At 43.8% G+C, this 57,671-nt stretch carries 41 protein-coding genes (2 of these 41 cut by a window edge); 33 read left to right on the top strand and 8 right to left on the bottom strand.

What is annotated here, in order from left to right; genetic code table 11:
* A protein-coding gene (locus tag QME20_RS07020; RefSeq protein ID WP_281715682.1) for a LysR family transcriptional regulator crosses the window boundary here: on the top strand, positions 1-634 show its 3' portion. Its footprint begins 251 nt before the window's first position; only the last 634 of its 885 coding nucleotides appear in the window; its start codon lies off the left edge, out of view; the stop codon is at positions 632-634.
* A gap of 37 nt (positions 635-671) precedes the next feature.
* On the opposite strand, the gene QME20_RS07015 is transcribed toward QME20_RS07020, so the two are convergent.
* Both QME20_RS07015 and QME20_RS07010 read right to left on the bottom strand, forming a co-directional pair.
* Positions 672-1,430 (bottom strand): hypothetical protein, encoded by a 759-nt coding sequence (locus QME20_RS07015; protein WP_014949522.1) that lies wholly within the window; start codon positions 1,428-1,430, stop codon positions 672-674.
* A 95-nt stretch (positions 1,431-1,525) separates the two neighbouring features.
* On the bottom strand, positions 1,526-2,230 hold the full coding sequence (locus QME20_RS07010) for a HAMP domain-containing sensor histidine kinase (RefSeq protein ID WP_014976578.1): 705 nt from the start codon (positions 2,228-2,230) through the stop codon (positions 1,526-1,528).
* Positions 2,231-2,438: 208 nt separating this feature from the next.
* Between QME20_RS07010 and cysB the strand changes: the two genes are divergently transcribed.
* Positions 2,439-3,413, top strand: coding sequence for an HTH-type transcriptional regulator CysB (gene cysB, locus QME20_RS07005; RefSeq protein WP_014949524.1), 975 nt, complete (start codon positions 2,439-2,441; stop codon positions 3,411-3,413).
* Between the two features lie 85 nt (positions 3,414-3,498).
* On the opposite strand, the gene QME20_RS07000 is transcribed toward cysB, so the two are convergent.
* The 3 genes from QME20_RS07000 to pabB form a co-directional block, all read right to left on the bottom strand.
* Complete coding sequence (locus QME20_RS07000; RefSeq protein ID WP_156086441.1) at positions 3,499-4,872, bottom strand: L-serine ammonia-lyase; 1,374 nt, start codon at positions 4,870-4,872, stop codon at positions 3,499-3,501.
* Positions 4,873-5,025: 153 nt separating this feature from the next.
* Complete coding sequence (locus QME20_RS06995) at positions 5,026-5,598, bottom strand: CoA pyrophosphatase (RefSeq protein ID WP_014949526.1); 573 nt, start codon at positions 5,596-5,598, stop codon at positions 5,026-5,028.
* 62 nt (positions 5,599-5,660) lie between these two features.
* The gene (pabB, locus tag QME20_RS06990; RefSeq protein ID WP_281715681.1) at positions 5,661-7,100 is read right to left on the bottom strand and encodes an aminodeoxychorismate synthase component I; all 1,440 of its coding nucleotides are present in this window, start codon (positions 7,098-7,100) and stop codon (positions 5,661-5,663) included.
* 268 nt (positions 7,101-7,368) lie between these two features.
* On the opposite strand from pabB, the gene QME20_RS06985 reads away from it, so the two are divergent.
* Complete coding sequence (locus QME20_RS06985) at positions 7,369-8,898, top strand: fumarate hydratase (protein ID WP_014949528.1); 1,530 nt, start codon at positions 7,369-7,371, stop codon at positions 8,896-8,898.
* A gap of 233 nt (positions 8,899-9,131) precedes the next feature.
* Positions 9,132-10,421, top strand: coding sequence for a DNA recombination protein RmuC (gene rmuC / locus QME20_RS06980; protein ID WP_281715680.1), 1,290 nt, complete (start codon positions 9,132-9,134; stop codon positions 10,419-10,421).
* 42 nt (positions 10,422-10,463) lie between these two features.
* On the opposite strand, the gene QME20_RS06975 is transcribed toward rmuC, so the two are convergent.
* Positions 10,464-14,486: a S8 family serine peptidase gene (locus tag QME20_RS06975; RefSeq protein WP_281715679.1), complete on the bottom strand. Its 4,023-nt coding sequence runs from the start codon at positions 14,484-14,486 to the stop codon at positions 10,464-10,466.
* 500 nt (positions 14,487-14,986) lie between these two features.
* On the opposite strand from QME20_RS06975, the gene QME20_RS06970 reads away from it, so the two are divergent.
* The 28 genes from QME20_RS06970 to rmf all read left to right on the top strand — a co-directional run bounded on the left by QME20_RS06970 (position 14,987) and on the right by rmf (position 55,375).
* Positions 14,987-16,174 carry a thiamine pyrophosphate-dependent dehydrogenase E1 component subunit alpha gene (locus QME20_RS06970; protein ID WP_014976583.1) on the top strand — a complete coding sequence of 396 codons (1,188 nt, stop codon included), beginning with the start codon at positions 14,987-14,989 and terminating at the stop codon, positions 16,172-16,174.
* The gene (locus QME20_RS06965) at positions 16,174-17,151 is read left to right on the top strand and encodes an alpha-ketoacid dehydrogenase subunit beta (RefSeq protein WP_061095031.1); all 978 of its coding nucleotides are present in this window, start codon (positions 16,174-16,176) and stop codon (positions 17,149-17,151) included. Before QME20_RS06970 ends, QME20_RS06965 begins: the two co-directional genes overlap by 1 nt.
* A 16-nt stretch (positions 17,152-17,167) precedes the next feature.
* The gene (locus tag QME20_RS06960) at positions 17,168-18,868 is read left to right on the top strand and encodes a dihydrolipoyllysine-residue acetyltransferase (RefSeq protein WP_061095032.1); all 1,701 of its coding nucleotides are present in this window, start codon (positions 17,168-17,170) and stop codon (positions 18,866-18,868) included.
* Positions 18,869-19,015: 147 nt separating this feature from the next.
* Positions 19,016-19,894, top strand: coding sequence for a 23S rRNA (adenine(2030)-N(6))-methyltransferase RlmJ (gene rlmJ, locus QME20_RS06955; RefSeq protein ID WP_061095033.1), 879 nt, complete (start codon positions 19,016-19,018; stop codon positions 19,892-19,894).
* 83 nt (positions 19,895-19,977) lie between these two features.
* Positions 19,978-21,858 (top strand): phosphotransferase, encoded by a 1,881-nt coding sequence (locus QME20_RS06950; RefSeq protein WP_239257517.1) that lies wholly within the window; start codon positions 19,978-19,980, stop codon positions 21,856-21,858.
* Positions 21,851-22,711, top strand: a complete 861-nt coding sequence (tesB, locus tag QME20_RS06945) for an acyl-CoA thioesterase II (protein WP_014949536.1) — start codon at positions 21,851-21,853, stop codon at positions 22,709-22,711. The genes QME20_RS06950 and tesB overlap by 8 nt, the downstream gene beginning before the upstream one ends.
* A gap of 10 nt (positions 22,712-22,721) precedes the next feature.
* Complete coding sequence (locus QME20_RS06940) at positions 22,722-23,246, top strand: gamma carbonic anhydrase family protein (protein WP_281715678.1); 525 nt, start codon at positions 22,722-22,724, stop codon at positions 23,244-23,246.
* A 519-nt stretch (positions 23,247-23,765) separates the two neighbouring features.
* Entirely contained in the window at positions 23,766-24,887 is a 1,122-nt protein-coding gene (locus QME20_RS06935; RefSeq protein WP_281715677.1) for an alanine--glyoxylate aminotransferase family protein, read from the top strand.
* Between the two features lie 391 nt (positions 24,888-25,278).
* A complete protein-coding gene (locus QME20_RS06930; RefSeq protein WP_014979336.1) occupies positions 25,279-26,010 on the top strand; it encodes an SIMPL domain-containing protein in 732 nt (243 codons plus the stop codon).
* Positions 26,011-26,022: 12 nt separating this feature from the next.
* Positions 26,023-26,478 (top strand): GAF domain-containing protein, encoded by a 456-nt coding sequence (locus QME20_RS06925; RefSeq protein WP_014949540.1) that lies wholly within the window; start codon positions 26,023-26,025, stop codon positions 26,476-26,478.
* Positions 26,479-26,480: 2 nt separating this feature from the next.
* The gene (locus tag QME20_RS06920) at positions 26,481-26,771 is read left to right on the top strand and encodes a hypothetical protein (RefSeq protein WP_014949541.1); all 291 of its coding nucleotides are present in this window, start codon (positions 26,481-26,483) and stop codon (positions 26,769-26,771) included.
* A 16-nt stretch (positions 26,772-26,787) separates the two neighbouring features.
* Positions 26,788-27,456 carry an RNA chaperone ProQ gene (proQ, locus tag QME20_RS06915; protein ID WP_014949542.1) on the top strand — a complete coding sequence of 223 codons (669 nt, stop codon included), beginning with the start codon at positions 26,788-26,790 and terminating at the stop codon, positions 27,454-27,456.
* 3 nt (positions 27,457-27,459) lie between these two features.
* Positions 27,460-29,502, top strand: coding sequence for a carboxy terminal-processing peptidase (gene prc / locus QME20_RS06910; protein ID WP_014949543.1), 2,043 nt, complete (start codon positions 27,460-27,462; stop codon positions 29,500-29,502).
* An 82-nt stretch (positions 29,503-29,584) separates the two neighbouring features.
* The gene (locus tag QME20_RS06905) at positions 29,585-30,919 is read left to right on the top strand and encodes a sodium-dependent transporter (protein WP_014949544.1); all 1,335 of its coding nucleotides are present in this window, start codon (positions 29,585-29,587) and stop codon (positions 30,917-30,919) included.
* Positions 30,920-30,991: 72 nt separating this feature from the next.
* Positions 30,992-32,467 (top strand): Na+/H+ antiporter NhaC, encoded by a 1,476-nt coding sequence (gene nhaC, locus QME20_RS06900; protein WP_171337039.1) that lies wholly within the window; start codon positions 30,992-30,994, stop codon positions 32,465-32,467.
* Between the two features lie 47 nt (positions 32,468-32,514).
* On the top strand, positions 32,515-35,124 hold the full coding sequence (gene pepN / locus QME20_RS06895; protein ID WP_281715676.1) for an aminopeptidase N: 2,610 nt from the start codon (positions 32,515-32,517) through the stop codon (positions 35,122-35,124).
* On the top strand, positions 35,111-35,353 hold the full coding sequence (locus QME20_RS06890) for a DUF2835 family protein (protein ID WP_039227708.1): 243 nt from the start codon (positions 35,111-35,113) through the stop codon (positions 35,351-35,353). Before pepN ends, QME20_RS06890 begins: the two co-directional genes overlap by 14 nt.
* Positions 35,354-35,686: 333 nt before the next feature.
* On the top strand, positions 35,687-37,747 hold the full coding sequence (locus QME20_RS06885) for a DUF1302 domain-containing protein (protein WP_171337037.1): 2,061 nt from the start codon (positions 35,687-35,689) through the stop codon (positions 37,745-37,747).
* A gap of 11 nt (positions 37,748-37,758) precedes the next feature.
* Entirely contained in the window at positions 37,759-39,126 is a 1,368-nt protein-coding gene (locus QME20_RS06880; RefSeq protein ID WP_014949549.1) for a DUF1329 domain-containing protein, read from the top strand.
* A gap of 79 nt (positions 39,127-39,205) precedes the next feature.
* Positions 39,206-40,252, top strand: coding sequence for a YCF48-related protein (locus QME20_RS06875; RefSeq protein WP_061485904.1), 1,047 nt, complete (start codon positions 39,206-39,208; stop codon positions 40,250-40,252).
* A gap of 15 nt (positions 40,253-40,267) precedes the next feature.
* Entirely contained in the window at positions 40,268-42,586 is a 2,319-nt protein-coding gene (locus QME20_RS06870; protein WP_061485905.1) for an MMPL family transporter, read from the top strand.
* A 196-nt stretch (positions 42,587-42,782) separates the two neighbouring features.
* A complete protein-coding gene (locus QME20_RS06865; RefSeq protein WP_171337036.1) occupies positions 42,783-47,621 on the top strand; it encodes an NAD-glutamate dehydrogenase in 4,839 nt (1,612 codons plus the stop codon).
* 166 nt (positions 47,622-47,787) lie between these two features.
* Positions 47,788-48,795, top strand: coding sequence for a quinone-dependent dihydroorotate dehydrogenase (pyrD, locus tag QME20_RS06860; RefSeq protein WP_187446469.1), 1,008 nt, complete (start codon positions 47,788-47,790; stop codon positions 48,793-48,795).
* Between the two features lie 67 nt (positions 48,796-48,862).
* Entirely contained in the window at positions 48,863-50,959 is a 2,097-nt protein-coding gene (rlmKL, locus tag QME20_RS06855; RefSeq protein WP_281715675.1) for a bifunctional 23S rRNA (guanine(2069)-N(7))-methyltransferase RlmK/23S rRNA (guanine(2445)-N(2))-methyltransferase RlmL, read from the top strand.
* A complete protein-coding gene (locus tag QME20_RS06850; protein WP_014949555.1) occupies positions 50,956-51,189 on the top strand; it encodes a glutaredoxin family protein in 234 nt (77 codons plus the stop codon). The genes rlmKL and QME20_RS06850 overlap by 4 nt, the downstream gene beginning before the upstream one ends.
* Complete coding sequence (locus QME20_RS06845; protein ID WP_049586295.1) at positions 51,186-53,126, top strand: ABC transporter ATP-binding protein; 1,941 nt, start codon at positions 51,186-51,188, stop codon at positions 53,124-53,126. Before QME20_RS06850 ends, QME20_RS06845 begins: the two co-directional genes overlap by 4 nt.
* A 12-nt stretch (positions 53,127-53,138) precedes the next feature.
* Positions 53,139-54,896, top strand: coding sequence for a DUF3466 family protein (locus QME20_RS06840; protein WP_014949557.1), 1,758 nt, complete (start codon positions 53,139-53,141; stop codon positions 54,894-54,896).
* A 302-nt stretch (positions 54,897-55,198) separates the two neighbouring features.
* Positions 55,199-55,375, top strand: a complete 177-nt coding sequence (gene rmf / locus QME20_RS06835; RefSeq protein WP_014949558.1) for a ribosome modulation factor — start codon at positions 55,199-55,201, stop codon at positions 55,373-55,375.
* A 101-nt stretch (positions 55,376-55,476) separates the two neighbouring features.
* Here the strand turns inward: rmf and fabA are convergent, their stop codons facing one another.
* Positions 55,477-55,995, bottom strand: a complete 519-nt coding sequence (gene fabA / locus QME20_RS06830; protein ID WP_014949559.1) for a bifunctional 3-hydroxydecanoyl-ACP dehydratase/trans-2-decenoyl-ACP isomerase — start codon at positions 55,993-55,995, stop codon at positions 55,477-55,479.
* Positions 55,996-56,203: 208 nt separating this feature from the next.
* Here fabA and QME20_RS06825 point away from each other — a divergent pair, with 208 nt between their 5' ends.
* Positions 56,204-56,491 carry a hypothetical protein gene (locus tag QME20_RS06825; RefSeq protein ID WP_014976601.1) on the top strand — a complete coding sequence of 96 codons (288 nt, stop codon included), beginning with the start codon at positions 56,204-56,206 and terminating at the stop codon, positions 56,489-56,491.
* Positions 56,492-56,496: 5 nt separating this feature from the next.
* On the opposite strand, the gene QME20_RS06820 is transcribed toward QME20_RS06825, so the two are convergent.
* Positions 56,497-57,671, bottom strand: partial view of an FAD-binding domain-containing protein gene (locus QME20_RS06820; protein ID WP_281715674.1) — the 3' portion only. Its footprint extends 457 nt past the window's final position; only the last 1,175 of its 1,632 coding nucleotides appear in the window; its start codon lies off the right edge, out of view; the stop codon is at positions 56,497-56,499.

Genomic DNA, 57,671 nt, shown 5'->3' with positions numbered 1-57,671 from the left:
TCAAAATTTGTTTGCTATGGCGAAAGGGCAGCTTACCATTTGCGCTATGCCGTCATTTGCCGAGTCTCATTTACCGAATATCTTGTCAGTATTTCATCAACAAATTCCAAACGTAAACTTACGAATTGTCGATGTAGTAATGGAACAGGTAATTCATGAAGTTACTACTGGCCGCAGCGAGATTGGGTTCTCGTTTGAGCCAGAGCGCAAAGATGGTTTAGTGTTTAAAAGCCTTTTTGCTGATGAGTTTGTTGTTGTGACCAACAAAGCACAATCAGCCCATTTAGGGGACAAGTTGCATTGGCAGGACTGTCTAAAACTTCCATTGGTAATGATGAATAGGGGATCTGCGGTACGTCATTGGACTCAATCTAAGCTAGCACAATATGGTGAGCTAAATATAATCGCGGAAACGGGGCAGCTATCTACACTAGGAAAGCTTATTCTAAATGGTTTAGGGATATCTATTATGCCGGCGATTTGTAAAGCGCAAATGGAGGGATTGGGGCTAGTAACTAAAGAAATTAGTGACATGCCTCTGGTGAAAAATATTGGAATAATTCGAAATGCGCGAAAAGGGTTATCGCTGCCGGCTCAATCTATGTGGGACATGGCCGTAGCGCATTATGAGTGAAATAATGCGCTTTATAGTTTCTAAGAAAAGGGTCGACCTACCACTTCTTCTTAGGTGCGAACAACTCGTCTAATTCGTCTCTTTCTTCTTCTTGCTTCTTGGCGCGATCTTTTTCGTTCACGCTCTTAAGGTTGCTTTGGATTTCGTGTAACCACTCGTTAAGTGTAGCAAGTTTAGACATTGAGTATTCGTCTTGGGGATTTTGATTTTCTAGTGCGTTTTTCGCCTTTTCAAAATACTGTCTGGCTGATCCAAGCATATTGGTTTGAAGTGCAGCGCGGCCGCGCTTAATCAATGTTTCTACATTTACTTTTACCTGCAAGCGTTCAAGCTGCTTATCTTCATCCATGAATACTTTAGAATCAATTTGCCCTTTGCTATGTTCTGAACGAAGAATAATGCGCAGTTTCTTAACGGCCTGAATGTATTGAATGATCATTTTGTCGTTGTCGGGTAACGCGAAATCGTTAGTGATACCGCTATTGTCCGAAAGAGCAGCGGCGGTTGCTTGCTCACTGCTTGAGATACGCTGTTTTAGTTCAGATGTACTCGATAAATCGTTCATTGCTTTCAAGGCATTTAGAATACGATTGTGAAGTATGCCCATAATGCGCGAAGAAACAGGCATGTTTACACAGGCGGCAATAACGTTCTCAGTTTCGTCGACAATAGTACGCTGTTTGGCAAGTTCAGTTCTGCGCTCAGCCTCTTGCTTTTGACGATGTTGTTGCATTGCATTGATAAAAATAGCTGCGATTAGCAAAACAACAATTAATATAATAATAATCACGTACATGCGTGTGTTTCCGTCTGTTTTTTATTTTTTATAACGTTAACGTATTACTACGTACGAGCGTTACTTTTTGTATTACTTAATGTTATCGGTCAATCTTACGGTATTTTTACTTCAAATACACTTCCACCGAGACTCCCGCCGTTGGAAAGGGCAATTGAGCCCACTTTATCTCCTTGAGAATGTGCGTTTGCAATTAACTTCGCAAAAAATAACCCCAACCCCGTTCTTCCTTGGCTTAACTCAAAGTCACAGAGCTCTTCGTGGCTTTTAGTTAACATCGCTTCGGGATAGCCACGACCATCATCCTCTATTTTAATGGTCATGAAGTCGTTCTCGTCTGCCTTGGCACTTACTATTATTTTGGATGTTCCATAGCGCATTGCGTTAATGATTACATCGTTTAATAACAAATAAATTAACTCACTGTCTAAGTACCAGCTAAGGTCATCTTCGATAGCGATGCTTATATCAATATTTTTCTGAGATACATATAACGCATTAGAGCCAACAACATCTTCAACCAAATCTTTGATGAAACTTTCGTCAACGGTAATGGGTAAACTTTCTAATTCAGCCCTGTACAAAGAGAGTACTTGAACAAGATTGGTGTTGAGCCTAGATGCTTCATAATGAACACTCGCAACCTGCTCTCTAGCTTTCTCGTCGTGAGGAGAAAGGGCGTCGCTGAGTGTTTCAATAGATTGAATAAGGAGAAAAAGTGAATTTTTCATATCGTGCACAGCAGCTGCCAACACCGATGAAAAATCAATTGTGGATGTAACTTGTTTACTGCTACTCATTATCTATCTAACACCGTGCTTTTTAATCACCTACCCATAATGTAGAAGAAATCGGACAAAGGCGAATAAATCCCACTCGAAAATGTAAAAATTCAATTATTTTCAACTTTATAATGCCAATTTCGTAATAGCAACTAGTAAAAAAAGGTGGTTTTGGTTATAACGGAGGGAGTACAGTGTCAGTCTATCGCATTAAACGGTGTAAAATATGAAGCTACAGCAACTACGGTATATCGTAGAAGTCCTCAATAACAATTTGAACGTGTCAGCAACAGCAGAAAGTTTATATACCTCACAGCCGGGTATCAGCAAACAAGTTCGCATGTTGGAAGATGAACTAGGTGTTCAGATTTTTGGCCGTAGCGGTAAGCATTTAACACACGTGACAGACGCCGGTAATGATGTAATCAATATAGCTCGTGAAATACTAGCCAAAGTAGAGAGTATTAAAGCGGTAGCAAGGGAGCACACGCTTCCAGATCAAGGTAAACTTAATATTGCGACTACGCATACGCAAGCCCGTTATGCATTACCTGATGTTATTCAGGGTTTCATGAGCAAGTATCCAAAAGTGTCATTACACATGCATCAGGGCACGCCGTCTCAAATTAGCGACCTGGCTGCAAAAGGGGAAGCCGATTTTGCTATCGCTACCGAGGCTCTTCACTTGTACAACGATTTGGTCATGCTTCCTTGTTATCACTGGAATCGCAGTGTAATAGTAAACAAAGACCATCCCTTGTCGAAAAAGGGCACTATCGATATTTCAGACATTGCCAAATATCCGTTGGTTACTTATGTTTTCGGTTTCACCGGGCGCTCTGAATTAGACCAAGCGTTTGAAAGAGCAGGGCTAACACCTAAAATCGTGTTTACCGCAACAGATGCCGACGTTATTAAAACCTATGTTCGCTTAGGTGTCGGTATTGGTGTTATTGCGTCGATGGCGGTAAGCGAAGAATTAGATGATGATCTTGTGAAGATAGATGCAAGTCACCTGTTCGATTACAGCACGACGAAAATTGGATTTAGGAAGGGGTCGTTCTTAAGAAGTTATATGTACGACTTCATTGAGCGTTTTGCGCCTCATCTGACCAAGGACAAGGTTGAGAAAGCTATGATGCTGAAAAATAACGAAGAAGTGGAAAAAATGTTTAAAGGCGTGACGCTTCCAGTAAAGTAAACGTAGCGCTTGTTGAAAACGTTCATTAAAAAGGGGCTAATTGCCCCTTTTTTCATTCCATACATTGTCTAGTTAGAACGAGGTGCTAACATTCGATAATATTTACCGCGAGTCCACCTCTCGCCGTTTCTTTATATTTAGTCTTCATATCATTACCGGTATCGCGCATGGTTTTAATAACCTTATCTAGCGATACTTTTTGCTCACCGGTTCCGCGCAGTGCAAGACGAGAAGCATTAATGGCTTTGATTGCACCCATGGCATTTCGCTCAATGCACGGAACCTGAACCAAGCCACCCACGGGATCACAAGTAAGGCCGAGGTTGTGCTCCATACCGATTTCCGCAGCGTTCTCTACCGAGGCAGCTGTGCCCCCCATAATTTCAGCTAACGCGCCTGCAGCCATTGAACAAGCGACGCCTACTTCTCCTTGGCAACCTACTTCAGCACCTGAGATTGACGCATTCTCTTTATAGAGAATACCAATAGCGCCTGCGGTAAGCAGGAATCGACTTGCTACTTCTTCATCAACAGGTCGAATAAACTTATCTACGTACTGTAGAACAGCCGGAATGATACCCGCTGCACCATTTGTAGGTGCAGTTACAACACGGCCGCCAGCTGCATTTTCTTCGTTTACAGCTAAAGCAAACAAGTTAACCCAATCCATAGTCTGCATAGGGTCGTTTGTGTGTTCAGTTTGAAGTCGACGGTATAGTCCAGGTGCGCGGCGAACTACTTTAAGCCCGCCAGGTAAAATACCTTCGCTTTCGATACCTCGTTGAATACAAGCTTTCATTACTAACCAAATGTTGTGTAGCTGTTGCTTCACTTCGTGCTTGGGCCTGAAGGTTGATTCGTTACGTAGCATCAGTGAACTAATGCTTAAGCCGTTAGTTTTACACAGAGCAAGAAGGTCACCGGCCGTTTTAAAAGGGAAGGGTACTGATGCTTGCAGGCTGGCTGCATGCGCTTTGGTCGCATCGAAGTCTTCGTCTTTTATGATAAAACCACCGCCAATACTGTAATAAGTTTGCTGTTTTACAAGCTCATCTTTCGCGTACGCATAAAACGATAAGGCATTAGCGTGTTTGGGGAGCGTTTTACGGCGATGAAAAACAATGGCGTTTTTGTTAGGAAAGCGCACTAATTTCTGGCCATTAAGGCAAAGCTTTTCCGTGTTGCGTATTTCTTCAAGTTTAGTCTCGATGCTGTCCACATCGACAACGTCTGGAAGTTCTCCTAGTAAACCGAGGATAACAGCTTTTCCTGTTCCGTGGCCGATACCGGTTTGGCCTAATGACCCAAACAGTTCAACTTTCACGCTATCCACTGAATCAAAAAGCGCAGCTTCCTGAGCGAGTTCGGTGACAAACTCGGCGCCTGCTTTCATTGGTCCTACGGTGTGCGAACTCGATGGGCCAATGCCCACGCTGAACATATCAAATACACTGATCATAAACTTTCAAAATTAAAACAAAGTAATAGTAAGATCATGCATCCACCACGGAAAAACCACAATACAGAAAAGCTAATAAAGGGATTAGTTTTGCTAATACGCTGTAAAGTTTAATTTATAGTACACGCAAGAGCGGTTAAGCAAATACAAAGGCTAAGGATGAATATGATGAGATAAATTGCGTAACATTGCCGCCGTTGCGCCCCATATCATGCGGTTTTTCCATGGGATAAAGTAAATTGGAAAAGCCTTTTTATCGCGATGCGTCGTGTGAACTAAATGATTTCTTCTGTCTAAAACATGTGCGAGAGGCACTTCAAAAGCGCTTTCTACCTCATTTTTGTCAATAATCGGTGTAAAGTCAGGATTTACAAAGCCAACAACTGGCGCAATTTCATATCCGCTGATTGTTCGGTATCTAGGCAACATTCCTACTACGTCTACGTGAGTAGCGGGTAAACCAACTTCTTCTTCTGCTTCTCTAAGTGCCGCGTCAAAAAAAGAGTTATCAGCTTCGTCGACCGCTCCGCCTGGAAAACTGATTTGACCTGGATGATGCTTGAGGTGGTGCGCTCGTTCAGTAAGCAGTAATTGAAGCGAATTGCCATAATCTATCAGGGGGATAAGTACAGCCGCAGGGCGTCCTGTTTTTCGCAACGGAAAATCTGGCTCGGTGTGAGGCTGCCTTAAGTGGTGAAACTGTGATAGAAATTCGTTCTTTGTCATAGATATTTGTTTACAACCTATATGCTTACCTTTGTGCTAGCACATTACATACAAATACTGTGCTATTGGTTAATTGATTCAAGTACTGGCAGTATTCTAGACACTTTATCTAGGGTTTCTTGATATTCTTCGCTAGAAACAGAATCTAGCACAATACCACCACCGGCCCAGCAATGTAATCGACGGTTCTCTGCCAATACGGTTCTAATACAAATACTTGAATCCATGTCTTCACGAAAACCCATATAGAACACGCTGCCACAGTAGATATTCCGGCGGTGTGGCTCTAGCTCATCGATAACTTCCATCGCACGGATTTTCGGTGCTCCAGTTATTGACCCCCCAGGAAATGCTGATGCCAGAAGCGATAAAGGCGAAGAAGATTCATTTAATTCACCAGTTACCGTACTTACTAAATGGTGCACAGCCTGATAACTTTCAAGAGCAAAGAGTGCAGGTACGTTCACCGAGTGAGGTTTGCAGTGCTTTGAAATATCGTTGCGCAGCAGATCTACAATCATGAGATTTTCTGCACGGTCTTTTTCTGCTGAGAGCAAGCGCTGAGCACTGGCGGCATCTTCTTCTTTGTCTTCAAATCGCGGGCGTGTACCCTTTATCGGTTTTGTTTCTACAACCCCATCTTTGACGCGTAGAAAGCGTTCTGGTGAAATCGAAGCAATACAGCCTTGGGGAAGGTTATAGAAAGCTGAAAATGGCGCTTGATTTTGATTGCGTAGCTCACAATATGCTTGCCACATATTCCCTTCAAACGATGCGCTAAAACGTTGCGCCATATTTACTTGGTAGCAGTCACCGGCACGCAAATAGGCGTGTATTTTATCCAAACAAGCTTCATAATCCGTTTTAGATAAATTTGATTCGAACCGAGACGTTAACTTGAAATTTGGCTCAGGTGTTTCGTCGTTGAACGAAGAAAAAACCTGAGTCAGCGACTGACCATCAACGGAGCAATAATAGATGTAACCTGTCTTCGTATCTTCAATAAGTGAACGAAGATAAAGGCCAACCGCAAAATCAGGGGTTTCGTAGTCATCTTTGGCGATGCTTGGCATCTTTTCATAAAAACGCCCAGTATCATAGCCTGCCATGCCAGCCACACCGATAATGAAAGGGAGGTGCGCTGTATTTACGCTGGCATGTATCTCCACATTTGAAACGCGCGCATGTAAGTGTGCTTGCACCGCTTCAAAGGGCGCCAGTGTCAATTGCTGACGCTTTGAAATGTTTAGTTCGATGAGTTGAACCTTATCACCTTTTGCTTCGATAACTGCGGAAGGTGAAAATGCCATAATATTGAAGCGACCTTCACTTTTCGACGAACCAGAAGTATCTAGTAAAAGGGAATATGGGCGTGTAGAGACCCGCTTAAAAAGTGCATTGAAAACGGCTGTGTTCTCGTCACAATTTAGCGCTAATTTGTCGGTTAATTCCTCTGCATCGAAACGGGAAACATGAACGTGAATAGTATCTGCGTGTGACATAGGTGTTTTCTGTACTTCTTTTTATCGTGGGCGTTAGGTGCTTGAATTAAGCACAAACGCCCATCTATTTTTAACTGGCGTTAACAAATAAAGACTAATAACCGATCACATTAGGCTGCTTTTTCAGATATCCCTTCAGCATAGTTTTTAAAAATGACTGGAATTAGCCACAAGCACATGGTTTTACATGGTGCGTTGTCTTTAGATGCGCTAGTATACGCTTTTTTAGCTAGCTAAGACCACGAAAGCCGAATAAAAAGAGGATGTCATGACCGTTATCCGTCAACAAGACTTCATTGACAGCATTGAAGATGCCCTGCAATTTATTTCTTATTATCACCCGCTCGATTACGTTAAAGCCGTAGAAGAAGCTTATAAAAAGGAAAAGAGCCAAGCCGCGAAAGACGCGATGGCGCAAATTCTTATTAACTCACGCATGTCTGCAGAGGGTAAGCGCCCTTTGTGTCAAGACACGGGGATCGTAACCTGTTTTGTTAAAGTTGGTATGGGTGTGACGTGGGATAAAACTGACATGACCGTTCAAGAAATGGTTGATGAAGGTACACGTCGTGCATACCTTAATCCAGACAATCCACTTCGCGCCTCTATCGTTGCGGACCCTGCCGGTGCGCGCAAAAACACCAAAGACAATACGCCATCTGTTGTGCATATCGACATGGTAGCGGGTGAAAAGATCGAAGTGATGATCGCGGCTAAAGGCGGCGGTTCTGAAAACAAGTCTAAAATGGTAATGCTTAACCCAAGCGATGATATTGCTGACTGGGTAGTAAAAACTTTGCCGACGATGGGGGCAGGCTGGTGCCCTCCAGGAATGCTGGGAATAGGTATTGGCGGTACGGCTGAAAAAGCAGCGGTACTTGCAAAAGAAAGCCTTATGGACCCAGTAGACATCCAAGAGCTTATAGAGCGCGGCCCGCAAACTACCGACGAAAAACTTCGCTTAGAAATTTTTGACCGCGTAAATAAGTTGGGTATCGGTGCGCAAGGTCTAGGTGGTTTAACGACTGTTGTTGACGTAAAGATTAAGTCGCTACCTACTCACGCTGCGTCAAAACCTGTAGCAATGATCCCTAACTGTGCGGCGACTCGTCACGCACATTTTTATCTAGATGGTTCGGGTCCAGCGGAGCTTACGCCACCTAAATTAGAAGATTGGCCAGAAGTAACTTGGGAAGTGAGCGAAAACACTCGCCGCGTTAACCTTGATGAAGTAACAAAAGAAGATATCCAAGAGTGGAAAGTAGGCGAAACGGTTCTGCTGTCAGGTAAGATGCTTACCGGTCGTGATGCTGCTCACAAGCGCATTCAAACCATGATGGAAAATGGTGAAGGTTTACCAGAGGGCGTTGATCTAACAAACCGCTTTATCTATTACGTTGGTCCTGTTGACGCTGTAGGTGACGAAGTGGTTGGTCCGGCTGGCCCGACAACGGCTACCCGTATGGATAAGTTCACTGACATGATGCTAGAGAAAACAGGCCTTATTGGCATGATTGGAAAAGCAGAGCGTGGTCCGGCAACCGTTGATTCAATTGCTAAACACAAAGCTGTTTATCTAATGGCAGTTGGAGGTGCAGCATACCTTGTATCTAAAGCCATTAAGAAATCTCGTGTCGTAGCATTCGAGGACTTAGGTATGGAAGCAATTTACGAGTTCGACGTAGAAGACATGCCAGTAACCGTTGCAGTAGACAGCACGGGTGCCAATGCTCACAAAAATGGTCCGGCTATTTGGAAAGCAAAAATTGAAGAGCTTGATGCCTCGCTATCTAAATAGAGAGGAAGGCAAAACTTAAGATGAGCCGTTCTGCTTAAGAAAGCTAATTAGGTTTTTCGTTACAATAAAAAAAACGGGTGCAATAGCACCCGTTTTCATTTGTGTAGTTCCATTTTTTCAACGGTTTACGTGCTAGACGTTTTGCCCCAATTTCATTTTAAATTTATACCAGTTGGTATATTTATCTGATTTTGTTTATAGTGCTGTACAAAATAACAGTATGAACGTGCACTATGTTAATTAACCTTATTTCTAGCGAACCCATTTCCTTTCTAATAGCCTTCGTAAGTGTGTGTGCTTTTTCCCTTTATTCATTTATTCGAGGCCAGGCGAATGCCACTAAGATAGCGCAGCTTTCGCAAATCAATGAGCAGCTACAAAATGATTTGAATAGCGAGCGTATTGCTATTGCCAAGCTTCAAGCACAAAACGAAGCGCACCAAGCAAGAATTCAGGCGCTTCATGCTGCGCATGAAGATAAGCTTGCGTCTATGAATGCATCTGAACAACGTCTGCATACGCAATTCGAAAATCTAGCAAATCGCATATTTGAAGAAAAGCAACAGCGTTACACGCAACAAACAAAACACAATATAGAAGCTGTTTTGGCGCCATTCAAAAACGAGTTAGATGGTTTTAAACGTCAAATCTCAGAACAACACATACGTGAGGGGCAGGAGCGAGCCTCACTTAAAACAGAGATTCTAAGTTTAAAGGCTCTCAACCAGAAAATTACGGAAGAAGCTGCAGCGCTGACCAATGCACTAAAAGGTGACAATAAAAAGCAAGGAAACTGGGGCGAAGTAGTGCTTGAGCGGATACTCAAAGAATCTGGTTTACGCGAGGGTCATGAATTTGAAACACAAATGTCAGCAACATCAGAGCACGGCAAGCGATTTCAACCAGATGTCGTGGTGCATTTGCCAAATGATAAAGATGTGATCATAGATTCAAAAGTAAGTTTGGCGGCCTATGAAAGGTATTACAACTGTGATGATGAAGCTGAGAAAGCGCAATTTTTAAGTCAACATGTGGCTTCTATAAAAGGGCACATCAAAGGCTTAGGCGCGAAGGACTACCAAACGCTTAAAGGCATAAAGACACTGGATTATGTGTTACTTTTCATTCCCATTGAGCCTGCATTTTTAATTGCTGTCGAAGAAGAACCAGATTTAGTCACAATGGCACTTAACCACAACATTATGTTAGTAAGCCCTACCAATTTATTGGTGGCACTTCGTACTATCAATAACATTTGGCAGTATGAGTATCAAAATCAAAATGCTCAGATTATCGCAGAGCAAGCAGCTAAACTTTACGATAAATTTGTAGGGTTTGTAGCTGATATGGAAAAAGTTGGCAAATCGATGGATACTGCCCACGCAAACTACGAACAAGCAATGAATAAACTAACAAGTGGGCGAGGGAATATCGTAAGGCAAATAGAAAAGTTTAGAGAGCTTGGTGTGCAACCCAGCAAACGAATGCCTAAATACTTACAGCAACTTTCTCAAGACGATTAAAAAAGGCCGCAATTGCGGCCTTTTTTCTCTTATCAAAAAACGTTATGAACGTTTCATGCGTCTACGTAGGTAAACTGCTGGAGCAAGAAGCAATGCAATCCAGCCCATTGAACCACCACCCGATGTATCGTTTACACGAATTGTTACGGTTTCTGTCGTAGTATCGATGCCGTCAGTTGCAGTTACTTCAACCGTTACTTGACGAGCCTGTTCATGACTTGGCGCGGTGTCAGTGATTGATGATGTAGCCATACCATTTACGGTAATAGTTACGTCGTCACCGTCCGGGTCAGTTGCAGAAGCCGTCACGGTGTATGACTCACCTTCATCAACGCTAGTTGGAGCAGATATTGAAATAACTGGAGCATCTTGCACACCCGCAACCGCTACGGTTACTGTGCCTTCACCAACAATATCACCTTCTACCGGCTCTTCATTTTCATCAATGGTACCTTCAACACGCACGGTATACGTGAATGAGTCTTCACCGAAGAAATCAGCATTTGGTGCATAAGTCACAGTACCATCATCATTTACACTCACTGTACCGTTCGCAGGTTCAGTAGTTACCGCAACAGTTGACGGATCTAACGGTGCCTTGTCAATAGTTATTGGTGTGAACGTACGGAAATCGCCAGACAGTGATTCCATAGTAAACGTGTTGATGATAGTGCTGTCCATTTCGTTAGCAAGGATATTAGCTGTTACCGACGCATCTTCGTTAACTGACAACATGTCGTCCATATATTCACTTGATGGAACAACAGTACCTGCGTAGCTAATTGTTACTTCATCACCCGCGTTCGCAGTGAGTACGAATTCATCACCTTCTACCGGAAGCGTGCCTTGTAGACCAGCTGACGTAAGTGAAGCGTAGGTTGTACCGACGCTACCAGACGTGTTCTCTGCACCAACAACGGTTGCGTATACTGGCATGTCCATTGCGCCGTAAACAAAGCTTACGTTGCCTGTTTCGTATTCAAACCACAACTGGAAGTTAAAGCTTGTGCCATCTTCATTCCAAATTTGTGCGTTTTCCCACTCAACAACGAAATGATTTGATAGCCCGCTCATGTCGACCGCGTACAAATTACCAGTACCATTACCACCGGCCAAATCAAAATCCGTCCAATAAGGAGCAATTACATTATTTGGCTCGCTTAAGCTGGGTAAAATTTCAGCGAATGGTGTTGTAGTATTACCAGAGCTTGTGCCTAATGAAACAAAACCGTTCGACGATACTTGCATTGTAGTGTATTCAGTACCTAGATAAGTAATTGGGCGCGGTAAATCGACCGTTATTGATGCATCGTCGCACGAAGCAGAACAAACAAGTGGATCTGCTACTAACGTCATTGGAAAATAGCGGCTTGATCCAAATAGGTCTTCAAGTGTGACGCCTAATACTCTTTCTACTAGAGGCCCCAAATCATCTTCAATAATATCACCAATAATCGTTGATGGCTCCATATTGAACGATGCAGTGTTAAGCGCACCTTCCCACTTAATTTCACTCTTGTCAGCATCATAAGTTACGGGCTCTTGGTTACCATTTTTCACTGCTGAAATAGTCGCCGGATTGATGCCATACTTGTGATCAATTTCACCAGTGATGCTAATCATGCCTGTTACGTCGGTGTTTGTTGCAAATGCCTCTGTTACTACTAGCTCACCTTCAGCTGCAACTTGAGTGCTTACATCACTATCAAATAGAGATGGCTCATCACTGCTAATTGGGTAAATAGCAACAGGGATAAAGTAATCCGTTGTTGTATCGTCTGTATCTGCCCAGTTAATGCCACCAAAAGACCACGAACCAGTTGAAGCTGTAGTGACGTCTACCGCCACCATAATTTCAGCAGAAGCGCCCGCTGGAAAGGTAGCGATTTGAGGCGTAACCGTCGCTGAAATACCTGGGTCATTAAACATTGCTGTGGCATCAACAGTAACTTCTTCATCGCTAGTGTTTGTTACAGTGATAGACATTTCACAGTTCAAATAGCAGTTACCGTCAACCAGGCTTAAGTCGCTATACGTAAGCTCAACTGTAGTTGCACGAGGTAGATCTAAACGACCTGCACCCATATCAAAATTATCAGCTTGTGTTGCAGCGTCTTCTTTCAGTATATCGCGAATTGAAGAGGTTACTAGCGCACTCTTAATTTGCTGAGCAGTCCAATCAGGGTGCATTTGCTTAAGTAGGGCGGCTGCACCAGCAACATGAGGTGACGCCATTGATGTACCACTCTTTAACGAGAAGCTTTCTCCTTCGTGCCCTTCTGGATCTGGTGATTCACCAGAGAGAATCCGCGTACCCGGAGCTGCGATGTTTGGCTTAAGGAACGTTAGATCACCGTTAGGACCACGCGAGCTACTTTCATTCATGATGTCAGCAAGGCTTTCTGACACTACGCGAACAATATCGCTACCGATAGTTACGTTAACGGGTTCTTCAGTATCCGTTGCTAAGTCAGCAAGCGCCTGGCCAGGCGTAGCTGGAAGCATTAGTGAAGGAATTGTCTGCGTTTCGCTTAAACCACCCATCAAAATTGGGGCTTCACCGCGACCATCAACGTTATGGATTAGCACCGCTTCAGCACCTGCAGCTTCTGCGTTCTCAATTTTGGTAACAAAACCACAAGTACCACGGCTAATAAGTGCGATAGCACCGTCAAATGCACCTGCTACAAAAGGCTCACAACCTTCAACATTTGCACTGTCTAATTCACCAGCATAAACAACCGGTGCTGTAATTGAGCTATCAAAAACAATTGCAGGGTTACCTACAGAGTAAAGCGCAGGTATTGAGCCAATAGTGGTGTCACCCTCTATAGTAACTTCGTTAGCAAACAAACGACCTGTTGTGGTATTTGCAACTGTGATTACGTCTTCAGAACAACCCGGGCAACCAATAGTACCTTCGCCTGGGCCATCGTTTCCTGCCGCAAAAACGGTTACTACGCCCGCATCGTGCATGGCTTCAAGCACATCTTCGTAAACAGAACCGTTCGGGTTACCGCCAGCGCCGCCACCCCAAGAGTTGTTCACGATATCTGCACCGTCTGTTAATGCAGCCTCGAGCATTGATAACAACATAGACGAAGCACCACTTGAAGAAGCAGGGTTCGCAGGGGTTGCATAAAGACCTTTGTAAACCATCAGATAAGCTGCTGGTGCAACACCAGAAATTTCAGCTTCTGCCCCATCACGCTCGGCCATTACGCCATAGTTACCTACAGCTGTACCCGCAACGTGGGTACCATGACCATTAAAACCTAGCGGGCTTTCGTATTCTTCTTCAACTACTGAAAAGCCTTCTACGATGTCAGCTGCACGGGCAACAATAAGCTTGTTGTTACAGAAATCAGGAACTTCCGAACAGTAGTCATCGGTAGGAAGGGTGTCTGCAGCAGGGGCAGTAAAGTTTTCCCCGCTAAATAACGGGTTTTCCGGGCGAATACCACTATCGATAATTGCTACTTTTACACCAGCACCGGCACTTTCTTTACCGCCAAACTGCTCCCATGTTTCAACTGCACCGATAAGATCCAAACTCGCATCCATTTGCGCATGGTGTACTAGATCAGGGTATACCGCTTTTACGGTAGATAAACTCGAAAGCTTATCAAGTGCGCTTTTAGAAATGACGCCTGCAAAACCATTGAAAGCCGCTGTGTAAGACATGTCAGCTTTAAACGATTTATCAAAGGACTTTATAGATTGAATAACAGACTGCTGTTGTACTTCTAAGAAAGATTGATATTCCTTAGCTGCGTTTGACTGGAAGTTAACCTTTTGTCCTTTGTGAGCGGACATGCTGCTAACACTTGGATTTACTGCGCTGAATTGCGCCATCGGTACATCAGTTAGCTGGACGATAACACGTACACTATCGCTATTTGCTTGAATGGCATTTGCAAGAATATTCTTCTTGTCGAACGACGCCTCAATGGCATTTTGTTGCTCTACGCCGTAACCAGATAGTTGATTTGATATAGCTAAAGCACCAAAAGCCGAGCCCGCTAATGCGGTAGCAATAACTGTACTTAGGATTGTTTTTTTCATAATTATTCTCGTGTGAATAGTTCCCTGGAGCCCAACGATTTTCTTGTTTGCTTCAAAGGTCATTCGCCTCGTTTAAAACGCAACTTATCGTTGTGACTATCTATTACTAGCACACTTTTTTTCTTTTTGTAACGTGTGTTTCTGCAATACACAACTTACACATTTTGTTACATTTAACGGTGAATAGACGTTGCATAGATAACTCCCTTTTTTACTTGAAGTTATACACCGACGTGGTTTGGCATCCTAAGTTGTAAAAATCTAAATACTTTGTCCACTTAGACGAATAAGAAACATCTGTCCTACGTGATTTTCATATTATTTACATAAGGTTTACGTTTTTAGGACGAATATCCTTTTCATTTAGACTAATTGAGTATGTCTATTTCACCCATTTGAAAAAATGCCAATGAATAAGTAGGACGCTCCTGCATTTTCTCAACTAGCATATTGGTATCACTATAAGTCGCTATTAACCCTCATATTTAAGGGGAACAAACGTGAAAGACAGAAATCATTTGGCCGAAGTAAAAACAACAAATAAGGTCGAAATTATTACTAAAGGGGTTGTTGATATCCCAATGCTGCAAATCCTTTCTGCCGAAGGTGAACTCATTGAAAAAGCAGTTGAACCTGACCTCAGCAAAGAAGAAGCATTAAAAATATTTAATACCATGCATTACATTCGAGTATTGGATGAACGTATGGTGGGTGCACAGCGCCAAGGTCGTATTAGTTTTTACTTGGCAAGCACGGGTGAAGAGGCGGCTTCAGTTGCAAGTGCTGCAGCACTCTCAGATGACGACATGATAATGTCTCAGTACCGTGAGCAAGGCGCATTAGCCTACCGCGGATACACCACAGAACAGTTCATGAACCAAATGTTTAGCAATAAAGACGATCCTAACAAAGGACGTCAAATGCCTATCCATTATGGTGACAAGCCACTTAACTTCATGACGATATCTTCTCCACTAGGCACACAGATCCCTCAAGCATCTGGTTACGCCTATGGCCAAAAAATGTCGGGTAAAGATGTGGTTACTATCTGTTACTTCGGTGAAGGTGCAGCGTCTGAAGGAGACTTTCACGCAGGGTTAAATATGGCAGCCGTACTAAACTGCCCAGTTATCTTCTTTTGCCGTAACAATGGCTACGCGATTTCAACACCAGCAGAAGAACAGTTCGCGGGCGACGGCATTGCTTCTCGTGGTTTGGGTTACGGAATTAAAACCATCCGTGTTGATGGTAACGATGTGTTAGCCATCTACGCAGCTACAAAAGAAGCCCGTCGTATTGCCATTGAAGAAAAGTGTCCTGTACTTATTGAAGCCATGACTTATCGCTTAGCGGCGCACTCCACGTCAGACGACCCAACAGGCTATCGCTCTCGTGAAGAAGAAGATAAGTGGCGTGCAAAAGACCCTATCGCTCGTATGGCGAAATGGTTAGAAAGCAAAGGCTGGTTTGACGAGGCTGAGAACCAAAAACGCGTCGATAAAGCAAGACAAGACGTTCTAGCAGCAATGAAGAGTTGTGAAAAGACTGACGTATGTGCCATTGAAGACATTGTCGAAGATGTATACGACACAGCACCTTGGCACTTAAAAGAACAACTCAGTGAATTGAAAGCGCATATTAAGAAGTACCCGAAGATGTACCCTAAAACAGCAGGGAGAGTAAAATAATGGCTAAGATGAATCTACTTCAAGCAATTAATAATGCACTCATCACAGCCATGACCGAAGATGAAAAAGTAATGGTCTTTGGCGAAGACGTGGGCCATTTTGGTGGCGTATTCCGTGCGACCAGCCATCTTCAGGAAAAATTTGGCAAAGCACGTTGCTTTAACACGCCGCTTACTGAACAAGGCATTATAGGCTTCGCAAACGGATTGGCATCACAGGGCTCTGTACCTGTTGCTGAAATTCAATTCGGTGATTACATTTTCCCTGCGTTTGACCAAATCGTGAATGAGACGGCTAAATGGCGCTATCGTTCAGGCGGTCAGTTCGACGTTGGTACGCTAACAATTCGTACACCTTATGGCGGCGGTATTGCCGGCGGCCACTATCACAGTCAATCACCAGAGGCATTCTTCGCTCACTGCCCAGGGTTAAAGATTGTTATCCCTCGTGACCCATATCAGGCGAAAGGTTTGTTGCTTGCGTCAATTCGCGATAAAAACCCCGTATTGTTTATGGAGCCTAAACGTCTTTACCGTGCTTCTGTATCGGAAGTGCCTGAAGAAGATTACGAACTGCCATTAGGTAAGGCAGATATTGTTCAAGAAGGTAGCGATATTACTTTACTTGGATGGGGCGCGCAGATAGAAATACTGCAAAAAGCTGCAGAAATGGCTCTTGAAGATGGTGTGTCGTGTGAAATTATCGATTTACGCAGCATATTACCGTGGGACGTTGAAACGGTTATGCAATCTGTAATGAAAACAGGTCGCTTATTGATAAACCACGAAGCACCGCTAACGGGTGGCTTTGCGAGTGAAATCGCAGCGAGCATTCAGGAACGTTGTTTCTTATATCTTGAAGCGCCTATTGCGAGAGTGTGTGGTTTAGACACGCCGTATCCTTTGGCGCACGAAAAAGAATATATGCCAGATGAAACGAAGACGTACGAAGCCATAAAACGTACGCTTCACTACTAAGCCGGGGGACGATGAAATGACAATTGAATTTATCTTACCGGACATTGGTGAAGGTATAGTTGAATGTGAACTTCTGGAATGGTTAGTTTCTGAAGGTGAGCATATAGAAGAAGATCAACCTGTCGCGGAAGTAATGACCGACAAGGCTACCGTGCAAATTCCTGCAATGCATGCGGGTGTGGTTAATAAACTGCATTACGCGGTAGGCGATATTGCTAAAGTGCACGCACCATTATTCTCTATGACGCCAGATGATGCCGACGCTAACTCAGATACACATGAAGACGCGCAAGCGGAAGTAAAAGACAATGCGTCTGAAACAGCGACAGCGAATGATAGTGCTTCTTCAGGCGCTTCAAACGGCAAGCACATCGAAGACTTTATTTTGCCAGATATTGGTGAAGGTATTGTCGAGTGCGAAATTGTGAAATGGAACGTGGCTGAAGGCGATGAAATTGAAGAAGATCAAGCCGTTGTAGAAGTGATGACCGACAAGGCAGTGGTAGAGATCCCCGCTAAAAACGCAGGTACCGTGCATCGTCTTTATTACGCGCAAGGCGATATAGCGAAAGTTCATAGTGCATTGTTTGCGCTAGAAGTTGCCGGTGAAGTCACAACTAGTAGCGGTACTAATGACGAATCACCATCGGCAAACAACAGTGCTTCAAGCGTTGCATCTCAAAGTTCGGTGAACAAGCAAACAAACGGTTCAAGTCAACAATCAGCGCAATTTGCTCCTTCAAAATTCAGCGACGGCGAATACGAGCCACCTATCGCTATAGAAGGTAAAGTGTTGGCTAGCCCCGCGGTAAGACGTGTTGCAAGAGAAAAGAATATCGACCTTTCTACTGTGGAAGGCTCGGGTAAAAAGGGGCGGATCCTTAAGTCTGACGTGTTGAATCTACAACATTCGAATGTTGACACGTCGTCTCAAAATACGTCATCTTCTGCGCCAAGCTCATCTACCGCAGAAAAAGGTGATTTGAATAGCACAAGCACTGTGCTTAAAGGCAGCGTTAGAACAGAAAAAGTACGCGGTATTCAGGCAGCTATGGCGAAGCAAATGTCGGCTTCGGTCTATACTATCCCGCACTTCACAGTCAGTGACGAGTTGGTAATGGACAACCTGATGTCGCTACGCAAGCTGCTTAAACCTGAATTTGAAGCGAAGAACGTAAAACTCAGCTTTATGCCGTTTTTCGTTAAAGCAATGTCGTTGGCACTCAATGAGTTCCCTGTAGTTAACAGTCAGCTTAACGAAGACGCCACTGAGATAAGCTACTTCGCAGATCACAATATTGGTTTTGCAGTAGACTCTAAAATTGGTTTGCTTGTACCCAATATTAAGCGTGTTCAAGACCTATCTCTGTTAGAGATTGCTGTTCAAATGCAGGATATTATCGAACAAGCCAGAGCGGGCCGCGTGGCTGGCGAGCACCTTAAAGGCGGTACGATTAGTATCTCTAATATCGGTGCAATAGGCGGTATTACCGCAACGCCAGTAATTAATAAACCAGAAGCTGCTATTGTTGCTCTTGGCAAAACGCAGAAACTTCCACGCTTTGACGATGAAGGAAATGTTAGCGCGCAAAATATCATGGCGGTTAATTGGTCTGGCGACCACCGTATTATTGATGGTGCGACTATGGTGCGATTCAATAATCTATGGATGAGTTACCTAACTCAGCCAGAAAAAATGTTGATGCATCTTAAGTGATATCATTCAAAGCAATTTGATTTGCAGTAGCAATATTTTAAAAGGGCCGGTAGCAAAACTATTGGCCCTTTTTTGTTTTGTATACCTCAAAGCGCGTTGACGTTATTATAGAGCACTATAAACAAACGAAAATTTTACTGAGGTTTTGTGCTTAGTTATCAACATGCCTTTCATGCGGGCAACCACGCTGATGTCATAAAACATCTTTGTTGGATTGGCGTTATCAACGCATTAAAGAAAAAAGATAAACCTTTTACGCTTTTCGACACCCACGCAGGCGCGGGCGCGTACGATCTAACCGATGCCATGTCATCAAAAAATAAAGAGTACGAGACAGGTATATCTCGTTTGCTTATAGATGATAAAGGCGCGCAGGACTTGCCAAATTTGTTGGCCGACTATTTATCGTTGTGTGAACCGTTTTTAGCACAACAACAATATCCGGGCTCACCGGCAATAAGCGCAAAAGTAAAAAGGGACGGTGATAATTTACACCTAATGGAACTTCATCCTGCGGAATTCGATAAACTAGACATAAACGTATCCCGTTTACGCACCCTTAATAGCCACGTCCATAAACGTGACGGGTACGAAGGGCTTCGTGCACTCACGCCACCTAAACCCAATCGCGGTGCTATTTTAATCGACCCCCCTTATGAGCGCGTGAATGAATATAGCGACCTTGTTAAGGGTGTGGAGCAGGTATTCAAACGCTGGCAGCAGGCACAAATCGTAGTGTGGTATCCACTATTGTCAGAGAGGGCTGGCGCCAAAAGTGGTGCAAGTGAAGCTATGTGTGAAAAGCTTGCAGCAATGGGTAAACCCTGTTTTAAAGCAGAAATATGCGTGGAAGAAAATACCGCTGATGCCGGAATGTATGGTTCGGGCGTATTCGTTTTGAACCCGCCTTGGCAGCTAGATACTAATTTAAAAAGCGCGTTAGAAAGCGTTGTTGGTATGCTAGGTGAAAATGAAGCAGGTTATCACGCTACAGCGCATGTTACCTGGATAAACGAAGATAATTGATTGCTGTGCAGTTTAACAATGGTAAGCGTATCGCTGCTGATTAATCTGTTTCAAAAAGTCACTAAAAGCGTGAAGTAAAAAACATGTCGCAACTCAAAGGCCTAAAACATTTCTATATACCCGATGAGCAGTCGATATATCTGCTATCTCATGCGGATGCGAAAAAACTAAAAGACTGGGTAAACCTTTGTATCTCGCAGTTAGAAGGGTTGGGGTACAGTGACATCGAACTTTTAGGGAAAGGAGCCTTTGGGTTTGCGTTTGCAGGGAACGCGCCAAGCGGTGAATCACGGGTATTTAAGTTTTCGCGAATAACGTTGCCGCAGCATGTGCAAGATAGACTAGAAGAGGAAGCTTTTATGCTTTCTCACGTTAATCATGAGTTTGTACCGCGGTTTATTGAATATCAACAAATACGCAAACAATCCATCTTAGTTATGGGGCGAGCACCCGGCGAAGACCTAGAAAAAGTCAGCTTGAAAACAGGCCCACTTTCGCCCCGTATTATCGTCAAAATTGCAGTGCAGGTCGGCGAACTTTTATCCAGTTTTCGCCAATACAGTGAAAATGGAGAAATTAAACCCATTGTGCACGGAGACATAAAGCCCTCGAATCTGGTTTGGGATGCCGAAAATGAATCGGTTGGATTGATTGATTGGGGCTCTTCAGTGTTCGCACAGACTGACATCACTGGGCAATATGTAGGTAACAATGTAATGGATTTAATGTCGGGTGAACTGCATCAAACTAATGCTCGACTTGGCGATGTTTATTTTATTGGCGAGGAGCAGCTTAATGGCGCACTCTCCAGCCCCCGCTTCGATGAACAAGGCTTGGCCAGTACATTATATGCATTGGCATCAGGGCAATCGTGTCGTTACGGAAGCAAGGTTATTACACCTTCATCCCTTGGTCTTCCTAAAATGCTTGCTAATATCCTTGAGCACATGCTCAGTGAAGATCCAGAAAAGAGAAGGCAGGGCGGAGATTACCTGTTTAATCATCTCCACGTTTTGAAGAATATGGTTTTCACTCAAGACAAGCCAACGCAATATACACCGTTAATCCCTACATGGCTGGCCCACACTCAGAACCGTGCTGATATTGAAACCGTTGTTTACAGCTCTCGAAAATCTTACCTACGCCAACAGGCAAGACTCTCTGACTCGTTAGATGAAAAAGACGTAGAGGAACTTCGTTATATAGACGATGCGCAATTTGACCGCTACTACAAAAACTATCTACAAGGCATGGGGGATACCGAAAAAGCATTTGTTTCTGCAATAAGCAGACTAGGCCGTTACCCTGTAGTTGGCGGTATGGCTGTGCGCTGGGAGCCAGAAGGTATATATGTCGATTCAAGCTTGAACTTATATGATGAGTCAATGAAAGCAGCGTTTGATTTAGCAGTGAATAATGTCATTAATTTAGCAAGGGCTATTCACAAGCCCGCGGTGTTCAAATGTTGTATGTTCAACGCCAAAAACACGCTGCACATTGAACGCGAAAGTGAAGATGAAGAATTTAAACCAGCAGGCGGGATGTTTATTCCCTACGAGCTATCACGGGTTTCTGCACAAAAGGATGAAAGCCGGACTCACTCATATTTCGAAGATGGCGATGATCCGGACGAACTATTAAAGCTGCCTCAGGAGATTATCGATACCATCGTTCAACTTAATACAATACATCACACTGGTTGTATTATATTTGAAGCATTACCGCGGCATTTGAAAATTCACAACTATTACACGTTGCTTGATCACAGCCAAGAAGAGCGCTTCCACGCATTATTAGCGCAACTCGTTCAGCAAATTCCCAAAATAAAAGGGCTAGGCATTTCAGGGTTTATGAAGTTACCCTATAAAGATACGCGCTTTTTCGAGCATAAAGCAAAATTGCCTGAAAAGTACTACCCGCGAAACCCAAAAGCAGTAATTGAAGAGAAAGTACAACATGTCTGAGATTAAACTATCGTCACTTTTTGAACTCGAAACAGTGGAGGCTGGCATCTATCGAGGTCAAAGCTGGGATTTAGGCTTCCGCGCCTTGTTTGGTGGACAAGTTTTGGGGCAAGCGTTAGCAGCTGCATACGAAACAGTGGAGGCTGGTAGAGTCGCACACTCATTCCACACTTATTTTTTACTACCAGGCGATGCTAAAAAGCCTGTAGTTTACGATGTTGAAGTAGTGCGAGACGGCAGAAGTTTCTCTGCTCGACGGGTTAAAGCCATTCAGGATGGTAGAAATATTTTCTACATGACAGCGTCTTTTCAGGTTCCTCAAGATGGCATGGAGCATCAAAACCCAACAATGCCAGATGTGCCTGCGCCGGAAGATGTGCAGTCTGACATTGAATTCTATGAAGCTAACTTCAATAAAATTGCACGGCCTATGCAAGAAGCGTTGAGCTATCATAAACCTGTAGATATCCGCACGGTAGATGCAGCTAACTCTTACCAGTCAGCGAAACGCGAACCGACGCGTTATATTTGGTTAAAAGCAAGAGACACAATGAATGCATCATTGACTGTTCATCAAGCTGCGCTTGCTTACGCATCAGATTATCATTTTCTCAGTACGTCTCTTCAACCACACGGTGTTGCGGTAACCGATAAATCACTTCGAATCGCAACGATAGACCATGCTATGTGGTTCCACCGCCCAATCAATATGAACGAATGGTTATTGTATGCAATGGAGAGTCCCTTTAGCGGAGGCTCTAGAGGTTTGGTACGCGGACAAATATTTAACCAAAATGGTGAACTTGTTGCGTCAACCATGCAAGAAGGATTAATGAGAAAAGTAGACGAATAGGGAGAGGGTAATGCGCTACAAATTAGGTTCTACATCACCGCTGGTTGATGAAAGTACGTTTATAGCGCCAGGCGCACATGTTATTGGTAATGTTGAACTCAAAGTGGGTTCAAGCGTTTGGTTCAATGCGGTTATACGCGGCGATATGGACAAGATAACCGTTGGTGAAAATACGAATATCCAAGATGGCAGCGTATTACACACCGATGCAGGTATTCCTTTAGTGCTAGGTGAAGGGGTAACAGTAGGACATAAAGTCATGCTTCACGGCTGCGAGATTGGTGACTATTCCTTGATGGGAATTAACGCCGTCGTATTAAACGGTGCAAAAATTGGAAAGTACTGCATCATTGGCGCTAACGCTTTGATAACGGAAAACATGGAAATTCCAGATTACAGTTTAGTAGTTGGAGCGCCTGGTAAAGTCATTAGAACATTTGATGAGAAGATCGAACCCAAACTAAAAGCGTCTGCTGAACATTACGTAGATAACGCCAAAACATATAAGTCATCATTACAGCCAATTGATAGCTGAAATTTAAGACTAGGCTGTTCGCGATATTTTAAATCCCAATAAAAAATGCCCAGAACAAACGTTCCGGGCCTAGGGGAATGGCTCATTGCTGAGCCGTGCGCTAACTTTTACACAGGAGAGTTTAAATAAAATCTTTTAAACGGACAATGAGTATAGAATACATTTGTTTAAATTATAAACAATTTTTGTGTGAATTTTATCTTACACTCTCAACGTCAGTTAAATTGTAGAACTTATACGTTAGTAATCAATGGACTAAAAACTGGTCGGATGTGATGTTGTTTGAGAAAAAGATGTACAGTTTATATCCACATGTTGCACACATTTTATCCACGTGATGAAGCGTTATTAATATATACCCTTTTTAAATATATAGACTTACTTTCATTCATGTAAGTTATGTTGAAAACAGACGGTTGTACCATGCCATTATCCTTGTAGTATGACGTCAACGTTCATGCTAAATATGCGTGATACTGACTCTAAAAACAGGCTCTTACATTAATACGAGGATGGATTATGCAATCATTTTCTACTTTTATTCCCCCTGAACGGACTTTGATGGGTCCAGGACCATCCGATGTTAACCCCAGAATTTTAAACGCCATGGCGAGACCCACCCTGGGCCATCTCGATCCATTATTCATTGAGTTAATGGACCAAACCAAACAGCTTTTACAATATGCATTTAAAACTGACAATGCACTTACTATGCCTATTTCTGCTCCGGGCTCAGCAGGAATGGAGGCATGTTTTGTTAATCTTGTAGAACCAGGCGATAAGGTACTCGTGTGTATTAACGGCGTATTTGGCAATCGAATGGTCGAAAACGTAGAGCGTTGTGGTGGTGAGGCTATTACCGTCAACAATACATGGGGCGAGCAAACTGACCTTAATGTGGTAGAAGACACCCTTAAAGCCAATCCGGATATAAAGATCCTTGCCTTTGTTCACGCCGAAACATCTACGGGCGTACGCAATGAAGCCAAAGCGCTTTGTGAGCTGGCTAAAAAGTATGATTGTCTTAGCATTGTTGATGCAGTTACCTCTCTTGGAGGTATCGAGTTAGATGTTGACGGTTGGAGCATTGACGCTATTTATTCAGGTTCACAGAAGTGTTTGAGTTGCGTGCCGGGTATCTCTCCTGTTTCATTTAGTGAAAGAGCAGTTAACGTTATTCAAAACCGAAAAACGAAAGTGCAAAGCTGGTTTCTAGACATGAACTTGATTGTTGGTTATTGGGGGCAGGGCGCCAAGCGTGCCTACCACCATACCGCACCTGTCAACAGTATGTACGCTATGTACGAAGCACTTCTGATTTTAAAAGAAGAAGGCTTAGAAAATGCGTGGCAGCGTCATGCATTGGGTCATGAAAAACTTGCGCAGGGTCTAAGTGAACTTGGGTTAGAGATAACGGTAGACAGCGCTTATCGTTTGCCTCAATTAAATGTAGTTAAAATTCCAGACGGCGTAGACGATGCTGCCGTTCGCAAGCAATTGCTTGAAGATTTTAATTTAGAAATCGGCGCCGGTTTAGGCGATCATGCCGGTAAAGTATGGCGAATTGGTCTTATGGGATACGCATGTAAACCCCGTAATATCGATCACTGCCTTGCTGCGTTGCGCACTGTGCTTAAGTAAAACGCCTAGCGCCTTTTACTCTTTTCGGTCAACACGTTCAGTGAGATGCTTAGCTGAACGGTTGGCTTTTAACCATTTAGCATATAAAACCCATTTAACATCGCGCTTTGATATCAGTCCGCATAGATCATTACCCACTCAGCGAGATTTAAAATGTTCGTAATCGCGGCGTGTTACCGCAGTTATAGTGGTTCTACATCAAGTTGACTGGTATTAGTTATCCATTTTTGGGTCTTGCCTCATAAAAAGCACATCTCGGCGAAGTTATATCTCTTCTCATCTCAGTTCAGTGCTAAGATTTCGTTTGTTGCGTATATTCATAAACTATTCAGTTTTAAACATTTATCCTTTCGGTAACGTAATTAAAAGGCACCATAAAAAAGGAATCTCTATGAAAATGATCACGCGTACTAATACTTATTCGACAGCAAAAAGTGTAGTTAAAAAAGCATTGTTAGCTTCATCATTTATTGCCTTATCTGCACCTATGGTTTCTGCACAGGCCGCACAAGAAGCGGTTATAAATGTGCAAGGCGTAGGAGCGGTAGAAGTGACACCAAATGCTTATTCAGTCACACTCGTTGTTGAAGAAGAAGGTAATACAGTAGGTAAACTGAACACTCAGCTTGATTCGGACCTCCGCTCTATTGTTAAGTTCTTGCTTAATCAAGGTATAGATGAAAAGCACATTCAGAGTATGCAAGTACGCTTACAACCTCGCTATATCAATACGCCTCAAGGCCGTCAGCAAGAAGGTTTCACGTTGTCACGAGATATCACCGTCACATCTACTGACCTTGAAACTTATGACAAAGTATTAGATGGCGTGCTTAAACGAGGTGTTGATCGCATACAACAATTTAATTTTATTTCAGTTGGTGAAGGCGATGCCTATCAAAAAGCACTTATCTCTGCGGTAAAAGACGCAAAGCAACGTGCACAGTTATTAGCAAAAGAATTAGAGATTGAAGTAGGTGAAGTTGTTGCAATCTCAGAATCTGGTGGCAATATGCCGATTCCAGTAATGCGCGCAGAAGCTTTTGCCAAAGACATGTCTATGTCTTTACCTGGCCAAGAGCGCATAGAAGCGCGTGTTAATGTGTCTTTTAACATTGTTCAATAGCAGGAAATTCGTTTGAAAGAACAACAGTACGGTCAGTTAATAAACCAAGCAAAGAGCTTGGTTTCTGGCGAGCACGATCTTATCGCTAACATGGCAAATATAAGTGCGCTGCTTTTCAATAGCCTCGAAGAGGTGAATTGGGCAGGTTTTTACCTTTATAAAGAAGAGCAGTTGGTACTCGGTCCATTTCAGGGGCAACCAGCATGTATTCGCATTCCACTTGGAAAAGGCGTTTGCGGAACGAGTGCAAGTACCAGAACTGTTCAGCGTATAGCAGACGTTCATCAGTTCGAAGGACACATTGCCTGCGATGCTGCGTCAAACTCTGAGATTGTTGTTCCACTAGTGCTAAACGATGTGCTGGTTGGCGTACTTGATATCGACAGCCCTGTTTTTGAACGCTTTACCGAAGAAGACGAAAAAGGGCTCGTTGAAATTGCTCAAATTCTTATGGATTCGCAGAAATAATTATGAAATCCAGTGTTGATATTCACGTTGTTTTATCCACGTATGAGGACATGGAAGACTTTCATGATGACCCAGATGAGGCATCTGAACGTTTAAATTTCATCTTACATGCGGTGTACGACAATGCAGAAGAAGATATTGAAACACAGCGTTTAGAGCAAATTTTGCACTACGCATGGGAATCTTGGCAACAAGATAAGCATTTATTAGAAATAGATGACGACGAATTGCTTGATTGGGTTGACCACACGCTGGCAACTTGGGATGATGCAAGTAACGATGAAATCTCCTGAATAATTTAGAAAGTTAATGGAATCACCAGAGAAGTTTACCAACAGTAAGGAAGTGATAGCTTTCCTTGCAGAGACCTTTCCGAAATGTTTTAGCATTGAAGGCGAGGCCCGCCCACTTAAGATCGGTATTTTTCAAGATCTTGCCACACGTTTAGAAGAAGAGGAACGCGTTAGCAAAACCTTACTTCGTTCTACACTACGACATTACACCAACAGCTGGCGCTATCTTCATAGCATCAAAGAAGGTGCAAACCGTGTAGATTTAGACGGCGTTGAAGGCGATGCAATTGAAAAAGAACACGCTGATCATGCGCAGCAGCAGTTAGAAGAAAGCAAAGCAAAAGCAGCTGAAAAGCGCAAAGCTAAGCTAGCTCAGCAGCCTAAGCGAAAAGATAAACGTCAATTTAATCGTCCAAAAGGTGAAAAATCTGCAAATTCGGACCATGCTGATACTAAGCGCGGAACTAAACCGAAAAATAACAGACCAAACAATACACCACCTGCGAAATTGACAGATAGCGATTTACAGCAAGGTACGCAAGTTACCGTTAAATTAGGTAAAGCACCTATGCCTGCAGTAATTACCGAAGTAGCTAAAGATGGCATTCACGTTCAATTAGACTCAGGCATGGTAGTTAAAGTAAACGCAGACGCTTTACGTTTGGCACGCTCCAAGAGGTCGTAAAATATGAGAGACATCCTTCGAATTTCCATCGCCAGTGCTTTTCTTACCGTTGGGGTAGGAGCAGGCGCAGTTACGTCAACACCAGAGGTAGACGAGCTTCCCATTTTACAACAGGAATCTCAACACAGTGTTGCAGCTAAGCGAGTAAGCGCACTCTTTACCAGGGCGCACTACAAGGAAATTTCGTTGGATGATGCACTCTCAGCTAGAGTTTACCAGCGCTTCATCGATTCATTAGATCACAATAAACAAGTGTTATTGCTGTCTGATGTTGTGGGTTTTGAGAAATACCGCACATTGTTTGATGATGCGCTGAGTAAAGGCAACCTCTCTGTTGCCTATGATATGTATAACGTAAGCGCAAAACGACGCATTGAGCGTTATGAATTTGCACTTGCACTGTTAGAAAAAGGCCCGTTCGACTTTGAAAAAGAAGGCGATAAGTTTTTTTACGACAGAGAAGATGCTGAATGGCCAGCTAATAAAGCTGAGCTGGATGAAATTTGGCGTCAACGCGTTAAATACGACGCGTTAAATCTAATACTTGCAGACAAAACATGGGAAGAGGCGAAAGAACTTCTTACCAAACGCTATACGCGAGCGATTAAGCGCACTAAGCAAGCAAAGAGCGAAGACGTTTTTCAAACTGCAATGAATGCATTCGCACGTACAATTGAAGCTCACACCAGTTACTTATCTCCGCGTAACGCTGAACGTTTCCAAATGGACATGAACTTGTCGTTCGAAGGTATTGGTGCGGTTTTGCAAAGCGAAGATGATTACACGGTAATCAAAAGCGTTGTACCTGGCGGTCCTGCAGACGAGTCTGGCGCAATAAAACCAGAAGATAAAATTGTTGGCGTAGCACAAGACGACGAAGAGTTTGTTGATGTGATTGGTTGGCGATTGGACGAAGTGGTTGAGTTAATTAAAGGCCCGAAAGGAAGTACTGTTCGTCTACAGGTTGAAAAAGGAGCCACGGACGCGAAAACCACGTCGGTAGTTAGCCTTACTCGCGATAAAATTAAGTTAGAAGATCGCGCAGCCAAATCGGAAGTATATGTGCCAGAGACTGGTCCTCACGCGGGTGAACCTCTAGGTGTAATCACCATTCCAAGTTTTTATAACAACCTTAGTATGGATGTTGCTAAAGAAATAGAAAGCTTGAAAGCGCAAAACGTTAAAGGCGTTATCGTAGACTTGCGCGGTAATGGCGGTGGTTCTCTAACCGAAGCAACGTTACTTACTGGCCTATTTATCGAAAAAGGCCCGGTGGTTCAAATTCGATACGGTCAAAGCAAAGTTAGCGTTAACCGTGATACAGATGGCGAAGTGGCTTATGATGGCCCGTTAACCGTATTAGTTGACAGATATAGCGCGTCTGCTTCAGAGATTTTTGCGGCAGCGATGCAAGACTACAACCGTGCTCTCATCGTAGGTGAACAAACCTTCGGGAAAGGGACAGTGCAGCAGCATCGCGGTTTAGGTAAAATTTATGACCTTTACGACAACCCATTAGGTAGTGTTCAGTTTACTATCGCCAAGTTCTATCGCATTGACGGCGGCAGCACACAGCATAAAGGCGTTATTCCTGACATTCTTTATCCATCGGCGGTTGAACCAGCTGAATGGGGAGAAAGCCAAGCGGAAAATGCGTTGCCATGGGACAGTATCAATCGCGCTAACTATACGACGTTTGCAGACGGTACTGCTGCGCTTGATGTTTTAACAGCGAAGCACAACAAACGTATTTTACAAGATCCTGAGTTTTCTTATATCCAAGACGACATAAAGGAATATAAGGAAAATAAAGACAAGAACTTCATCTCATTAGTTAAATCTGTACGTGAAGGCGAGAAGAAAGAGGCGGAAGAGAAGTCGCTTGCTCGTGCTAACGAACGTTTACAGCGATTGGGAATGGAAACTGTCACAACATTGGACGACCTACCTGAAGATATGGAAGAATTAGATCCATTCTTGGACGAGGCAGCCAATATTACTTTCGATATGATCGAAACAGGCCGTTACGCTATCACAAGAAATTAAGTGATTAGAAAAAAGGGCTGGTCTAGGGCCAGCCCTTTTTTTGTGTCTATAAATTATTAAAACAATAATAAAGGGAAATAACATGGCTATCAGAGGCGAATTTTCCTCTCGAATAGGGTTCGTGCTAGCAGCGGCAGGCTCGGCAGTAGGACTAGGTAATATTTGGGGCTTTCCTACAAAGGTAGCAAGTAACGGTGGCGCAGCATTTGTTCTCGTATACTTACTGCTGGCTTTTGTACTCGCTTATCCCGTACTTATGGCAGAACTTATAATCGGTCGTAGTTCACGTTCGAATATGGTTGACGCTTTAGGTAAAATATCAGGCAATTTCGTCGGAAGGCTAACGGGCATTTGGGGCTGTGTTACCGTGTCACTTATCCTTGCATTCTACGCTATTGTAGGCGGATGGATGCTGGTTTATTTCGCCGATGCAGCCGTAAGCATGGTGGGATTTACGAGTGCTAGCGACTGGCTACTCACTTCATCAGTTACGCGTAACATTATTTTCTGCTTCTTATTCATGGGCTTAACTGCATTTATCGTTGTCGGAGGTGTAAAGTCCGGCATTGAGAAGTGGTCGGTGCGTTTGATGCCTACATTGGTTATTCTCATTCTTGCACTGATTGTTTATGTGAGCCTACAGCCTGGTGCCGTAGAAGGTTGGTCAGCATATTTAGTACCTGACTTCTCTCGCGTTCTAGACCCAGACTTATTAATTAACGCCATGGGACAAGCCTTTTTTTCAATGTCTTTAGGTGTGGGTACCATGCTGGTTTATGGTTCATACTTAAGTAAAAATGAAAATCTACCTAGCATTGGTGCGTCGGTAGCGCTTGTCGATATCGGTGTTGCGGTTATTGCGGGTATGCTTATTATCCCGGCCATGTACGTTGCATTAAACAACGGCGTTGAAATCTTCACACCTGAAGGCGCGTTAATCCAAGGTGACACGCTGATTTTCAAAGTACTACCAGCACTGTTTGATACCATTGGTAGCGTAGGTCTTTTCGTTGCTTTTACCTTTTTCGCGCTAATGGCGATTGCTGCCGTCACGTCTTCAATTTCAATGTTGGAAGTTCCCGTTGCGTTTATGGTGGAAAGTAAAGGTCTTCAACGTAAAAAGGCCGTGTTATTAATGGCATCGGTCATCTTTGTATTAAGCTGCATCATCATTTTAAATTTTGAAACCTTGTTCGGCTTTGTTATCGCATTAACTACCGAGTATAGCCAACCGTTACTAGGACTCGCCTTGTGTATTTTCGCAGGTTGGGTGTGGCGCAGAGATGCAATACTCGATGAACTTAAACAAGGTGATCAGTTTGCTGAACACAGCATTTTCTGGAAGATTTGGCCTTGGTACGTACGCTTTGTGTGTCCCGTTATCATTGCGCTTATGTTCTACCGCTCAGTCTTCTAAAGCATTCTGGTAAAAAGCGGACAGCACGCTTAACGCGTTACAAATACAATAATAAGGTTTTAAAAAACGACAATGACGAATAAAGAAATAAAAACGCCGTCACTTCTCGATGCAATGCTTCCTATTCTTGCGTTAGTCATAATGATGGGAAGCGCAGTTTATTTGTTTGCCGATAACTCTTCTTACGGTCCAAACCAAATTGCACTTCTTTTAGCGATGGGCTTAGCTGCTATCATTGGAATGAAAAATGGCTACAGCTGGAAAACTATCGAAAAGGGCATTGTAGACGGTATCTCAATGTCTTTAGGTGCTTGCTTAATTCTGTTAGCGGTAGGTTCTCTTATTGGCACATGGATGCTAGCCGGAACCGTGCCTACGCTTATCTATTTCGGTTTAGAGTTGCTTAACCCCTCGTTTTTCTATGCTGCCGCTTGTCTGATTTGTGCGGTTGTTGCAATGAGTATAGGTAGTTCTTGGACTACCGCGGCGACTGTGGGTGTTGCGCTAATGGGGGTTTCTGCAGGCATGGAAATGTCGGCAGCCATAACCGCCGGCGCAGTAGTATCAGGTTCGTACTTTGGCGATAAAATTTCGCCCTTATCTGAAACAACAAACTTAGCGCCTGCCGTTGCGGGCACGGATTTATTTGAGCACATCCGTTACATGCTTTGGACGACGATTCCGAGCTTTGTTATTGCGCTTATTCTATTTACAGTACTGGGCTTTAGTGAAGTGGGTGAGGCCAAAGCAGAACGCATTGAGCAGATGCAACTTTTGTTAAACGAGTCTTTTGACTTAGGTTGGCATTTGTTAATTCCCCTTGTCGTTTTGCTCACCTTAGCGATTAAAAAGATGCCTGCGTTTCCAGCTGTTTTTATCGGCGCTTTGTTAGGTGGAGTCTGGGCAGTTGTATTCCAGTGGGATGTGGTTACTTCTATGGCAAATGGTGACGACTCGGTGAATGTAGGTGCGTTGAAGGTAGTTTGGACCGCGCTATTCGATGGCGTAAGCTTCTCAACACCTGACGAGAACTTAAACAGCTTGCTTTCTCGTGGTGGCATGTCTTCTATGTTAAATACTATTTGGTTGATCATCTGTGCAATGTCGTTTGGTGCCGTATTAGAGCGTGTTGGCCTATTAAAGCGTGCAGTTTCTGCCATATTAATTGGTGCAAAATCCGCAGGAGATATGGTGAGCAGAACCATTCTTACTTGTTTTGGTACCAACCTGGTTACTGCAGATCAGTATATTTCAATCGTGATGCCAGGCCGTATGTACAAAGAAGAATTCAAAAAACGTGGTTTAGACCAATTGAATCTTTCTCGCAGCCTTGAAGACGGCGGCACACTTACGTCTCCACTTATTCCTTGGAACACCTGTGGTGCTTACATGCACAGTGTTTTATTAGTCAATCCATTTGATTACGTATTCTATGCATTCTTCAACGTAATCAACCCGATCCTTGCTGTTATTTATGCGTATTTAGGTATTAAGATTTTACGTATTACGCCACCGCATGTTGAAGTAAACAGCAAAGATACGGTTTAACACAGAGTTCCAATTAAACCCACGTAGGCTTTCTTCCAGGAGGATCTATGTCAGTTCAAGCTAAACGCCGGGCGGATTACCAGCCGCCCGCTTTTTCAATAGCGACAGTTGACCTACATATAACGCTACACCCAACGAAAACCAAAGTTATCAGCACGTTGTCCGTCACTCGTAATGGCGCGCACGATAGTCCATTAGTACTAGATGGCGATAATTTATCGCTAGATTCTATTTCTATTAACGGTACGCACCTATCTGATAATGAATACACGGTAACAGATAGCGCCTTAAGCGTGGTTACTGAACTTGATGAGTTCGTCTTAGAAATTACCAATACCATTGCCCCTGAGCACAACAAAGCGCTGGAAGGCTTGTATTTATCAGGTGGTGCCTATTGCACGCAGTGTGAAGCGGAAGGGTTTCGTCGCATTACGTACTTCATGGACCGCCCGGATGTTTTGTCGGTCTACACAGTGACGGTAGTTGCCGACAAATCAGTACCGATGCTTTTGGCCAATGGCAACCCAGTGGACAAGGGCGAAGTTGACGAAAATACGCATTTTGTTAAATGGCACGATCCACATCCAAAACCTTGCTACCTTTTTGCTCTAGTTGCCGGTGACTTCGATTTACTCACCGATAGCTACACCACCACTAGCGGTAAAGAGGTTGCGCTAGAACTTTATGTTGATAAAGGCAAAAAGTCTCAAGGTATTTTCGCATTAGAATCTCTCAAACGGGCGATGAAGTGGGACGAAGATGTGTTCGGGTTAGAGTACGACTTAGATATCTACATGATTGTTGCCGTCGATTTCTTCAATATGGGAGCGATGGAAAACAAGGGCTTAAATGTATTTAACAGTAAGTTTGTATTAGCCGATCAAAAAAGTGCCACCGACGATGACTTTTTTAATGTTGAGTCGGTTATCGCGCACGAGTACTTCCACAACTGGACCGGCAACCGGGTTACTTGTCGCGATTGGTTCCAGCTAAGCCTTAAAGAGGGGCTTACTGTATTTAGAGACCAACAGTTCAGCGCTGATATGACTTCGGCGTTAAGTAATCGTATAAAGCACGTTCGTGTTATGCGAGAACACCAGTTTGCAGAAGATGCGAGTGCAATGAGTCATCCAATTCGTCCAGAAGAAGTCATTGAAATGAACAACTTCTACACGGTGACGGTTTATGACAAAGGCGCTGAAGTTATTCGCATGTTCCACACATTATTGGGGCCTGACGGATTCAGACGTGGTATGGACGAGTACTTTAGAAGACACGACGGTCAGGCTGTCACCTGTGATGACTTCATTTCAGCAATGCAGTCTGCTACTGATTTAGATTTAACCCAGTTTACCCGCTGGTATAGTCAATCTGGTACGCCAGTGATTTCTGTCGCACACAGCACTGAGGTCGATGATGATGGCATTGTTAAGCATAGCTTTACATTGTCACAGCACACACCTGCAACCTCCGATCAGAAAGAAAAGCTTCCTCTATATATTCCTGTAAATATCGAGATTATTGATGATGAGGGGAAAAGCTATACAGACAACGAGTCGTTAATTCAAAACGGCATGGTCATTTTAAAAGATGATGCTATGCGTTTTACTGTAGAAGCCAAAACTACTCATTTAACACCTGTAGTATTGGGTAACTTCTCAGCGCCAGCGAAAGTAGAAAACCCATTGGGGACAGAGTCTTTACTTACTATATTTAAGCATGCGAAGGATCCATTTAATCGTTGGGATGCAATGCAAACGTTGTATGACCGCTGTGTGAAGCAATTAGAGGAATCGCCTGGGTCTGGTATCAGTAATGAAATCTGGAACGGTATCAAGCAAGCGATTGCCCAAGAGCAGAACAACCTTGAATTGCTGAGTGAATGTTTAGTCATACCTTCGTTTGAGACACTGTGCCAAAGCCGAAGTAACATAAACGTTTCCGCACTTTCGAAAGCGAGAAAAGCGTTCTGCGACCAGTTTGCTCGCGCACTCGAAAAAGAGCTAAAACAAGTCTTCGAAAATATCGAGAAAAGCGCGTATTGCTACACGCAAGAAGCGGTGAATCAACGTCGCTGCAAAAATGTCGTGCTTGCACACTTAGCGCGGTTACCCCAACACGAGCATATTGTGGTTTCTCAGTTTGAAACCGCTGATAATATGACAGATACGCTAGGCGCGTTGAGAAGCGCACAACACTGTAGCGCCACCACTTTCGACAGTTTGATGGCTCAGTTTGAGGAATCGTGGAATCATGACCCGCTTGTTTTGGACAAATGGTTCGCACTCCACGCTACACAAAATCGAGACGATATCTTTGCGACTATCACAATGTTATGTGAGCACCCTCAGTTCGCAATGAGTAACCCGAACCGTGTTCGTTCTGTTATTGGTAGCTTCGCTTTCTATAACAGCGAAAGGTTTCATGCACTCGATGGCAGTGGATATAAATTTGTAACCGACTACTTACTTAAGCTCGATGCGGTCAACCCACAGGTTGCCGCCCGTATTGTAACGCCACTGACGCAATGGCAGGGCTTTGCAAGCGAGCATCAGGTTCATATGAAGCAACAGCTTGGCCGTTTGCTTAATCATAAAGGTTTAAGTAAAGATTTGTTTGAGAAAGTAAGTAAAAGCCTTGCTTATGACAAGCATTAGCCAAACTGACTCGGTTTTTTACTTTTCAATAAATGCACCTTACAAGCAATGTGAGGTGCTTTATATTCCAACTATGCCAGATGTGGTCATGGTCAGTGAATCAGGCCTAAGCGTCCAAGTACCGACCAACCGGCTCAGGCAATTTGTTACGTCTGATGGTATTAAAGGTCGTTTTAGGATGATTATTGATGCCAACAAAAAAATAAAATCCTTTGAAAGGCTCGCATAGAGCCTTTTTTGTACGCGACGAATTACTCTCTTTTACACGAGCTTTCACCACTCCCATATGTAACACTTATGCGTTTTCTTCTGTCATTGAGCGTTCCAAAATACTTAACGCAACAGTTTCGCAATATTTCTGTACATTTTTCCTGCAAGTTTATAAATGCCTTTTATACTCACAATAAAGCAATAACTATTTGATACGACTAATGTTGTAAATTTTGTTAACTGGTAGGATTAGTTCTTGCGGTTATGGCAAAATGATGTAATGATTTTGTTAATCGTTATGGTTGGTCATGATGTCACGTATTAAGTCACATCGACTTGGGAGTATAAAAATATGAAAAACGGGCCTAGCGCTTTTAAGATATCACCGGTAGCAGCGGGAGTTCTCTCACTGCTAGGTGCTGCTGCAGTACCAGCACACGCTGCGAATTGGCAAGTGGGTGATGTAAGTATATCTTTAGATTCAACATTTACATTAGCTACAAGTATTCGAACAGAGGCAAGAGATTACGACCTTATAGGTAACAGTAACCATCCTCAATTCGACTGGAGCGGTTATCACGCAGCTTTCAACCCTTTATACCCAAGTGGCGACGTGTGGGGTTTAGCAGATGGCGGTTATTCCACCAATGGTGACCTTGGTAACCTTGCACACGATCCAGGTGACGCGTTTGCAACGCAAATTTCAGGTACTCATGAATTAGATATCAATTTTGGCGACTATGGTTTCTTCGCCCGTGGTTTCTGGTTCTACGACTTTGAGCAAATGGACGGCGACCGTCCATACTCTAACCCAATAACGGGTAACCAATACGACTTGTGTCAAGACCCTGAAGCAGAAGACCTACTGTGTACCGATGTACGTCTTTACGACGCATTCTTCTATGGCGACTGGTGGATTGGCGACAAACCACTTACGCTTCGTGTAGGCCGTCAGGTGATCAGTTGGGGTGAAAGTACATTCATCCAGCACGGTATTAACACAACGAACCCTGTTGATGTAACACGAGCTCGTGCTCCAGGTGCAGAACTTAAAGAAGTATTCCTTCCAGTAGGGATGGTGTACGCGTCTTTAGGTTTGACTGACACAGTGAGTATTTCTGGTTATTACCAGTACGAATGGCAGCGCAGCTGGCTTCCAGTTTCTGGCAGTTACTTCGCGGGCAACGATTTTGCAGGTGAGGGCGGTCAACGCCAAAACGTCCAGCTTGGTTTCAGTGGTAACCCAGACATCGACTTAGATCACCTTCTCACTGCGTTAAACGGATACGGTGATTTACTTCGCTCTGGCGCTAATCCAGAGGACATTTCGCAAGCCTACCTTGCTTATCCAACCAAAGTGGCTATTCGTGGTTTTTCTGACGCAGCGCACAACGACGCCGACGATCAAGGTCAATACGGTTTACGCTTGACGTGGTTTGCCGAGAATTTGAATGAAACAGAGTTTAGTTTCTATCACATCAATTACCACAGCCAACGCCCGCTTATTTCAGGTAAGACATCAGACTTTACTGCTGAAGGTATTGGCGCAGATCTCGCGTTCCTAGCATCTAATACCGTTACTCGCGACAACATCACTGAACTGGGTGCATTTACACAGTCAGAGTTCTTCTACCCAGAAGATATCAAACTCTATGGTATGAGCTTTAACACTAATATCGGTACTACGGCTCTTGCGGGTGAATTTGCTTACCGCGTGGATGAGCCGCTTCAAATCGATGATGTTGAATTGCTGTATATGGGGATGCCAGAGCAATTGGCAAATGCGGGGCTACGTCCAGACTTAGCGGGTATCTCCCAGCTCAACAACATTGGTCGTGCAGTAGGACCAGGCGAGACAGCGGAAGGTTATCTATTCTCTGATACATGGCAAATGCAGTTTACTGCCTCACACGTATTTGGCCCTAAATTTGGTTCTGACAACTTCGTACTATTAGGCGAAGTAGGCTATGTGAACGTTGTAGATATGCCAGATCCGAACGTAATTCGCTTAAATGCGCCTGGTACAGCACGTACGCCGTCACTAGAGCCTATCAATGGCAATAGTCGTGAAGGTTTACACCAAGCGCTATCAGGCGGACCAGAGACTAACCCGTTTGCTACTGACGATGCGTGGGGTTACCGTTTACTTGCTGTTGCTGATTACAACGACATCATGGCCGGAATTAACTTACGTGCTCGTGCAACATTCTCTCACGATGTAGAGGGTACAACACCAGACCCTCTATTCCTTTTCACAGAAGATGTTAAGTCTGCTGCAATTTCATTGACGTTCGACTACCTAAGCAAGTGGTCAGCAACAGCGTCGTACAGCGCTTTCTGGGGCGGTATTGGTACTACTAATGCGCTATCAGACAGAGACTTCGTTTCATTTAACATCAAATATGCAATCTAAGAGTGGTATTTATGATTAGAAAAGTAGGAATTATCGCTGCGGCTTTATCACTTGCTCTGTCAGGTGCAAGCGCGATGGCAAAGGTGTCTGACGCAGATGCCAATAAACTAGGTAACGAATTGACGCCACTGGGCGCTATGAAAGCAGGTAATGCAGACGGCAGTATCCCAGCGTGGACTGGCGGTATTACTTCAGCACCAGCGGGCTACACAGTGGGTGATCACCATCCAGACCCGTACCCTGAAGATAAAGTGCTATTTGAAATCACGGCACAAAACTACAAAGAATATGCGGACTTTCTATCTGAAGGTCAGAAAAAGCTTTTCGAAGCTTACCCTGAAACCTTCCGTATGCCGGTTTACCCAACGCGTCGTTCTGCGTCTAATCCCCAGGCTATCTACGATGCAACTAAGGTAAATGCAACTAGCGCGGAGCTATTAGACGGCGGTAACGGAATTAAAGGGGCTGTTCTCGGTATTCCGTTCCCAATTCCACAAAATGGTCTTGAAGCAATTTGGAACCATATACTTCGCTATCGCGGTGAAGCGGTTCAGCGTAATGGTGGTCAAGCTGCGGTAACAACTGGTGGTGATTACAACGTAATCGGTTTTGACGAGCAGTTATTAATTAAGTACGCAGAAGAAGGTGCTACACCAGAAAAGCTTACTGACGAAAACGTCCTTTTCATGTTTAAACAAAAAGTAACAAAGCCTGCTCGTTTGGCGGGTACAGCGCTGCTTGTACATGAAACAGTTGACCAAGTAAAAGAGCCGCGTAAAGCATGGACCTACAACACGGGTCAGCGCCGTGTACGTCTAGCACCAAACATTGCTTATGATACACCTGGAACCGCAGCTGATGGCCTTCGTACTACCGATGACTTTGATATGTTTAACGGTTCACCAAACCGTTACAACTGGAAGTTAGTGGGTAAGAAAGAAATGTTCGTTGCATACAACAACTATGCACTTCATTCAGATAATGCGAAGTACGATGACATCTTAAAGCCAAACCACGTTAACCCAGACCTAACACGTTGGGAAAAACACCGCGTTTGGGAAGTAGAAGCCACATTGAAAGACGGTTTCCGTCATATTTATCAAAAGCGTGTATTCTTCATTGATGAAGATAGCTGGCAAATTCAAGTTGCTGATATGTATGATAATCGTGGCGAACTTTATCGTGTTGGTGTAGCGTATGGTGTGAACTATTATGAAGTACCTACCCAGTGGTCTACTCTGGATGTGTACCATGACTTGAACTCACGTCGTTACCTGGCTATTGGCCTCGATAACGAAGAAGAGATGTACGACTTCACCGTTCGCCCACGAGATGTGGAATTCACACCTCAGGCGTTACGACGAGAAGGTATGCGCTAATCGCCTTAAACAACAAACGGTTGGCAATTGCCAGCCGTTTTTGTATGCAGACAATTATAAATAGGGGGAATGGTTAATTATGAAAAAAACCATTGCAGCGTGCATTGCCGCCACTTTCGCAGTTAATTACTCTACAACTGCAATCGCCGAAGAAGCATTCATGGCACCATTGGTTGAGCAATCGGTTCTTTTGGACATAGACGCTGATACATTTGTCGTTATTGTCGGTGAACGCGGTCACGTGTTAGTTTCAGAGGATGGTGAGGCATTTAATCAAAAAGCCGTACCAACACAATCAACGCTTACAGCGACAACTGTTGTAGGTGATAATATTTGGGCAGTGGGCCACGACGCTGTCATTCTTCATTCTTCAGATAAAGGCGAGACGTGGGAGATACAAAATTTCCAACCTGACCTTCAGCGCCCATTTCTAGACGTATTATTCTTCAATGAAAAGCAGGGGATTGCTACAGGTGCCTATGGCTTGTTCTATCGAACCTTAGACGGTGGAAAAACGTGGACGGCAGAACGTCATGCCAGTCTGCTTGACCCAATGGATCAAGAATACCTTGAAGATATTCGAAAAGAAGATGAAGACTTCTATCAGCAAGAACTTGAATCTATTTTACCCCACTTAAACAGAATTACCCTTGATGGTGATACGCTTTACCTAGCAGGCGAAGCCGGTCTGCTAGCCAAAAGTACCAATATGGGAGAATCGTGGGAACGGTATTACGTCGACTATACAGGATCGTTTTTCGATATTAAGCCGCTTGATGAAAATACCGTTCTAGCGGTTGGCCTTCGCGGAAATATATTTGTTAACAGAAACGAAGGTGAGTGGGAATACGTACAAACTTGCTCAACCAGCACACTAAATTCAATTCTAATTGGTTCTGAATCGAAGGTTTATGCTTTGGGTAACAACGGGATGATGGTAAGCGCACAGCGACCTTTACCCACCAGTATGCGAGACCCCTATGCAAACCTTTCAGATTGCGAAGCTGATGAAGGCATTGTCGTTTCACAAATTAAAGACAAAGCCGCGCTTCTTAATGCAACACAGTTTAATGGTAAGAATATTGCCGTTACTGCGAATGGCATTAAAACGTTGAATTTAAAATAGGGCAGTATAAAAACAATGACCCATTTTCTTGAAAAATTAGTATTCGGAAACCGTAAAATTGTCGTAGCCTTGTTTGCTATAGCCACAGTTTTCCTTGGTTACCAAGCTTCACAAATGCGCTTAGACGCAGGTTTTGAAAAGAACATACCGCTAAATCACGAATACATGAAAACGTACATTGAGCACCGCCAAGATTTTGGTGGCGCTAACAATATATTAGTTTCTGTTTGTGATAAAAACGATAACATCTACAATCAAAACTTCTTCGATACCTTAAAGAATGTTCACGACCAACTCTTCTTTATTAATGGGGTGAACCGTTCGTTAGTTATTTCGCTTTTCTCTCCTTCAACCCGCTTTACTGAAATTGTAGAAGGCGGCTTTGCAGGCGGGCCAGTCATTCCTGCCGACTTTAATTCTGCAAGCCCAGAAGCATTAGAGTTGGTGGCAGCTAACGTAGAAAAGGCAAACATTGTCGGAAGACAAGTATCCAGTGATTACAGCTGCGCAATGGTAACAGCGCAATTGCTCGATATTGACCCGCAAACTGGCGAGCCTCTCAATACATTGGCATTAGCAGCAGAGCTTGAAGAGCAGCTTCGCGGTCAATATGAAAACGAAAATACGTCTATTCATATAATTGGCTTTGCGAAAATGATTGGCGATGTGGCCGACGGTGCAAAAGACGTGTTGATCTTTTTCGCCATTGCTATCGCGATTACTGCCGTAATGGTGTATTTCTTCTCGCGCAGCATCATGCTTACGTTATTGCCATTAGTATGCTCAATCATTGCCGTTATCTGGCAGCTAGGCCTGCTTACTTCAATTGGCTTTGGTATGGACCCTATGTCAATACTGGTGCCATTTTTGGTATTTGCCATTGGTGTGAGCCACGGCGTACAAATGATTAACGCGGTAGAAAAACAAGCAGTAACCGGTATTGGTGCTAAACGGGCATCTATGGCGGCATTCAGAAACTTGCTGGTTCCAGGCGGAATTGCATTGTTATCTGATACGGTTGGCTTTATGACGTTATTAGTAATCGATATCGGCATTATTCGCGAGTTGGCGATTACGGCAAGTATGGGTGTAGCGGTAATCATTCTTACCAACTTGTTGCTGCTGCCTGTGCTGATGAGCTTCTTAAAACTTGACCAGAAATATGTCGAAAAATTCGCGGGTAAAGAAAACGCTAATTCGAAATTCTGGGAAGTCATTGCTGCTTGTTCACGTAAAAAGCCTGCGGCAATAATTCTTATCGTTACTGCTATCCTATTCGTGTTTGGTCATTTCCAAGCTCAGAATATGAAGATAGGGGACTTACATGCGGGTGCACCTGCGCTTCATGAAACATCACGCTACAATCAGGACACTTTCCTGATTACCGATAAGTACGAAGTAACGGTAGATTACATTTCTATTTTGGTTGAAACCACACCAGAAGCTTGTACGTCACACAGCGTGATGAAGGCCATGGACGATTTCCAGTGGAAAATGGAAAATGTTCAAGGCGTTCAATCGGCGGTTTCGTTGGCATCTGTAGCAAAAATTGTTAACGCAGGTTACAACGAAGGCAACGTTAAGTGGCAGGTACTCCCTCGTAACCAGCAAACATTGGTGCAGGCAATTTCTCGCGTTCCCACATCGTCTGGCTTACTTAACGGCGACTGCTCGGTCATGCCAATTATTCTGTTTATGGAGGACCACAAAGCAGAAACGATCTCTCGTGTCGTTGAAGCGGTAAAAGCGTATCGCGATGAATATCAAACCGATGATATGAAGTTCAGTCTTGCTTCTGGGCCTGTTGGCGTGATGGCCGCAACTAATGAAGCAGTTAGTGCAGCGCAGGACCCTATGATGCTTTATGTATTTGGCGCCGTTATTGCGTTGTGTCTAGTTAGCTTCCGCTCGCTGCGTGCTACGTTAGTTGTTGTTATTCCGCTGTATGTGGTGTCTGTACTGGCGCAAGCCTTAATGACATACCTTCAAATTGGCCTCACCGTTTCTACATTACCAGTTATCGCACTTGGCGTGGGTATAGGTGTGGACTATGGTATTTATATACTCTCTACCAAGAGCTTAATGCTGAAGAAAGGCGCTACCGTTCAAGAAGCATATTTCGCTGCATTAAAAGAACGTGGAAGTGCTGTGCTATTTACCGGTATTACGCTGGCAATAGGCGTGAGCACATGGGTGTTCTCTTCGCTTAAGTTCCAAATGGATATGGGCATTTTGCTTACATTTATGTTCGTCGTGAACATGCTTGGAGCAATAATTGTACTGCCTGCACTAGCAAGATTCCTATGGTGGAACAAGAATGACCCTGATGCATAAAATATTTTTGCATAGCTAAGCATTAAAAAGGGCCTTTAGGCCCTTTTTTTTGGGTGTTTTCTGCATACTTATCTATGCTGTTAATATAAGGTTAAAAATGGGCTTTCATTAGCGTCATTTATTAGAGAAAATAGTTAGGTACTCGGCACTTATACCAAGCTGGATTGGTATTACGACATTCAAAAAAGGTTAACAAATGACAGTCACCTCACAGCGACACTCAGTACTGCTAGACAATGTATTTGCACTTATCGACAAAAAAGTAGATACCAAGCAGAAGTCTCTTGTGCAGCAATTCGGACGTCTGTTGTATAAAAATATTTCAAGCGATGACCTAGAAAATCGCAACGACAGCGACCTTTATGGTGCAACACTTAGTTTATGGAATGGCTTGGCGAAGTTTGAACATACGTCGCCATACATACGCGTATTTAACCCGGAAATTGCCAAACACGGCTGGCACTCAAGCCACACAATTGTTGAGATTATTGTGTCGGATATGCCATTCTTGGTTGACTCGGTGCGCATGTTGCTAAATCGTTTGAACATCACCGCACATTTATTCCTTCACAGCCCAATTGGCATTAAGCGCGACAAAGCGAACAAAGTTGAAGCGTTTGCTGAGCCAGGCCAATCGCTTGAAGGTGCGAAAAAAGAAACGGTCATCTTTATCGAAATCGATAGACAAACATCGAAAAAAGATATCGATGCTCTAACACAAGAACTGCACTCTGTCGTTGATGAAGTTTCTCTGGCAGTTCAAGACTGGCAAGGCATGACAAATACCTTGCAAGACGTAATTAAAAACAATGCTAAATTTAACTGGCCTGTATCTGCAGAAGCCAAAAAGCAAACTAAAGCTTACTTAGAATGGTTAGGCGATCACAACTTCACAATGATGGGTTACCGTTATTATGACGTTAAAGCCATTGAAGGGGACCATAGATGGATCCCTCAAAACGACACCAGTTTGGGTTTGCTTAAAAACTCAGTAAACGACCGAGAGCGTTTGTTGTCTCGCTTACCTGCGTCGGCCCGTGCGGAAGCGCTTAGCAAAAACCCATTGATTCTGACCAAAACAAATTCGCGCGCGCGAGTACACCGTCCTGCATATATGGACTATGTAGGCGTGAAGGTGTTTAACAAAGAAGGTCAGGTTGTTGGTGAGCACCGCTTTTTAGGTCTGTATTCTGCCTCTTTCTATAACAACAGCGTAACTCAGCTTCCGATTTTACGTGAAAAAATCAAACGTATTTGTGAGCTATCTGGTTTCGAGCCTGGAACTCACGCATACAAAGCGTTTGCAAATATTATAGAAACCTACCCACGAGATGAGTTGCTACAAACGCCAGCGGAAGAGCTAGCGCAAATTGTGATGGGTATTTTTCAAATGCAAGAGCGTGGAATTTCACGTTTATTCATTCGAAAAGACATTTTTGGCCGCTTTTTCTCGTGCATGGTGTTTGTGCCAAGAGAGCGCTATAACACCCAGTTACGCAAAGAAACCCAAGCGCTACTTAAAGCGTCATTGGGCGCAACTGAAGAAGTGGAATTTACTACGTTCTTCTCAGAGTCTGTATATGCCCGTACGCATTACATTGCTAGAGTCAACGACAACAACGCGGAATTCGATGTGAAGGAAATAGAGCAAAACATTATTGAGTTGACCAAAACCTGGAATGACAGACTCGCGTCAGCTATTTCAGCGGCACACGGTGAGGCTTCGGGTAAAGCGTTGGAACGCAAATACAACAATGCTTTCTCTCGCAGCTATATGGAGCATAACCTACCGTCAGCAGCGCTTGTAGATATTGGCAAACTAGAGATGTTAGACGACAACCACACACTGGATATGTTGTTCTATCGTCCACAAGAAGAAGACGCTGACAGCCAGGTAGTTAAGCTTAAGCTTTTCCACCGTGCCGAGCCTATCCATTTGTCTGACGTGTTACCGATGCTTGAGAATTTTGGGTTACGCGTAATCGATGAAAGTCCTTATAAAGTCACGTGTTCAGAAGGTGAACGTAACTGGGTCATGGACTTCACCATGTTACATAAAAGTGGTCAGCACTTTGACATGGAAAACGCCCAGATTCTCTTTCAAGATGCCTTCGCCAAAGTGTGGTACAAGACACTAGAAGACGACGCGTTTAACCGCCTTATCCTTGGCGCGAATATGACTGGCCGTAAAGTTACGGTACTCCGTGCTTATGCTAAATACATGCGCCAGACCGGCAGTTCTTTCAGCCGTGACTACATCGCAAACACACTAGCTAACTATCCAGACATTGCTCGTTTACTCGTAGACTTTTTCGACCAGCGTTTTAATCCTAAGAAAAAGCGCAATGAGAAAAAAGAGGAAGGTATTCTTGAGACTATTAAGGAACAGTTAGATAACGTTAGCAACTTGGATGATGACCGAATTATTCGTCGTTATCTGGATATGATGTCTGCAACGTTACGTACAAACTTCTATCAGGCAGACGATGCCGGCAATGAAAAATCATATGTATCATTTAAGATGATGCCTGAACTCATTCCTGACATGCCATTACCACTGCCTAAGTTTGAAATTTTTGTTTACAGTCCTCGCGTTGAAGGTGTGCACCTGCGTGGCGGCAAAGTTGCCCGCGGCGGTCTTCGTTGGTCTGATAGACAAGAAGACTTCAGAACAGAAGTACTCGGCCTAGTAAAAGCGCAACAAGTTAAAAACACGGTGATCGTGCCGGTTGGTGCAAAAGGTGGTTTCGTTTGTAAGAACCTACCTGTAGGCGAAGGTCGCGCAGCTATTCAGGCTGAAGGCCAAGCATGCTATCGCACTTTCATCACCAGCTTGTTAGATATTACTGACAACATTGTAAATGGTGAAATTGTTCCCCCTAAGGATGTTGTTCGCCTTGATGATGACGACCCTTATTTGGTTGTTGCTGCAGATAAAGGCACTGCCACGTTCTCTGATATCGCAAACGGTATTGCAGAAGAGTTTGGGTTTTGGCTGGGCGATGCATTTGCATCTGGCGGTAGTATTGGATACGACCATAAGAAAATGGGTATTACTGCACGCGGCGGATGGGAGTCGGTTAAACGTCATTTCAGAGAAATTGGTATCGACTGTCAGACCACTGACTTTACCGCTGTTGGTGTGGGCGACATGGCAGGTGACGTATTCGGTAACGGTATGTTGCTATCAGAGCATACGCGACTAATCGCTGCGTTTAACCATTTACATATTTTCTTCGATCCAAGCCCAGATGCAGCAGCAAGTTATAAAGAGCGTCAACGCCTGTTTGAGAACCCAAGCCTAAGCTGGGAAGACTATGACAGTAAGCTGATTTCAAAAGGCGGTGGCGTATTTAGCCGCGCGTCTAAATCTATCAAGCTTACACCTGAAATGAAAAAGTGGTTAGGTACGCGTCAGCTAACGATGACGCCTAATGAGCTAATTCACAATATATTGAAAATGCCAGTCGACCTACTGTGGAACGGTGGAATCGGTACGTATATTAAGAGCAAGAAAGAATCTCACTCAGACGTAGGTGACCGTGCTAATGATGACTTACGCGTCAATGGTCGTGACGTACAAGCTAAAATTGTGGGCGAGGGCGGTAACTTAGGTCTAACGCAGTTAGGTCGTATTGAATATGCGTCTAACGGTGGCCGAGTTAACACTGACTTCATCGATAACGTAGGTGGGGTTGATTGCTCTGATAACGAAGTAAACATCAAAATCTTGCTTAACAGCCTAGTTAACGACGGTGAACTTACGCTTAAACAGCGTAATAAGTTGCTCTACGATATGACCGACGATGTAAGTCGAATTGTACTGAAAGACTGCTACCGTCAAACTCAGTCTATCTCTATTACTGAGTTAGCTGGCGTTAAGCAACTTAAAGAACAGCTTCGCTTCATCCACGGTCTTGAGCGTGAAGGTCAGCTAAACCGTGAATTGGAATTTATTCCAAGTGACGATGAGATTTCTGATCGCGTAGCCACGGATCAAGGTTTAACTCGCCCAGAGTTAAGCGTATTGATTGCGTACGGCAAAATGGTACTTAAAGATGCGCTTAATATTCCGGAAATTACTGACAATCCTTACCACGGTAAGTTGTTAGTAGAAGCCTTCCCTAAAGTGCTCCGCGAAAAATTCGCAACACACATGCAACAGCATCCGCTTAGAAGCGAAATTATTGCGACTAAGTTAACCAACAACATGGTTAACGACATGGGCCTTAACTTCGTGTTTAGGATGCAGGAAGAAACTGGCGCAAGTGTGAGCGAAATTGCTGACGCATACGCAATTGTTCACGGTATCTTTAATATGAAGACGCTGTGGGAGCGCATCGAACAACTGGATAACGTTATTCCAGCTCAGCTACAGCTTAAAATGTTAGATGAAGCACGTAGAATTATGCGTCGCGCTTCGCGCTGGTATATTCGCCACGGTAATAAGACGCAATCCATTGAAGAAGCCATCGCGAGCTACCGTGGTACCTTCGATATATTATCGAAGAACCTGCAAAACTACTTGGTTAAAAGCGAATTTACTCAGCTTGAAAACGCTACGCAGAAATACATTGATAAAGGTGTACCAGAAGACATCGCTTATCAGGTTGCAAGCTTCTCTAACATGTTCTCTAGCTTTGACCTTGCGCAAATCGTTGAAGCAGATAAGCACGATACCGATGTAGTCGCTAAGCTTTACTACCAGCTAGGTTCTCGTTTAGAACTTCACTGGTTCTTAGATCAGATAAACAACCAGGCGGTAAGCAACCACTGGCAAGCGTTAGCTCGCGCCTCGTATCGTGAAGAGTTAGATTGGCAGCAGCGTTCCATTGCAGCAAATCTTTTAGCTTCTCGCGAAGACGTAAGTAGTGCAGATCAAATTCTTGATGAGTGGATTGAAAGCAATCAGGTCCTACTTAAGCGCTGGTATCACATGATGTCTGAGTTTAAGACCAGTACAACGCACGAATTTGCGAAATTTTCTGTCGCTTTACGTGAATTGATGCTTTTAAGCGTGAAGTCTAACCATTAGAATACACGCACCTTAATGAATTAAGCCCTGTTTATCAGGGCTTTTTATTGGCCGATTGAACATTGCTGTACATTTTTGCAGCATCGTTTGTAAAAGCAAACCTTATACAAGCGCAATATACCTTGATGATCAACAGGCCCTTAATTAGCGAGCGGTAATAATAACCATGCAATCTCTAGTGCAAAAATTCTTGCTTCAGTGTGAACCTGAAAAAAGTCACAATTTCACCATTAACTGGTTAAACAAGACCCAACATACACCGCTGAAATGGATGTACAGCACACCGACGATAAAAAAGCCCGTTACCGTTGCAGGCATGACCTTCGATAATCCGGTAGGACTTGCCGCCGGGCTTGATAAGAACGGCGATTGTATTGACGCATTTGCGAGCATGGGATTTGGTTTTGTTGAGATAGGCACGGTAACGCCTCGTCCGCAGCCAGGAAACCCAAAACCTCGTTTATTCAGAATTCCGGAAAAGCACGCCATTATTAATCGCATGGGATTTAATAATAAAGGTGTTGATCATCTTGTAGAACAGGTGAAAAAGGCTCAGTTTAAAGGGCCTATTGGTATTAATATTGGTAAAAATAAAGATACCGAAGAAGCGAATGCGCTCGACGATTACCTGATTTGTTTAAACAAAGTTTATCCTTACGCAAGCTACGTCACTATTAACATTTCGTCACCGAACACACCTGGCCTAAGAAACCTCCAATACGGTGAAGCGCTCGATAAGCTGTTAGTTGGCCTAAAAGCAGCACAGGAAACGCTAACGCAAACCCACGGTAAATATGTGCCGCTGTTCATTAAAATAGCGCCAGATTTGAGCGATGTGGAAATTGACAGTATTGCTGCTTCGCTAATTAATAGCAAAATGGATGGTGTAATTGCTACTAATACGACACTTTCACGTGATGCCGTTGCCGGATTACAGCACGCTGAGGAAATGGGCGGTTTAAGTGGCTCGGTTATGACAGATATGAGCTTAGAAGTAACACGCAAGCTAAACAAAGCACTTGACCGCGCTATTCCTATTATTGGCGTTGGTGGTATTGACTCACCCGAAGCGGCACAAGCACGCTTGGACGCTGGCGCATCACTGGTGCAGGTCTACTCGGCTTTTATTTATCAAGGCCCATCGCTCGTTAAACGCATCGTAAACGCGTTATAATATACCCAAACCAATCTCTCGTGTACGTGCTTTTTCTTAAGCACGTACATCAAAAACAGGTACATGAATGAATACTATTCTGGTTACGACCAGTCGCGGTCTTGACGAACTATTAAAACAAGAAGTGCTACGCCTTTGCCCTGATGCGCAAGTTAAGCAAGGGCCTGGCACTATTCAGTTTGAAGGCTCAAAGGAAGATGCGTATAAACTTTGCTTATGGTCACGCTTAGCCAACCGCGTAATTTGGGTGCTTGCATCAGGAAAAGCAGGTGACGCAGATGCACTGTATAATACGGCTATGGGTATTGACTGGCAAATGCAGATGGATTCACGTCATACCTTATCTGTACAGTTTATCGGCACAAACTTTGCCATAAAAAACACCCAATTTGGTGCGGTTCGTGTTAAAGACGCCATAGTCGATTCGTTCGTAGAGCAGGGCTTACCGCGCCCATCAGTAGAACGGAAAAGCCCTGATATTTCTGTGTATGCAAGACTACATCGCGATAATGTAATTTTAGGCATAGATTTAGCGGGGGCAAGTCTGCACCAACGCGCATACCGACAAGAAACCGGTGACGCGCCGCTTAAAGAGCATATCGCAAGCGCAATGCTAATGCGTAGTGGATGGACAGAGAATACCGATGCGCCATTGGTCGATTTGATGTGTGGCTCGGGCACCATCGCGATTGAGGCAGCCTACATCGCTCGCAATATTGCGCCAGGTATAAAGCGTATGTATTGGGGCTTTACTAAGTGGCTCGGCCACGAAGCGAAAGTGTGGGATGAGCTAGTCGAACATGCTATTTCCGCGCAAAAGCCAAGCTGCAGCGGTATTTACGCGGGTGATTTCAGCCGTAAAATGGTAGCAATTGCAAAAGCAAACGCTGATTTTGCTGGCGTGTTTAACGATATTTCGTTCTCACAGCAAGACGCAACAAAATCTTCTCCTCCCGTTGCGACACCAGGCTACGTCGTTTCAAACCCTCCTTACGGAGAACGTTTGGGCGAGCTAACATCGTTAATACCGCTATTTAGTGATTGGGGTAAGCGTTTTAAAGAAGCCTGGAAGGGATGGCATGTGTCGCTTCTTAGCAGCAATCGTGATTTGCTTCGGGTTTTAAAGCTTCGCGCCACCAAAGACTATGCCATGAATAACGGTAAGCTGGAATGTCGTTTAGCGAATTATGTGTTGGATGAAGAAAACACGGTACAGTTTAGCGAGGACGCTAGCAACCACGAGTTTGCTAATCGTTTGAAGAAAAACCTCAAACGCATGAAAGGCTGGATCAAGAACGCTAACACTAACTGTTACCGCATATACGATGCTGACCTGCCAGATTATAACGTTGCCGTAGATAGATATGGTGACTGGCTGGTCGTTCAAGAATACGCGCCGCCAAAAACGGTTTCTGAAGATAAAGCACGCAAGCGTCTGCAGGAAGTCTTGCTTCATTTGCCAGCAGTAACAGGTGTTTCACCAAGACAGATAGCGCTTAAAGTGCGTAGCCAACAAAAAGGTACAAAACAGTACGAGAAAATTAATCAGACTGGCGACATGATGGAAGTGTTTGAAAATGGCGCTCGTTTCCTGGTTAACCTTACTGACTACTTGGACACAGGCCTTTTCTTAGATCACCGTAATACCCGCCAAAAAGTGCAGGCGTTGTCCCAAGGCAAAGACGTTCTTAACTTGTTTTCATATACGGGTAGTGTGTCGGTATTCGCCGCTAAAGGTGGCGCAAAGTCTGTAACGACAGTGGATATGTCTAATACTTATTTAGAGTGGGCAAAGAAGAACGTAGCGCTGAACAAACTCACTGCGCCTCATGCTTTTATTCAAGCTGACTGCACCACTTGGTTAGGTACCCATAAAGGCAAATACGACTTAATTTTTATCGACCCACCTTCATTTTCGAATTCAAAGCGTATGCAAAATACGTGGGATGTGCAGCGCGACCACGTAAAAATGCTTACCGATGCTAAAGCGTGCTTAAAAGAGCAGGGGATCATCATCTTCTCTAACAACAAGCGTGGCTTTAAGCTAGATGAGACAGCCATGAGTGAACTGGGCTTGTCAGTAGACAATATTACCAAAGACACTATTCCAGAAGATTTTGCACGTAAAGGCAACATCCATCAGTGCTGGGTGCTAGGCTCATGAAAATTTATTTTTACACCGGGCCGCAATGTAGCCTGTGCGACTTAGCCGATGTTGAGCTTCAACAAACGTCTATGTTTTCATCGCTTAATATAGAGAAGGTTAACATTCGCACTAGCACTGAGCTTTATCATTTGTACGGTGCAAGGATCCCCGTTTTGAAACGGGCAGATAATGAAAAAGAAATCGGCTGGCCTTTTAATACAGCTGATTTAGAGGAGTTTCTTCAGTGAGCATTTTGCAGTTAAAAAACATCACTGTTATTTATGGGAATCCGCCGCTGTTAGACGGTGTCGAACTGGTTGTACAGCCTAAAGAGCGCGTCTGCTTAGTAGGTCGCAACGGTAGTGGTAAATCAACGCTAATGAAAGTTATCGCTGGCGATATTATTGCCGACGATGGGCAGCGTATAATTGAAAATAATACGGTCATTGCGCGCCTAGAGCAGGACCCGCCCCAAACTACCGATGTGACGCTTTTTGACTATGTTGCCGAAGGCTTATCTGACGTAGGTGAAACACTGAAAGCCTACTTTCATCAAACCCGTATCGTTGGTGAAGATCCAAGCGAATCGAATTTAAATAAATTACAGCGACTACAAGAACAGTTAGAAGCCAGAGACGCGTGGCAGTTTGAACAGCAAATTGAACAGACGCTAACCATGCTAAAGCTAGACCCTGAAATATCGCTATCTACTCTTTCTGGGGGATGGCGCAGAAAAGCAGCGCTAGCTCGTGCGCTTGTTCGACAGCCGGATTTGCTCCTGTTAGACGAACCAACTAACCACCTTGATATTGAAATGATCCGCTGGCTTGAATCCAGCTTGAGTAATTACCAAGGCGCAATTGTGTTTGTAAGCCACGACCGTGCATTTATACGTGCCATGGCTACGCGAATCATTGACCTTGACCGCGGCTCGGTTACGAGCTATCCGGGTAACTACGAAACTTATTTAGAAAAGAAGCAGCACGATTTAGAGGTTGAAGCTTCACAAAACGCTGAGTTTGATAAAAAACTAGCGCAAGAAGAGGTATGGATTCGTCAGGGCATCAAAGCCCGCCGTACCCGCAACGAAGGCCGAGTAAGAGCGCTGAAAAAACTACGCGAGGAGCGTAAAGCGAGAAGAGCGGTTCAGGGCAATGCGGTAGTCAATCAACACCAGGGCGCGCGCTCTGGAAAGATGGTGTTTGAAGTAAAAGACTTAAGCTATAGCATTGAAGGCAAGCCTATTGTTGAAGGGTTAAACCTGAATGTTTTGCGTGGTGACAAGCTTGCTCTCATTGGTCCTAATGGTAGCGGTAAAAGTACGCTTATCAAGCTTCTACTCGGCGAACTCCAGCCCGATAGCGGCAACTGCAAACAAGGCACTAACCTTGAAGTTGCTTACTTTGACCAGCACCGCCACGGACTGGATTTAGAAAAGTCTGTGATAGACGCGGTAGGCGACGGTAAACGCGATCTGATGGTAAATGGTCACCCACGCCATGTGATCAGCTATTTACAAGATTACTTGTTTACGCCTGAACGCGTTAATGCACCGGTTAAGTCGCTATCAGGTGGAGAAAAAAACCGCCTGATGCTAGCAAAACTGATGCTTAAACCGAGCAACGTTTTGGTGCTGGATGAGCCTACCAATGACTTAGACGTTGAAACCTTGGAAATGCTCGAAACCTTACTCAACGAATATACCGGCACCGTGCTTTTAGTCAGTCACGATAGGGAATTTGTTGATAACGTAGCAAATAGTAGCGTGGTATTCGAGGGTAATGGAATGCTTCGCGAATTTATTGGGGGTTTCACTGACGTAGAAAACTGGTATAAAGAGCAACAGGAAAAACGTCAGCAAATCGAAAAGGAAGAAAAAGCCAAGGTAAAGAATGAAACTAATTCAGCTTCAGACAGTCCTAGTGCTAAGTCTTCTCCCCGTAAGACGAAAAAGCTATCATACAAAGACCAGCGTGAACTTGAGTCCTTACCGAAAGAACTAGAAACACTTGAGGAAGAGCTTGAGGCTATGCAAGAAAAAGTGAACGACCCGGACTTTTTCAAACAAGACAGTGACATTACTGCCAAGGCGTTAGCCGAGTTGGCAGATAAAGAAGAATTACTTTCCCAGAAATATGCGCGCTGGGATGAACTAGAAAGTATGCTGGAAGATAATCAGCAGTAAATAGGATTTTAAATGAAACGAACTCAGCTTGCCGCCGCCGTTCTGTTGGCAACAGGAAGTGTTTCGGCATTCGCCGCGACCTATTCAGTGACGCCTCTTCCTTTACAGGATACCGCTAGAAACAATTTTGCTCGTTCGATTGATAACTCAGGCAAAATGTTGTCTGTCGTTCAACTGGAGTTCAATCCACCAATCGACGCAGAGCAGCTTGAAGAAGACACGACTTTTTTTGACCAGTTCGGTGAGAGTCTAGAAAACGAAGATGACGCACGCCAGGGTGTTTTTACAGACATAGACTACACCACGGTAGTAAACTATCTTCTATCGAACCCAAATCTTACAACGGGACAGAAGCTAGCGTCGTATAGAACCTATGCAACCGACACTCAAGATATATCATTAGTACCAGGTCTTGATGAAGTTACAGACAAATTTGATGACTATACGCGATCTGTTGAATCGACTGGTCGTGACAGCTTGAACGGTAACTTTATTGTCGGTGATTCTTCGGGACTGGTTGTTCTAGACCCATATGAGAACGAAGATGGCGATACATTAAACTACACGTATCCAGAGTCAGCACAACAAGCCTTTGTTCAAGCATCTGGAGAGACTAAAGTACTTCCAGCTGTTGATGACACTGTAGGAGGGTTCTCTTCAGCTCGAGCAATAAACGCAAACTTACAGGTTGCAGGTTTCAGTACTGTTAGTTTCCGCGATGATGTTGCCGATGCTGTTGAAACGTGTACAGACGATGAGTCTCGTGGTGACACATCTGAAGGTCGCTGCCTGTTTACTATTTATAATGGCGATTTTGCTGTTCCACGTATTTCTAGCTACTTCATTAATTCATCTACAAATTACTTACCGAGCTTCGTATTGCTGTCTGAGGTTAACGCTACCATTTGGCAGATCGATGTCAACGGCGATGTAATCAGCACCGATACCTACCCGTTATTATTTGAACCTGATGAAGACGATACACGCCACTATTTCACGTATGCCTATGACATAAATAACCAAGGTATCGCAGTCGGTGAAGGCCTTACTGGAGATCGCATTACGATAACGCGCCCAAATACATCAGGCAGGACTGAAAGTGAACGAGTTGCAACGGTTTTCAGAGACGGTGAAACCATTGAACTTCTTCCACGCGAAGAAAATATCATTAGCCAAGCTATCGCAATTAATGATGAAAATTGGGTGACGGGTGCAGTGCTTCGTTCACAAAGCGATATCGCACGTTCTCGTTTGTTTGTATACAACCTTGATACCCAAGAACAGCATTACCCTGATGGCTTCTTCGTGAGTGCTGGTGTGACTGCGAATGCCATTAACAATAATAATATCGTAGTGGGTAAGGCAGACGTGGATGCAACGAGTGATACGCTTCGCGATACAGCGGCATTTATGTACAACATTGATACTGAAGAGTTTACTAACTTAAATGATTTAGTTTCTTGTGATAACCCATATGAGCTAATTGAAGCAGTAGATATCAACGATGATAATGAGATCATTGCGAATGCGAGAATTAAAGCTACGAACAAGTATGTAACGGGTAACGATATAATTAATTCAGACGGTGAAACAGAAGAAATCGACTCCGTAGTGGCGGTTAAACTGTCTCCGTTATCGAATGGTTCCATAGATGAATGTGAAATTCCTGAGGACGAACAGCCCTATGAGCGAAAAGGAGCTGCAACAGGTTTACTCGCATTTTTTGGTCTATTTGCTGCAGTATTTATGCGTAGACGTTTAAAGAAATAGCTGACCATATGGACAATATGTAATCAACATTAAAAGAGCCACCTATGCGTGGCTTTTTTTATGCCTAAAAAACGTAAAAAAAGACATATTTATGCATAAAAAATGTAACATAAATTTCATAGAAACTTCATTTATTTAAATTTTGTCAAGCCCTTTTATTTTTTATTTTTCTTGAACCATTTAGTTAATTGCACTATCACAGTATTGTACGCAATCACTTTTCCGGCACTATCAACCGAAATGATGTAGAGCGCTCGAGAAAATGATTTGTTGTACTTTCAACAAACAAAAGAGGCTAATCAATGAAAAGACAAAAAAGAGATAAACTGACACGCGCCCATTCGAAAGGCTATCAAGCTGGCATTAGCGGTCGTTCAAAGGAAAATTGTCCATTTCAGCAAAACGATGCACGTTCACAGTGGTTAGGTGGATGGCGCGAGGCAGTAGAAGACAGACACTTAGGTTTAAGTGTTAAATAACACTTCTCTTTTATGAACTGATTATGCAAAAAGGAAAGCCCCTGAAAAGGGGCTTTTTTGTTGGTCAACGGTAATTGACCTTATAGCTCTATAAAGGCAGTCTAGAAGTTTGAGGTATCTTGGAACAAGCCAACTTTCAAATCTTTCGCTACGTAAATCTCACGGCCATCAACTTCTACTGAACCATCTGCCATACCCATGAAAAGTTTACGCTTTATCACGCGCTTCATCGTGATCTTATACGTTACCTTCTTAGCGGTTGGAAGGATTTGACCGGTAAATTTAACTTCACCTACACCTAAAGCTCGGCCTTTACCAGGGCCGCCGCTCCAACCTAAGAAGAAACCAACTAACTGCCACATCGCGTCTAGGCCTAGGCATCCCGGCATTACCGGATCACCTGGGAAGTGACAATCAAAAAACCATAAATCGGGGGTAATATCTAATTCAGCGATAATTTCGCCTTTCCCATGCTCACCGCCATCTTCTGTAATTGAAACTACGCGGTCCATCATTAACATGTTAGGTGCGGGAAGTTGACTGTTACCTGGGCCAAACATTTCACCACGGCTACACGCCAATAAATCTTCTTTGTTAAAACTATTTTTCTTCTCTGACATTCCCAACTCGTTGCTGTTATTAAAGTGACGCTGCTAATTTAGCGAACAGTTGTACGCCAAACAACTCTGAACAGTCATTTTTCTGAAGAAAAACGCATGCTAATATAGGTTTAGCAACATTGGCTTGTACAAACATCGTTCTATACGTGTGGTTTTTGTACGACTTCTAAATACAAGCTCTACAGTAACGTAACATTGTGTGAAAACTATGACAGAACAAACAACGAAAAAAAGCATTAAAAAGAGTGCCGCAGATAGAGCTAAAGCCAACGCTGATAAACAACGAAGGTTCAGAGAAAGGCAAAAAGACGCAGGTAAGAAACTTGTAAGAGGCTATGTTAGCCCTGAAGCAAAGGCGTGTTATGACGAAATACGCGACAAGACTGGCTGGACTGACAGTGAAGCTATGTCAAATGCCATGCGGCTTATGTACGCAGCTTACAAATGTGGGCAAATTAAACTACTGAATGAATGGCTTCGCAAAAATAACCGTTAGCCGGTTTATTTAATTTTTGTTTTCAGCCATGCACGACTTGGACTATTTTGCATGGTGTGGCGTTTAACAATACGATGCGCCTCTTTAACCACATCATCTCGCTCGCGATAGTCCCATAAGCGCTTTGCCGTGATGCGATTATTCTCTGTTATATCAACGAGCGGTTCAACGTAGTCACGTTCAACGTCAAAATCTAACATTTGCGCTTCTAGGGGCGGCAATAAGTGAGGGGCGTGAACAGCTTCACTGGGTAATTTAGCAAGTTCTGGCACCCACTTCTTAATGAATACACCTTCAGGATCTAATTTTGAAGATTGTGTTGCAGGGTTGTATAACCGCACGGTGTGAATGCCGGTTACGCTAGCCTGCATCTGTATTTGGGGGTAATGAATACCTGGCTCAAAATCTAAGAACTGTGTTGCCAAATAATGCGCTGCCTTTAGCCAGTGTACATTTAGGTGATGACACAGAAAACTGGTTACCATGGCACGCATTCGAAAGTTTAAGTACCCGGTATACTTAAGTGCTCGCATGCAGGCATCTACCAACGGATAGCCGGTCAATCCCATTGTCCAAAGGTAAAAGCGACGCTCGGCTTCTGGGCCATCTATAAACGGAAAGTATTCGTATCCACTATTCATTGGTCGCCATTCAATACTGTGTTCGCTCTCAAATTTTTGAATAAAATGGCAGTGCCAATGTAACCGAGACGTTAAAGCGGCTAGGGCGCGACTCCACTGTTTTCTATCAGAATTCGGAAGTAATTTTTTCGTCTGCTTTTGATGTTGGACGCTTTGGTAAACTTGCTTAATTGATAGATTTCCCCATGCCAAGTAGGGACTTAAACGAGTACATGCCCGTCTTGCATATTCCGGCTTAGAAATATGTTGATGGTAGTATTGTCCTCTAGCATCGAAAAAATCTTTTAATACTTGCCAAGCACGCCTTTCACCGCCTGGCTGCATCTTGTTTAATTTTTTTAACTTGTCTAAAACATCCTGCCGATAATAATTCGCTTTCTCGCTACAATGAGTGCCGGTTTGACTAGTAATATGACAATCAAACAGACCAAGCTCATCTAAATTTTTGCAAGCAGTATTGATGTTGTTGTGCTGGGTCCAGTCGACCCAATTAACGCTGTTTATATCAATATCATAGGTTTTCGTTGTAAAGTGACGAT

The organism is Alteromonas sp. CyTr2 (assembly GCF_947311905.1).
Taxonomy (GTDB): domain Bacteria; phylum Pseudomonadota; class Gammaproteobacteria; order Enterobacterales; family Alteromonadaceae; genus Alteromonas; species Alteromonas macleodii.
This window is presented reverse-complemented; position numbering and strand designations above follow the sequence as displayed.

What these genes read in the sequence shown, in the direction of transcription:
- QME20_RS06865 (WP_171337036.1), top strand. Translation starts at nt 42,783, where the DNA reads ATGACAGTCACCTCACAGCGACACTCAGTACTGCTAGACAATGTATTT.
- QME20_RS06905 (WP_014949544.1), top strand. Translation starts at nt 29,585, where the DNA reads ATGGCTATCAGAGGCGAATTTTCCTCTCGAATAGGGTTCGTGCTAGCA.
- QME20_RS06885 (WP_171337037.1), top strand. Translation starts at nt 35,687, where the DNA reads ATGAAAAACGGGCCTAGCGCTTTTAAGATATCACCGGTAGCAGCGGGA.
- QME20_RS06870 (WP_061485905.1), top strand. Translation starts at nt 40,268, where the DNA reads ATGACCCATTTTCTTGAAAAATTAGTATTCGGAAACCGTAAAATTGTC.
- pepN (WP_281715676.1), top strand. Translation starts at nt 32,515, where the DNA reads ATGTCAGTTCAAGCTAAACGCCGGGCGGATTACCAGCCGCCCGCTTTT.
- prc (WP_014949543.1), top strand. Translation starts at nt 27,460, where the DNA reads ATGAGAGACATCCTTCGAATTTCCATCGCCAGTGCTTTTCTTACCGTT.
- QME20_RS07015 (WP_014949522.1), bottom strand. Translation starts at nt 1,430, where the DNA reads ATGTACGTGATTATTATTATATTAATTGTTGTTTTGCTAATCGCAGCT.
- QME20_RS07010 (WP_014976578.1), bottom strand. Translation starts at nt 2,230, where the DNA reads ATGAGTAGCAGTAAACAAGTTACATCCACAATTGATTTTTCATCGGTG.
- QME20_RS06825 (WP_014976601.1), top strand. Translation starts at nt 56,204, where the DNA reads ATGACAGAACAAACAACGAAAAAAAGCATTAAAAAGAGTGCCGCAGAT.
- proQ (WP_014949542.1), top strand. Translation starts at nt 26,788, where the DNA reads ATGGAATCACCAGAGAAGTTTACCAACAGTAAGGAAGTGATAGCTTTC.
- pyrD (WP_187446469.1), top strand. Translation starts at nt 47,788, where the DNA reads ATGCAATCTCTAGTGCAAAAATTCTTGCTTCAGTGTGAACCTGAAAAA.
- cysB (WP_014949524.1), top strand. Translation starts at nt 2,439, where the DNA reads ATGAAGCTACAGCAACTACGGTATATCGTAGAAGTCCTCAATAACAAT.
- QME20_RS06985 (WP_014949528.1), top strand. Translation starts at nt 7,369, where the DNA reads ATGACCGTTATCCGTCAACAAGACTTCATTGACAGCATTGAAGATGCC.
- QME20_RS06965 (WP_061095031.1), top strand. Translation starts at nt 16,174, where the DNA reads ATGGCTAAGATGAATCTACTTCAAGCAATTAATAATGCACTCATCACA.
- fabA (WP_014949559.1), bottom strand. Translation starts at nt 55,995, where the DNA reads ATGTCAGAGAAGAAAAATAGTTTTAACAAAGAAGATTTATTGGCGTGT.
- QME20_RS06890 (WP_039227708.1), top strand. Translation starts at nt 35,111, where the DNA reads ATGACAAGCATTAGCCAAACTGACTCGGTTTTTTACTTTTCAATAAAT.
- tesB (WP_014949536.1), top strand. Translation starts at nt 21,851, where the DNA reads ATGTCTGAGATTAAACTATCGTCACTTTTTGAACTCGAAACAGTGGAG.
- rmf (WP_014949558.1), top strand. Translation starts at nt 55,199, where the DNA reads ATGAAAAGACAAAAAAGAGATAAACTGACACGCGCCCATTCGAAAGGC.
- QME20_RS07000 (WP_156086441.1), bottom strand. Translation starts at nt 4,872, where the DNA reads ATGATCAGTGTATTTGATATGTTCAGCGTGGGCATTGGCCCATCGAGT.
- pabB (WP_281715681.1), bottom strand. Translation starts at nt 7,100, where the DNA reads ATGTCACACGCAGATACTATTCACGTTCATGTTTCCCGTTTCGATGCA.
- rmuC (WP_281715680.1), top strand. Translation starts at nt 9,132, where the DNA reads ATGTTAATTAACCTTATTTCTAGCGAACCCATTTCCTTTCTAATAGCC.
- QME20_RS06935 (WP_281715677.1), top strand. Translation starts at nt 23,766, where the DNA reads ATGCAATCATTTTCTACTTTTATTCCCCCTGAACGGACTTTGATGGGT.
- nhaC (WP_171337039.1), top strand. Translation starts at nt 30,992, where the DNA reads ATGACGAATAAAGAAATAAAAACGCCGTCACTTCTCGATGCAATGCTT.
- QME20_RS06950 (WP_239257517.1), top strand. Translation starts at nt 19,978, where the DNA reads ATGTCGCAACTCAAAGGCCTAAAACATTTCTATATACCCGATGAGCAG.
- QME20_RS06930 (WP_014979336.1), top strand. Translation starts at nt 25,279, where the DNA reads ATGAAAATGATCACGCGTACTAATACTTATTCGACAGCAAAAAGTGTA.
- rlmKL (WP_281715675.1), top strand. Translation starts at nt 48,863, where the DNA reads ATGAATACTATTCTGGTTACGACCAGTCGCGGTCTTGACGAACTATTA.
- QME20_RS06840 (WP_014949557.1), top strand. Translation starts at nt 53,139, where the DNA reads ATGAAACGAACTCAGCTTGCCGCCGCCGTTCTGTTGGCAACAGGAAGT.
- QME20_RS06975 (WP_281715679.1), bottom strand. Translation starts at nt 14,486, where the DNA reads ATGAAAAAAACAATCCTAAGTACAGTTATTGCTACCGCATTAGCGGGC.
- QME20_RS06940 (WP_281715678.1), top strand. Translation starts at nt 22,722, where the DNA reads ATGCGCTACAAATTAGGTTCTACATCACCGCTGGTTGATGAAAGTACG.
- QME20_RS06875 (WP_061485904.1), top strand. Translation starts at nt 39,206, where the DNA reads ATGAAAAAAACCATTGCAGCGTGCATTGCCGCCACTTTCGCAGTTAAT.
- QME20_RS06880 (WP_014949549.1), top strand. Translation starts at nt 37,759, where the DNA reads ATGATTAGAAAAGTAGGAATTATCGCTGCGGCTTTATCACTTGCTCTG.
- QME20_RS06995 (WP_014949526.1), bottom strand. Translation starts at nt 5,598, where the DNA reads ATGACAAAGAACGAATTTCTATCACAGTTTCACCACTTAAGGCAGCCT.
- QME20_RS06850 (WP_014949555.1), top strand. Translation starts at nt 50,956, where the DNA reads ATGAAAATTTATTTTTACACCGGGCCGCAATGTAGCCTGTGCGACTTA.
- QME20_RS06920 (WP_014949541.1), top strand. Translation starts at nt 26,481, where the DNA reads ATGAAATCCAGTGTTGATATTCACGTTGTTTTATCCACGTATGAGGAC.
- QME20_RS06960 (WP_061095032.1), top strand. Translation starts at nt 17,168, where the DNA reads ATGACAATTGAATTTATCTTACCGGACATTGGTGAAGGTATAGTTGAA.